The following is a 55,674-nucleotide window of genomic DNA, read 5'->3' on the forward strand; positions in this document are numbered from 1 at the left end:
ACGCGACTGGTGGTGGCGGTGGTAATGCCACGAGCAATGGCGGTGGCAATGCGACCGGTGGTGGCGGCGGCAACGCCACGAGCAACGGTGGCGGCAATGCGACCGGCGGCGCCGGTGGTGATGCCACGGCCAACTGAAGTTCCCGTCGCTGACGGCAGCGGGTGAGCCACGGGGTTCGGGTGGCGCGGTCATCGGCCGCGCCACCCGACCACCGACGGTCCCGCGTCTCCCAGCCATTCCCACCGCACGACCGCTCCGCCTCAAGCCTCAAGCCTCAAGAAACGGCACTCCTCATGACCCGCAACGTCCGCAAGAGCAGCCTGGCCGTGGCCGCCGCCTCCCTCCTGCTGCCCCTCGGCGCCGTCCTGATCCCCGCAGGCGCCGCCTTCGCCGCCCCCGCGCCGTCCGGCTTGTCGGCTTCCGTGATGCGCGACGACCACGGCGGCAAGGGCCACAGGAAGAGCGATGGGCACCACAACGGTGACCACCACAAGAAGCACGGCGATCACGGATACGGGCACGACGGCGACGACCACGGCACCTGCCGTCCCGGTGACGCCAGGGGCGGCGACGGCGGCAACGGCACCGGTGGCGACGCCCCGGTCTGCACGGCCCCGGGCGGTGTCGGCACCGGCGGCGCCGGTGGGCGTGGCCGGGGCTCGTGCGGCGGCCGGGGCACCAACGGCCGCAACGGCACCGGCACCAACGGCAGCGACGGCCCGCCGTGCCCCGACCACCCGTCCCCGGAGCCGGGCACAGGTGACAGCGGCAGCACCCCCGCCCCGGAGAATCCGGCCCCCGACCACCCGGCCCCGGCCGACCCCGGCCCCTCGCCGTCCGACCCCGGTCAGGACAGTGGCGGCTCCGCCTCTGACGCACCCGCTCCGCCCGACGTGGTCGTCAACTGAGCGGTCGCGACCGACACCGCCGGCGAAGACCCCCGTACCGCCCGGTGAACGACCGCCCCGGAACCCCTGCCCCGCCACACCCCGGCGGGGCAGAGCCGTGTCCGCGTGCGCCACTGAGGCGTCACTCGGCGTCGCTCAGGCCGGGGCCACCGTCTGCTCCGCCCACACCGTCTTGCCGACGCGGTCGTGCCGGGTGCCCCAGCTCTCGGCGAGCTGGGCGACGAGCAGCAGGCCTCGGCCGCCCTCGTCGAAGATGCGGGCGCGCCGCATGTGCGGGGTGGTGCCGCTGGAGTCGTAGACCTCGCAGATCAGCTTGTCGCCCTGGTGGATCATGCGGAGCTGGATGGGCGGGCGGCCGTAGCGGATCGCGTTGGTGACCAGCTCGCTGACCATCAGCTCGGTGGTGAAGGAGACCTCGGCCAGCCCCCACTCGGTCAGCTGGTCGTCGACGAGGTGGCGGGCGACGGCGACGACGGTCGGCTCGTTGTCCAGGTCCCATGCGGCGACCCGGTCGGCGTGCAGGCCGCGGGTGCGGGCGACGAGCAGGGCGATGTCGTCGTCGGGGCGGTGGCTGAGCAGCGCGGTGAGCACGTGGTCGCAGACGGCGTCCAGGGTCGGGGCGGGGCGGACGAGCGCGGCGAACATCTTGTCCAGCGCCTCGTCGATGTCGTGGTCGCGGGCCTCCAGCAGTCCGTCGGTGTAGAGGGCGAGCAGGCTGCCTTCGGGCAGTTCCGTCTCGACGGCCTCGAACGGCAGCCCGCCGAGCCCCAACGGCGGCCCCGCGGGCACGTCGACGAAGCGGACCGCGCCGTCCGGGGTGACCACGGCGGGCGGCGGATGACCGGCCCGGGCGAGGGTGCAGCGGCGCGAGACCGGGTCGTAGACCGCGTACAGGCAGGTGGTGCCGATGCCGCCGGCGGTCTCGGCGGCCGGGTCCGCGCTGCCCTCGTCGGCGGCCAGGCGCAGCACCAGGTCGTCGAGGTGGGTGAGGAGTTCGTCGGCCGGGAGGTCGACGTCCGCCAGGGTGCGTACGGCGGTGCGCAGCCGGCCCATGGTGGCCGAGGCGCGGATGCCGTGGCCGACGACGTCGCCGACGACGAGGGCCACGCGGGCCCCGGACAGCGGGATCACGTCGAACCAGTCGCCGCCCACGCCCGCCTTGGTGGCCGCGGGCAGATAGCGGGTGGCGATCTCCAGGGCCGCCTGCTCGGGCAGCGTGTGCGGGAGCAGGCTGCGCTGGAGGGCCATGGTGGTGGTGCGGGCCCGGGAGTAGCGGCGGGCGTTGTGGATGCCGGTGGCGGCCTTGGCCGTGTACTCCTCGGCGAGCCGCAGATCCTCGGGCCCGAAGGGCTCCCGCCCCGGGCGGCGGCCGAACAGCGCGACCCCGAGCGTGGTGCCCTGGGCGAGCAGCGGCACCAGCAGCAGCGAACGGGTCTGCGAGGCGCGCAGCCAGGCGGCGCCCGAGTCCAGCGTGGCCCACTCGGCGACGGCCGGGTCGGTCGTGTCGTACAGCATCGCGTGACGCGCGGCCAGGCACTCGGCCGCGGGGGAGCCCGCCGGGCATGCGACCGCCTCGCCCACGCCGCTCCCGGCCTCGGAAGCGGGGTCGTGCGGGGTGGCCGTACGCAGCGCGGCGCGGCGCAGGAGGACCGGGCCGGGGGTGGTCTCCTCCGCGGTCTGCGGGGAGTCGAGCAGGTCCACGGCCATGACGTCGGCGAGCCGGGGGACCGTGACCTCGGCGAGTTCCTGCGCCCCGCGGGCGAGATCCGCGGCGGAGCCGACCTGGGAGGCGGCCTCGTCGGAGGGGCGCTGCCCCGTGGCGGCATCCTCAAGGCCGCGCTGCGTGGCCAGGCAGACGGCCCGGACCCGGCCGCCGGGGTCCTTCAGCGGGGTGAGGACGGTGGGATGGCCGAGTTCCGGGCCGAGGCTGGCGTCGGCCTCCTGCGGCCGGCCGTTCTCCAGCGCCAGCCGCATCCTCCGGTCGGTCTCCTCGCTCGCCGGACCGGGCACGATGTGCGTCAGGCTCAGCCCGCGCATCGCGGCCTCGGGCAGGGCGAGCGCGCGCTCCATGCGGCGGTTGGCGCGCATCAGCCGCAGCTCGGTGTCGAAGATCGCCAGCGGAAACGGGGACTGCAGGAAGGTCCACTCCTCCAGCGGCTCTCCCCGGGGCCGCGGCCGGGCCGTTACGGCGGTCACCACGAGCCAGTCGGTGGTCCCGGTGGCGGTGGTGCGGCGGTGGGCGAGCAGCCCCAGTTCCAGGGACCGGCCGTCGCGGTGGCGCACGGGCACCGTGCCGTTCCAGCGGTCCCGTCCGGCCAGGGCCCGCCGGGCCGCGGCACCCTCGGCGGCGAGCAGCCGGCCGGCCGGCCGGCCGAGCACCGTCGCGGGTTCGTAGCCGAGCAGCCGCTGGGCGCCCTCGCTCCAGCCGGTCAGGATGCCCCGCTCATCGATGACGGCCGTGGCCGTGTACGTCGACTGTCGCTCCATCGCCGCTCATCTCGCCCTAGTCGCCCTTGCTCGGCAGGCAGCCCTTGCTTGCTCGGCAGGCCCTCCCAGACCAGCATGATCCCGGGCGGCGCGGAGCACCAACGCGGCGACGGCGACCGCCCTCGAAGGACGGCCGCCGGATGAGCCGGTGAAGCATCCGGATGAGCCGGTGAAGCAGGTGTCTGCTGGAACTAGCCGAGGGCCAGGGCCTGCACTCGGTCCAGTGCTCCGTTGAACTTGTCGTGGTCACCGACCGTCGGGCCGGAGGACGTGTACTGCCACATCGTGTAGTAGGACCAGCCGGCCGGCAGCGTCCCCGGGTCGGTGGCGTAGCGGGCGATCCACAGCGGGTTGTTCACGGCGAAACCGCCGTAGTTGCCGGTGCACTGGGTCCACCAGCTGGTGGCGGTGTAGATCACGGCCCAGCGGCCGGTGCGGGCGTGGTACTGGTTGATGAAGTCGGCGATCCAGCTGACCATCCCGCTCTGCGTCTTGCCGTAGCAGCTCGCACCGTACGGGTTCCACTCGATGTCGAGGGCGCCGGGCAGCGTCTTGCCGTCGGCGGACCAGCCGCCGCCGTGGTCCACGAAGTAGTTGGCCTGGGTGGCGCCGCTCGTGGTGTCCGGGGTCGCGAAGTGGTAGGCACCGCGGATCATGCCGACGTTGTACGAGCCGTTGTACTGCTGGGCGAAGTACGGGTTGGTGTAGTACGTGCCTTCCGTGGCCTTCGTGTACGCCCAGCGCACCCCGCTGTTCCACAGGGTCGACCAGGCGACGTTGCCCTGGAAGCTGGAGACGTCGACGCCCTCGGTCTGGGTGGCGTCACCGGTGCTGGGGGTGCCGTGCTGGCCGTCGTGGGCGAGGATGCCCATGCCCATGTGGGCGGAGCCGCGGGCGGGCGTGGTCGCGGCGTGGGCGGAGGTGAGGGGAAGGGAGAGGGCGAGCACCGCGAGCAGGGCCGTGAGCAGGACGGCGAGAGGGCGCGGGCGGAAGATGTCGGGTCTGTGCACGGGCATGACGGGCCTCCGAGGAGAGAGGTGGGGGGAGCCGTGAGGGGACCGCTGACGTACTGGCGTGGGCATGCCATGTAATTGCCCGATAAAGAAGCTACGCACGTAGATAGTGGCGTGGGAAGGGGGTCCGGACACCGCCGATGGTCTACGCCTGCGAAATACTTACGGAGCTGCGGCAATGGCGGCGTGTGACAGAAACTTTCAGACCGCGAAAACCAGTCAGGGGTGCTGACGTGCACGAGGACGGAAACGGGGATACACATCCTGCCACCACGGAGGTGACGCCCAGTGGTGCCGACCAGGAATTCCTGGCCCTGGAACGTGAGTTGACCGTATTGCTGCGGCGCGCCCGCGCCAACCAGGGCGAGATGGCCCGCGAGGTCCACCCCGACCTGGAGTCCTCCGCGTACGGTCTGCTCATCCGGCTGGGCGAGCAGGGCGGCCGGCGAGCCACGGAACTCGCCGCCTACATCGGCGTCGGCAAGGCCACCATGTCCCGCCAGCTGCGTGCCCTGGAGGAGCTGGGCCTCATCACCCGCGAGCCCGACCCGGCCGACGGCCGCGCCTGGCTCGTCACGCTCACCGACGAGGGTCGGCGTCGTGTCGGCACGGTCCGCGAGGCCCGGCGCGCCCGCTACGTCCGCCAGCTCGCCCACTGGGACCGGCGCGAGGTGGCGGAACTGGCCCGGCTGCTGCACGAGTTGAACCAAGTCATGGAGAAGTAGCCCGCGAAGGGCGGAGAGACGGCCCGCGAAGGGCAGGGGGCGCGGGCCGTCACAGCTCGACGTAGACCACCGTCGCGTCGTCGTGCGTCTTGCTCCGCCGCAGATGGACCCGTTCCTCCCGGTCCGCCGCCTCCAGCTCCCGTACCCGCTCGACCAGTGCCCCCGCGCCCTCCTTGGCGACGACGTCGAACAGGGCCGTCCAGTCGCCCTCGCCGAACTTCTCCGTCCAGCGGGTCGCGCCGTCCGTCAGTGCGGCGAGGGCACTGACCTCGCGCCGGGGCACCGAGCCGGTGACCGCGCGGGCGGCGACCGACGGATCGGCGGCGGCCGTGAAGAAACCGCCCTCCTTGTTGCGCAGGTGGGCGTCCACCAGGGTCGCGGTGGCGAGGGCCGAGACGGGCAGCCGGGCGAGGCGGTCGTCCAGGACCGGCGTGACCGTGCCCCCGGGGGATTGCAGCAGCAGCGCCGAGTCGGACAGGACCAGGTACTCCAGGGCCTCGGCGGACCAGCGGGCCAGGACAACGGTCGCCTGAGGGGTCAGCGGGTGAGAAAGGTCACAGGTGTCCGCATGTGCGTCCGCGGTGCGCCCGATGGCCCCCGAGAGAATCTCCGAGAGCGTCAGATCTCGGGCGGAAACGGTCAGTTCGACCAGTGCGCCCCCCAGTCGCGCGGTGAACCAGGGAACGGAATGCAGACAGCCGGTTCCGTCGCTGGGCGGAGTCACCCCGTCCAGGACGATCACACAACCTCCCTGTCCGGACGCGGGTAGTCCGACTCCGGCGAAGTCCTCGTTGGGGCGAGCCGGGTTGCCGGGTTCCGAGACGAGATCAGTTCGCATTCAGCCAGTCTGCACGAGGCCTTCACAGCCTCCGCCAAAGGCTGGCAAGCGACGCCGAATTGCTACGGCCTCGCAGGTCAGGCGCCTGGTTTGGGGGGGAATGGCGCACTCCGGGAAGGCGTGGTGGCGAATACTGCCAAAGCCTGCCGCGCGCGTCCAACCGGCCCGCCGTGCAAGGCGGCAGAGCGCGTCAGAGGAACTTGCCCGCCAACTCCCCTCCGATGTTCACTCCTTCGGGTGGCGGGTCGGATGATGCGCGACCAGTGTCCACCGGCGCTGGGAGGGTCGGGAACCGTACGAACCGGGTGAACACGCCCCCTGGCACCGATATGGCGGGGCGCCACCCGGGCCCCTGGGTAGACGAGTTCAGGAATGCGAGCACCGGTGCAGAAAAAGCGGCCTCGGCGCACAGGCAGGCAGACGGCCCCCGAGGGGGTCGCCGAGCAGACCCCCGTGGGCACCGGCCGCCCCACACATGTGCGCACCCGGCTCATCGTCGCCGTCGCCGCGGTGGCCGCCGCCATCGCCGGAGCCGGAGCGCCCGCGCTGCTCACCGCCTCCGGGGACGTCAGCGACTCCCAGGACCTGGTGACCCTGGCCACCCGGACCGAGGACGCGCTCTCCCTCGCCCACTCCCTGGCCGACGAACGCGACGAGGTCACCTCCTACGTCGCGGCGGGCCGCCCCAAGGTCAAGGCGCCCTCCGAGGAGCGCAGCGCCCGCGTCGACCGCCAGGTCGAGGACCTGCGCGCCGACAGCGACACCCCGGCCGCGCTGCGCACGGACCTCGACGGCATCGCCGCCGTCCGGCACGAGGCGCTCACCGGCAAGACCACCGCGCTCCAGACCCACCAGGCCTACTCGGCCGTGATCGGCGAGCTGCACCGGCTCGCCGAGGACCTCGCCGACAAGATGCCCACGCGGGCCGGCTCCGGCGCCCACGCCCTCGCCGAACTGGACGCGGCCGTCGAGCAGTCCGCCGCCGCCCGGGGGCTGCTGCTGGCCGCGCTGAACATCCCGGCCGGCACCCGGACGGTGATCGACCCGGTCACCGGTCTGGCCACCACGGTCTCCACCGGGTCCGAGGCCGACGGCAAGCAGCGCGACGCGCTCACCGCCGCCGCCCAGCTGGCCCGCCTGCGCGCCGACGCCGCCCTCGCCGACTTCCACGAGAACGCGCCCCAGGAGGCCGCCGACTCGTACGACTCCACGGTCACCGGGCCCGAGGTCAACTCCGCCGAGAAGTACCTGGCCACGCTCACCGACCAGCCCACCCTGGACGACAGCGAGCTGACCACCGACGCCAAGAAGCTGGACGCGGCGCTGTCCGCCCGCGTGGACCTGATGCGCGGCGCCGAGTCCGCGCTCTACGACCACCGCACCAAGGACCTGACGAAACTCCGGGACGACGACGTCACCGCCCTGGAGATCCGCATCGCCGTCATCGGCGCCCTGATGCTGGTCGCCGTGGGCATCGCCACGGCCATGGCCCGCACCCTCACCCGCCCCCTGTCGGTCCTGCGCCGGGGCTCCGCGCGCCTCGCCGAGTCCGAGGACCCGGCGGCCCAGGAGCCGATCGCCTTCACCGGCCGCAACGACGAGTTCGCCCAGGTCGTCCGCTCCGTCAACGCCCTGCACGCGCACGCCGTCACGCTGCGCGAGCAGGCCGGCGCCCTGCATGATCGGGTCGGCACCCTGGAGACCGACCGCAAGCACCTGGTCGCCCAGCGCCAGCGGATGGCCGACGCCCGCGAGGAGCTGCGCGCCGAACTCGCCGATTCGGCGGCCCAGATGGAGCGGCTGCGCGCCACCATCGGCAGTACGTTCGTCAACCTCGCCCTGCGCACGCTCGGCCTGGTCGAACGCCAACTGGCGGTCATCGAGGGCCTGGAGGAGCGCGAACAGGACCCCGAACGCCTCGCCACCCTCTTCAAGCTCGACCACTTCGCCACGGTCATGCGCCGGCACAGCGAGAACCTCCTGGTCCTCGCCGGCACCGAGCACGTCCAGCAGCACCACGGCCCGGTCCCGCTGGTCGACGTCGTCCGCGCGGCGGTCAGCGAGATCGAACGCTACGAACGCGTACGCATCGCCGCCCTGCCCCCGCACGCGCACGTGGCGGGCTTTGCGGCGGACGACCTCTCCCACCTCCTGGCCGAACTCATGGAGAACGCCACCTCGTTCTCCCCGCCGGACCTGCCCGTCGAGGTCTCCGGCTGGCTGCTGGAGAGCGGCGAGGTGATGCTCTCGGTCCAGGACGGCGGCATCGGCATGGCCACCGAGCGCCTGGAGCTGCTCAACGCCCGCCTGGCCGACTTCGACCCCGCCGCGTCCTACGACCAGGAGGGCGAGGCCGGCCTCGGCCTCGGCCTGTACGTCGTGGCCCGCCTCGCCCACCGGCACGGCGTCCGCGTCCAGCTGCGCGAGCAGAAGCAGGGCGGTGTCGCCGCGGTCGTCGTCCTGCCCGCCCCGCTGCTCACCGAGGCCCCGCTGGTGGCGGCCCCCACCACCGTCCCCGGTGGCACCCAGACCTTCACCCTCCCCGGCGCCGACGCCGAGGCCAACTCCAACGTCCTGTACGCCCGCACCAAGGGCACCGACCCGCTGGTGGCACTGGCGGAACGGGCTGCCCGTGAGGCGGAGCCCGCGGACACCCACACGCGCGCGGAGGCGTCGGAACAGCCGGTCGAGGAGGAAGCCCCGGTCCGCCCGAAGGAGCCGGCGGAAACCTTCGCCGAGACGACGATGGAGCTACTGCTCCCGGACCTGGAACCGGAAGCCGCCGAAGCCGAAGCGGAAACCGAAACCGAAGCCGAAGCGGAAACCGAAGCGGAAACCGAAGCCGAAGCCGAAGCCGAAGCGGAAACCGAAGCCGAAGGCGAGGCGATCACGTCCAAGGGCCTCCCCAAGCGCACCCCGAAGATCACCACACCCACCGCACCACCCCGCCAACGCAGCGCGAGCGTAGACGCCGAGGCCCTGCGCCGCAGGCTCGGCGGTTTCCGCAGCGGTGCCCAGGCCGGCTACCGCGACGTGGCGACCGAGATCGCACAGATCGCAGTACGTACCGAAGAAAACACGGGGGGCACAGCCGAGGAGGCAAGCAGTTGACCGCGCCCAGCACCTCCAGTACCTACGGACTGAGCAGTGAAGCCCGCAATCTGCACTGGCTGCTGACCAACCTGGTCGAGGAGGTACCCGGCATCCTGTCCGTAGCCGTGGTCTCCTCGGACGGCCTGATGCTGCTCTCGTCCGACCCCGGCCTCGCTGCCGGGGTCCGCGAGAGCCGCGCGGTGAGAGGGCCGCGCGGCTCCTCCGCCGACCTCGCCACCATCGTCTCCGGCATCGGCAGCCTCACCGTCGGCGCCGCCAAGCTGCTGGCGTTCGGTGGGGTCAAGCACACGATGGTCGCGATGGAGGAGGGCAGCCTGTTCGTGATGTCGATCAGCGACGGCTCGTTGCTGGGCGTGCACGGTTCCGCGGAGTGCGACATGAGCGTGGTGGCGTACCACATGGCGCTCTTCGTCGGCCGCGCCGGCCACGTGCTGACCCCCGAACTCCGCACCGAGCTACGGAGGTCCCTGGAAGCCGAGTCGACGGGGAGCACCCGATGAGCGGCACTCCGAAGAAACTCCCCGTGCGCGGCGGCGACCGCAAACCCGCTCGCGTGCGTCCCTACTCGCTCACCGGCGGCCGTACCCGCTTCGGCCACGTTCTCCTCGTGGAGACGTTCGTGGGAAGCACGGCCGGCACCGCGGCCATCGAAGCCCCGCAGGAGCGCAAGGAACTGACGAATGGTTCCCTCAACACCCGGGTCATGCCGGAGATGCGGGCCATCGTCGAACTGTGCCGCCGTATGCGCACGGTGGCCGAGATCGCCGCGCTGCTGAAGATGCCGCTCGGCGTGGTCCGCGTACTCCTGAGCGATCTCGCGGACCAGGGAAAGATCCGTGTGTACGGCACCGGAACCGGTCACGGCACCGGCCGCCCGGACCGCGCTCTGCTGGAAAGGGTGCTGAGTGGACTTCGCCGTCTCTGACGCCACCGGCGTCTCCCCGCTCCTCGGTGAAGAGGGGCCCGAACAGCCCTGGCAGACGGACCGCACACGTGCCCCGATCGCGACGAAGATCGTGGTGGCGGGCGGCTTCGGCGTCGGCAAGACGACTCTGGTCACCGCCGTCTCGGAGATCACGCCCCTGCAGACCGAGGCGCTGATGACCGAGGCGAGCGAGGAGACCGACGATCTCACCGCCACGCCCGGCAAGCTGACCACCACCGTGGCCATGGACTTCGGCCGTCTCACGCTCGACGACGACCTGGTGCTCTACGTGTTCGGCACGCCGGGCCAGCAGCGGTTCTGGTTCATGTGGGACGACCTGGTGCGCGGCGCCATCGGCGCCGTCGTCATGGCCGACACCCGCCGCCTGAAGGACTGCTTCCCGGCGCTGGACTACTTCGAGAGCTGCGGGCTGCCGTACGTCGTCGCGGTCAACCACTTCGACGGCAGTGAGCGGTTCGAGCCCGAGGACGTACGGGAGGCGCTGACGATACCCGCGCACATCCCTGTCATGATCATGGACGCCCGGCGCCGGATCTCGGTCATCGAGACCCTTCTGGCCCTGGTGGGCCACGCGCTGGACGAAACCCCCGAGTAGTCCTGAGGAGCACCACCCGCATGCGGAAGATACTCGTCGTAGGAGCCGGCCAGTCCGGACTCCAGCTCGCCCTCGGCCTGCAGTCGCACGGCTACGAGGTCACCCTCATGTCGAACCGGACCGCGGACGAGATCCGTTCCGGCCGGGTCATGTCGACGCAGTGCATGTTCGACACGGCGCTGGGTCACGAGCGCGAGCTCCAGCTGAACTTCTGGGAGTCCCAGGCCCCGAAGATCGAGGGGCTCGGCGTCTCGGTCGCCGCCCCCGGCTCGCACGACCCGGGCCCCACCCAGCGGGCGATCGACTGGGTCGGCAGGCTCGACGGGTACGCGCAGTCGGTCGACCAGCGGGTCAAGATGGCCGGCTGGATGGAGACCTTCGCCCAGCGCGGCGGCCAGCTGGTCATCCACGGCGCGGCCGTCGGCGACCTCGACTACTTCTCCCGTGCCTACGACCTCGTCCTGGTCGCGGCCGGCAAGGGTGAACTCGTCCAGATGTTCGGCCGGGACGCCTCGCGCTCCCCGTACAGCGAGCCGCAGCGCGCCCTCGCGGTGGCGTACGTGCACGGGCTCGGCCCGCGCCCGGAGCACCCGGAGTTCGACGCGGTCCGCTGCAACATCGTCCCCGGTGTCGGCGAGCTGTTCATCATGCCGACGCTCACCACCTCCGGCCGCGCCGACATCCTGTTCTGGGAGGGCATCCCCGGCGGCCCGCTCGACGTCTTCAACGGTGTCAAGGACCCGGCCGAGCACCTCTCCCTGACCCTGGAACTCATGGAGAAGTTCACGCCCTGGGAGTACGCGCGCGCCACGAAGGTCGAACTGACCGACGCCGGCGGCACATTGGCCGGCCGGTACGCGCCGACCGTCCGCAACCCCATCGGCCGGCTGCCCGGCGGCGGCCTGGTCCTCGGCGTGGCCGACGTGGTCGTCGCCAACGACCCGATCACCGGGCAGGGCTCCAACACGGCCTCCAAGTGCGCCGCCGCCTACCTCGCCTCGATCGTGGAGCGGGGGGACAAGCCGTTCGACGAGGAGTGGATGCAGGCCACGTTCGAGCGGTTCTGGGACGACACGGCCCAGCACGTCACCAAGTGGACGAACGCCATGCTGATGCCGCCGCCGGAGCACGTCCTGAACCTCATCGGCGCGGCGGGCCAGCTGCAGCCGGTGGCGGACCGTTTCGCCAATGCCTTCAACGACCCGGCGGACTTCGAGAACTTCTTCTACGAGCCGGAGAAGACCGAGGCCTACCTGGGTTCCGTGGCCGGAGCCTGACCGGCGGTGCCGTCCGGTCGTACGGCACCGAGCACCGGATACGAGGCGAGCGGTGAGACCCTCACCGTCTCGCCGGTTCTCGGTGCCTGTACGACCTTGCCGTCCCCGACGTACATCGCCACGTGCGTCGCCTCCGGGAAGTAGACGACCAGGTCACCGGGGCGGAGTTCGTTCAGGGGGATGCGCTTGAGGCGGGCCCACTGTTCCTGGCTGGTGCGCGGGATCGGGGTGCCGGCGCGGGCCCAGGCGTCGGCGGTGAGGCCCGAGCAGTCGTAGGACCGCGGGCCTTCGGCACCCCACTCGTACGGCTTGCCGAGCTGGTCCATGGCGTAGCGCACCGCGCGGCTGCCCTGGGCGGACGCGGGGCGGGCGGTGCTGCTCAGGGCGCCGGACGTGACGAGCTTCTGCTGGGCCGCGGCGACCTCCTGCTGCTCCAGCTGTCGGACGGCGCTGAGCTGGTCGGGGGTGAGGGAGGCCAGCAGGCGTTCCACGGCGGCCAGTTTGCCGTGGGCGTCGTCGTGCTGCTTCTGTTCCTTGCCGGCGAGGCTGAGCTGGGTGTCCAGCGCCTTGCGGGCCGCCCGCGCGAGCGTGTCCCGCCTCTGCTCGGTGCCGGTCAGCCGCCGCACCGTGTCGGCGCGCTCGCGGGCGATCCGGCCGATGACATGGCCCTCGTCCAGCGCGTGCTGGGGGTCGCGGGCGAGGAGCAGACGGAGGTAGGGGGAGAGGCCGGTGCTGCTCTGGTACTGCTCGCGGGCCAGCCGCCCGGCGTCGGTCCGGCTGTCCTGGAGGGCGAGGCGGGCGTGGGCCAGTTCCTCGTCGAGGCGGGCCACCTGGGCACGCTGCCGCCTGAGCTTCTCTCCGGTGGCGTTGTACTTCTCGGTGGCCGCTTCGGACTGCCGGTACCGCTGCTGAAGGTCCGTCAGCAGCTGGGCGACGGTCGGCGGCGGCTTGGGTGCGGCCACGGCCGGTACGGGCGCGAGGGCGGCCTGGGCGGCCACCGCCACCGAACAGGCCAGGCGCGGAAGCACTCCTGACACGTCATCACCTCCGGTGCGGTGCAGGCGGACCGTCCGCCTGTCTCCGCACCGCGAGCATCAGACGTGCCGCAGCGGGGCGCGCGCCGAGTGTGCGCGGTTCGGCGCAACCCTGTCACCCGTCGGCGTCGTGCGGCTTGCGCGGCGGCGTGGCGTCTGGCTTCGACCAGGGCCACTTCAACCGCTCGGTCGGCTTGCCCTCGGGGTCGTACTGGTACTTCCACCCCTGGATCAGTCCCAGCTTCTTGCTGTACCCGCGTGGCACGCGGCGGTAGACCAGCACGGTGGGCTCGCCGCCGGCCGGGTCCGGGACGGGGATGCGGTACGTCTTCGGGGGGTGGCCGGTGTGGCCGACGAGCACGGGCAGCACGCGCCCGTCCATGGGGCCGCCCTCGAAGGGGGTGTCCTGACTCTTCACGCCTTCAGTCTCGGCCATCCTCGGCGAGGGCGGCGATGACGGCGGCCGTCTGCGGGTCGCGGCCCGCGGTGACCGTGAGGACCGCCACGAACTGCTCGACCAGCCAGTCGCGCAGCTCCTCGACCGGGGGCTGCTTGTCCTCGTCCAGCCAGATCAGCGAGGCCGCCTCGACGGCCGTGATCCACGTCCGGACGGTCATGCGCAGCCGCGGCCCCGGGTCCTTGACGCCCAGGTGCGTGTAGAGGTGCTCGGCGGCGGCGCGGCGCACCTCGTCGACGGTGGCCGTCGTCCGGGAGGTCTCCACCACGCTGCCGCCCTGGAGCAGTGCGCTGAAGCCGGTGTCGTGCTCGTCCACGAACGCCAGATACCGGTCGAGGACGCGCGCCAGCCGGGGCAGCAGGGGGCCCTGGCGGGCCTCCTGGAAGCAGTGCTGGAGCTCCTCGGCGGCCGACCCGAGCGCGGCCTCGTACAGCTGCTGCTTGCCGCCGGGGAAGTACCGGTACACCAGCGGCCGGGAGACTCCGGCCGCCTCCGCGACGTCGTCCAGCGACACGTCCTCGGGGGCGCGGTGCGCGAAGAGTGACAGCGCGACGTCCAGGAGCTGACTTCGTCGCTCCTCGACGCTGAGCCGACGGTACGCGGGCGTGGCGGCGGACGGGGTCATGGCCGTCAGCCTAATCGCCCCCGCGCCCCTGGGGATGGCGCGCCTGCCCTACGCCAGAAGGCCCGACGCCCTCCACAGCCGCCGCCCGACCCCTCGCAGCACCCCGATGTCGTCCAGGAAGTCGGTGAGCCGCTTCGCTCCCGTCTGCATGACCTCCCGCCGGTGCCCGCTCGCCTTCACCTGGGCCATGGCCTCCCGCTTGTCGAGGCCGACGTTGGTGTACACCTCGGGGTTGACGAACGCGATCGAGAAGACGCGGGCGAACTCGCCGGAGGTGACCCGGGTGAACTCCTGGGACCACTTCGGCGCCGTGAGCATCTGGCGCCGCAGTTCCTCACGGGCGTACCGGACGTGCCGCGCCTCCTCCACCACGTGGATGCGCGTGACCCCGCGGATCAGGGGCTGCACCCGCTCGTCGGGGAAGGTCAGCCGCTGCATCCAGTCCAGTACCTCCTCGCCGAGCAGCGTGGCGGTGAAGGACCCCGGCGTGGTGGAGATCGTCTTGAACAGGCGGCCCAGGTTCTGGTGGACGCGGCTGACCGGGTACCACGGGGTGCCGCCGTGGGAGATGAGCCGCGCGAACATCTTGGAGTGCCGGCACTCGTCCTCGATCTCGGTGAGCGCGTAGCGCACGTGCGCGCTCGTCGCCGCCTTGTCGTAGATGTGCCGGACCAGCAGTTGCATGAGGATGAGCTCGAACCAGATGCCGAGCGAGGCGAGCGCCGCGGACTCGTGCTGGGAGAGCAGGATCCGCTGCTCCTCGCTCATCCGCTTCCACATCGGTGTGTCGTAGAGCGACACCAGCTCCGGCGGCCAGAACCACTTGCCCTCCTCGAAGGGCGCGTCCCAGTCCAGCTCCTTGTCCGGGTCGAAGGAGTGCTTGGCGGAGGAAACGAGCAGCCGTTCGGCCACCTGTTCCCGGTCTTTGAGCAGGCCGAGCGCGTCGCGCAGGCCGTCCAGCGCGTCGGCTTCCGTCAGGGTCGTCATGGCTCCCTCACCTCGTTACCCGGTGGTACGTCGTCCGCCTCTTATGAGACTGCCTGTCAGTAAGGGCGTCAATCCCTTGCGCATGACTTGTTGACTCGCGGTCTACGTGTGACCCTGCCCGGTATGCCGACCTACGACCTGTACGCCAAGGACCCCTCAGACCCGCACTGGCAGGTGCCCGCGAGTGGAGCCGCCCGGTTCAGCTGGGAGTACGACGAAGGACGTGACCGGCTGCTCGCCCTCTACCAGAAGGGCAAGGACAAGCAGTGGGACGGGCACAAGCGCATCGACTGGGACCTGGAGGTCGACCCGTTCGACCCCCTCGGCACCCCGGACGAGGCGATGAGCCTGTACGGCACCTCGTACTGGGCGAAGATGAACGACCGCGACAGGGGCGACCTGCGGCAGCACTACGCCTCCTGGCAGTTCAGCCAGTTCCTGCACGGCGAGCAGGGCGCGATGATCTGCGCCGCGCGGATCGTGGAGTCCGTCCCCGACCTGGACGCCAAGTTCTACTCGGCGACCCAGACCATGGACGAGGCCCGGCACGCCGAGATCTACGCCCGCTTCCTGCACGAGAAGATCGGGATGGTCTACCCGATCAACGACAACCTCCAGTCCCTCCTCGGCGACACGCTCCGCGACAGCCGCTGGGACATGCCCTACCTGGGCATGCAGGTCCTCATCGAGGGGCTGGCGCTGGCCGCCTTCGGCATGATCCGGGACACCACCGACAAGCCCCTGCCCAAGCAGATCCTGGCCTACGTCATGCAGGACGAGGCCCGGCACGTGGCCTTCGGGCGCATGGCGCTGCGCGACTACTACAAGCAGCTCACCGACGCCGAACTGCGCGAGCGCGAGGAGTTCGTCATCGAGGGCTGCTACCTGATGCGCGACCGGCTGCGCGGGGTCGAGGTCCTGGAGAACTTCGGCATCCCCAAGGCCGAGGCCGAGGAGCTGAGCGAACGCTCCGAGTTCCTCCAGCTCTTCCGCAAGCTGCTGTTCAGCCGGATCGTCCCCTGCGTCAAGGACATCGGCCTGTGGGGCAAGCGGCTCCAGCAGGCCTACGTCGACATGGGCGTCCTGGAGCTGGGCGACTCCAACCTGGACCTGCTGATGGCCCAGGACGAGGAGATCGCCGAGCGGCTGGACGCGGAGCGGTTCGCCGCGGAGGAGCGGGAGCGGGTGGCCGAGGTCCAGGAGGCGATCGAGGCGGGGGCGGGCGGGAGCTAGCGGGGGCGGCCGACGGCCGAGGTCTCGCTGCGAGTACCTTTTCGGCGTGTCCATGCCTCCGCAGCCCCCGTCCCAGCCGTATCCGAACGGCCCCCAGCAGCCGCCGTACGGGTACGGCCAGCCTCAGCCCCAGCCCCCGTACGGTGCCCCCGGCCCGTACGGCGCGCCCTACCCGCAGCAACAGCCCTACGGCGCCCCGCAGCCGTACCCCGGCTGGGGCATGCCGCCCATGGGCCCGCCCCCGAAGCGGCGCCGGATCGGGCTGGTGCTCGGGATCGTGGGCGGTGTCGTCGGCCTCGTCGTCGTCGGACTGGTGGCCCTCGGGCTGGCGCTGGAGTCCGGCTTCCCCGCGGCGAAGAACCAACTGACCCTGCCGAAGAAGCTGCTGGACGGGAAGTACGCGCTGGCCGAGGACCTCTCCAGCACCGAGGGGCAGAAGGTCGAGGACGAGGCCGACGGCGCCTGGGACGCCAAGGACGTCCACGCCGTGGTCGGCCAATACAGCCCGGGAGGCGACAAGACCAAGGGCGTGCTGCTGGTGTCGGGCATGTACGGGCGGTTCAAGACCCAGGACGAGGTCCGGCGCGGGCTGCTCAAGGGCGCCACCGACGCCGACGGCGTGACGGTCGACCGGCCCGCCAAGGACGTCACCCCGGCCGGCTCTGACGTCACGATCAGCTGCGAGGTGCTCACCCAGAAGGCGGACCCCGTCACCCTCGTCTACCCGGCCTGTGCCTGGTCGGACGGCAACACCGCGGCCATCGTCGGCGAGGTGGACCTCGCGCAGAAGGACCCCGCCGACGTGGACCTCGAAGCCGCCGCCCGGAACACCCTCAAGGTCCGCTCGGAGATGCTCAGGCCGATCGGCTGACCCCCACCGCATCGGCGGCCCCGGGCGGGAACGACGTCCGCAGCGTGAAGGCGTACGGCGTCGGGCCGTGCGCCCTCAGGTGCAGCAGCCGTTCCTCCGCCTCGGCGACCGTCGGGCGGTGGCCGGCCGGTACCCACCACAGCGCGGTCACCGCCTCCTCCAGGTGCTCGAAGAACTCCCGGCGCCGGGACAGCAACTCCCGGTGCAGGCCCTGGTACATGAAGGCGGTGAGCGCGTTCGCGTCCCGCCACACCGACATGTTGACGATGATCCACTCGTCGCCGAGGACCGGGATGTCGGTCGCGTTGCCGGAGTCGCTCTGCAGGCGCCACACGAACCCGTCCGAGGCGTCCGCCACCGCGTTCACCGGGTCGAGGCCGTCGACGAAGTCCTTCAACTGGGGAAAGTCCAAGGGGTACTTGAGGCGGGCGATGTTGACCTCGGCGAGTTCGTGCGCCGGTGCGTGATCCGTCATGGCCGCACGGTAGGCCGGGCCGCCCTCCCTCCGGTACCCCGTATCTCACAACCCGAGAACCACCCGGACTCACCGCCGGAGAACCGCCCGCATGACCTCCCGCGCGATCGGCGCCGCGTCCCCGCCGCCGCTGATCTCGCCGCGGTCCGCCGAGGCGTCCTCCACGACCACGGCGACCGCCACCCTCGGCTGCATGTCGTCCTCGGCCTGCGCCCAGGAGACGAACCAGGCGTACGGAATACCGGCGTTGCCGACCCCGTGCTGGGCGGTGCCGGTCTTCCCGCCGACGATGGCGCCGGGGATGGCCGCGTTGGTGCCGGTACCCTCCTGGACCACGTCGGTCATCAGCTCCTTCAGCCGCGCGGCCGTCGATGGGTGCATCACCTGCCGTACCGGATGCGCGCCGCTCCCGGCGACGGTCTCGCCGCCCCGCCGGGTGGTCAGCTCCACCAGGTACGGCGGGCGCAGCAGGCCGTCGTTGGCGACGGCCGCCGCCACCATCGCCATCTGCAACGGTGTGGCCCGCGTGTTGTACTGGCCGATCGAGGACAGCGCCAGCTGCGCCTTGTCCACCTGCGTGTCGAAGGTGCTCCGGGCGACCGAGAAGGGGATGCGCAGCTTGCTGTCGTTGAAGCCGAACGCCTGGGCCGTGGCCTTCATGCCCTCCACCCCCACGTCCACGCCCAGCTTGGCGAACACCGTGTTGCAGGACCATTCGAAGGCGTCGCGCAGAGAGGTGTCCCTGCAGCCGTCGGCCTCGTTGGTCAGCAGGGTCGTCGTGCCGGGCAGCCGGTAGGGGTCGGGGGAGTCGGTGCGGGCGTCCAGGTCCGTGACCGTGCCCGCGTCCAGCGCCGCCGCCGCGGTGACCACCTTGAAGGTCGAACCCGGCGGATAGGTCTGCCGTACCGCCCGGTTGAGCATCGGCTTCTCCGGATCGTGGTTGAGCCGCTCCCACGCCGATGCCACCGCCTCCCCGTTGCCGGACAGCAGGGCCGGGTCGTACGACGGGCTGGACACCAGCGCCAGCACCCGGCCGGTGGCCGGCTCGATCGCGGCCACCGCACCCTTGCGCCCGGCGAGTCCCCGGTACGCCGCCTGCTGCGCGGCCCGGTTCAGGGTCGTGACGACGTTCCCGCCCGCGCTCTGCCCGCGCGTCACGTCGTTCCACAGCGGGAACGCCGACAGCATCGGGTCGGTGCCGGACAGCACCCCGTCCATCGCGTGTTCCAGGAGCGCGGTGCCGTACATCTGGGAGGCGAAGCCGGTGACCGGGGCGTACAACGGGCCGTCCCGGTAGCTGCGTTCGTAGCGCAGCTGCTCGCCGGTGTCCGTGGAGCCCGTGACCGGCTTGCCCCCGACCAGGATGTCGCCGCGTGGCTGCTGGTAACGGGCGATCGTGGCCCGGCGGTTGGCCGGGCTGTCGTCGTAGAGGCCGGACATGACGACCTGCACGCGGGCGGCGTTGACCAGCAGCGCCGCCAGCAGCAGGGCGCAGAACGCCCACGCGTGCCGGATGTAGCGGGCCATGGGCCGCCCGCCGCCGTACTCGGTCACGGGGCCGCCTCTCCGTCGTACTGGCTGCGGGCCGAGTCGCTCACCCGGATCAGCAGGGCCACGATCGCCCAGTTGGTGACGACCGAGGAGCCGCCCTGGGCGAGGAACGGCATCGCCATGCCGGTCAGCGGGATCAGGCCGGTCACCCCGCCCGCGATCACGAACACCTGGAGCGCCAGGATCGAGGCGAGCCCGACCGCGAGGAGCCGGCCGAAGGGCTCGCGCAGGGCGAGGCCCGCCCGGTAGCCGCGCTCGACGAGGAGGCCGTAGAGCAGGAAGATCGCCGAGAGCCCTGCCAGACCGAGTTCCTCCCCGGCCGTGGCCAGGATGAAGTCGGACTTGGCGGCGAAGCCGATGAGGATGGAGTGGCCGAGGCCGAGACCGGTGCCGAGGATCCCGCCCGCGGCGAAGGCGAACAGCGACTGTGAGAGCTGGTTGGGGCCCTGACCGGCCTCGATGGTGGCGAAGGGGTGCAGCCAGTCCTCGATCCGGCCGTTCACATGCGGTTCGATGCGGCCGACGGCGAAGGCCCCGAGCACGGCGAGCAGCAGGCCCACCGCGATCCAGCCGGTGCGGCCGGTGGCGACGTACAACAGCACCACGAACAGTCCGAAGAAGAGCAACGAGGTGCCGAGATCCCGCTCCAGGATCAGCACGCCTACGCTCAGCAGCCAGATCGTCACGATCGGGCCGAGCACCCGCCCGGTCGGGAACTGCAGCCGCCACACCCGGCGGCCCGTGTACGCGAGCGCGTTGCGGTTGGCGGCCAGGTAGGCGGCGAAGAACACCGCGAGCAGCACCTTCGCGAACTCGCCCGGCTGGATGGAGAATCCGGCGACGCGGATCCAGATGCGGGCGCCGTTGACCGCGGGGAAGAGGATCGGCAGCAGGAGCAGCGCGAGCGCGGCCACGACGCACACGTAGGCGTAGCGCTGAAGGATCCGGTGGTCGTGCAGCAGCAGGACGACGACGATGAACAGGCCCACCCCCAGCGTGGACCACACGAGTTGGGCGGGGGCCGCCCGGTCGCCCGGTGTCTCCAGGTCGAGCCGGTAGATCAGGACCAGTCCGAGTCCGTTGAGCAGCACGCCGATCGGCAGGGGCAGCGGGTCGGCGTACGGCGCCCGCAGCCGGACCGCGAGATGCGCGAGCAGGGCGAGCACGCTGAGCCCGGCGCCGTAACCGGCGGCGCCGGGCGGGACGGTGCCGGTGCGGGCCAGACCGACGGCGCAGTAGCCGCACACGGACAGCAGCACGGCCAGCACGATCAGGGCGAGTTCGATGCCACGGCGCCGGGGGAGGCGTACGGCGGGTGCGGGAGCCTGTGCCGCCGCCACGGTGGTTCCGGCCTTCGTCATGCCCGGAACCTACCTAAATAGTGAGTGTTGTTTGCGTTGTCCGGTGTCAGCACCAGCGTGGCGCGGGGCCGTATCGATGTGCGGATCCGCCGTGGGCACGACCAGCCACAGGCGACCGGCACTGCGCAACGCACCCGCAGCCCCGAGTTCTCACCGGTCCTCAGCCGAGGCCGAGGGCAACGCAAGCGTGGCCACCGCGCCCCCGTCCACCGCGTTGGCGAACGAGAGCCGCGCCCCCAGCACCTCCGCCTGCCCCGACGCAATGGTCAGTCCGAGCCCGTGCCCCTTGGCCCCGCCCTCCGTACGGAACCGCTGCGGCCCGTGGGCGACGAGGTACCCGGGATAGCCGTCCCCGTGATCCCGTACGGTCACCACGGGTCCGTCCACCGTGAGCACGACCGGCGCCCGGCCGTGCTTGTGCGCGTTGGCCACCAGGTTGCCCAGCACCCGCTCCAGCCGCCGCCGGTCGGTCTCCACCCGGGCGTCCCGCACGATCCGCACCTCGGTCTGCGTGCCGGAGGCCCGTACCACCCGCCCGGCCAACGCCCCCAGCTCCTCGCTGCCCAGCTCCAGCCGTTCCCGGCCGGTGTCCAGCCGCGAGATCTCCAGCAGGTCCTCGGTGAGCGTGCGCAGCGCCGCCACCCGGTCCCGCACCAGCTCCGTCGGCCTGCCCGGCGGCAGCAGCTCGGCCGCCGCGTGCAGCCCGGTCAGCGGGGTGCGCAGCTCGTGCGCCACGTCCGCGGTGAACCGCTGCTCGCTCTGCAGCTTGCTCTGCAACGAGGAGGCCATGGTGTCCAGCGCCGCCGCCACCGCGGCCACCTCGTCCTGCGGGCGCGTCGGATCCTCGGTGCGCGGATCGTTCACCCGGGCGTCCAGATCGCCGGCGGTGATCCGCCGGGCCACCAGCGCGGTGCCGTGCAGCCGCCGGGTCACCCGGGTCACCGCGAACGCGCCGACCAGCACCGTCGCCCCGATCGCCAGCGCCGAAGACCACAGGATCGACCGGTCCAGGCCGACGATGGTGTGCGCCTGCTGCGAGTAGTCGACCTCCACGGCCAGCGCCCGGTGCCCGCTCACCGGGCCCGCCGCCCACATGGTGGGCCGCCCCCCATGCAGCGCGACCATCGTGCCGCGCTTCCCGGCCGTCGCCAGCGCCCGCAGCGACGCCGGCAGACCCTCGGGGTCCACCCCGGCCCCCGGCAGCAGGGCGTCCCCGGCCTCGTAGGCGTGGGCGGCGTCCGCCAGCCGGGACAGCGCCAGGTCGCGGGCCTGGCCGACGGTCTGGTCGGTCACCGACACATGCACCAGCACGCCGAGCAGCGCGGCCAGCGCACAGCACATGACCGTGATGAACACCGCCGCCTTCACGGCGAGGGCCCCGGCCCACCGGGGCAGCGCGACCCTCATCGCCCGCTCGCCGACGGGGAGGCGGACGGCGACGGCGACCGGACGGGGTGGTGGCTGGGCCGCCCCCGCCCCGTGCGCAAGAACTCGTCCCGGGAGAACACCATCGCGCGCCGCTCCGGATCCCAGACCCAGGTGGTGCGGTACTCGTAGCCGGTGATCCCGGCCGGCGAGCGCTCGATCACCGACCGCCCGGCCAGCTCCACGCCGATGATCGCGTCGTTGTCGGCGAGCACCTGCACCAGCCGGTGGTTCTCGACGGTGTACACGCGGACCGCCGTCTGGTTGGTCGGGTACAGCCGGAAGCCGAGCGTCATGTCGTCCCGGCCGTCCCCGGTCAGGTCCCGGTAGTAGGCCCTGAGCAGCGGACAGCGGGCCCGGTCCCCGCCCGGCTCGCACTCCTTCAGCCGGTCCACGGTCGCGTGGTACGCCCCCTTCGGCCCGTAGTCGTCCGGGTGCGCCTTGATCTCCGCCGCGACGACGTCCGCGGGATCGACCTTCCGGATGTCGTCACCGGGGACCGCCACCCCTTTGACGGTCTCCCGGCTCGCCTCGTTGTACTGGTAGGCCGGGCTCGACGCCGGCCTGAGGTCGGGCCAGAGCTTGGCGGGGCTGACCGCGGCCGAGGTCGGCCCGGCGCTGCGCAGACCGCCCGAGTCCCCGCAGGCCGCCGCCGTCACCGCCAGGAGGGCGACGGCGACCACGGTGCGGGCGATGCGCGCGGGACGACGGGCTGGCAAGGTGCTCCTGGTGGCGGTCGGGATCACGGTCGGGATCAGGGTCGGGATCACGGTCGGGGTCGGGGTCGGGATTCAAGGTCGGGCGGAACCCCGTACACCTTATTCACAGATTCGTAGGGAAGTCCTTTTTGCGCATATGGGACGGGCGGCCTACGCGACCACTCGGTAGCTGCCGGCCGGTTACTCGGCCAGCTCCTCCAGCAGCCGGGCAGTGGCCAGCCCGGCGCGCAGGTAGTCCACGAACAGCTCGTTGTGCAGCGCCCATGGCGAGCGCCGCCCCCGGATCAGCTCGATCGCCTCCTCGGCCGACCGCCCTCGCTGCACCAGGGCATGGGCGACGACCAGCCCGGAGCGGTTGTAACCGTGATAGCAGCGCACCAGCACCGAGCGGCCGGTGTCCAGCGCCTCGTTGGCCGCCTGCGCCAGCCGCATCACGCCCGCCAGCTGGGTGCCGTCCAGCGGCCCGTCCGGAATCGGCCACACATGGTGCTCGACCTCCGGATCGGGCCCGTACCCCGGCAGCCGCAGCAGGGACTGCACGACATCGAAGTCATTCCGTACGACGGCGAACTCCGGCCGTCCCGAACGGCCCCGGAACTCGTACCCGCCCATCCACAGGCCGGGCATGATCTCGTTCCACGGGCTGTCCGGAGCCGGTACGCCGGGCTGCTCTCCGCGCGTCTGCAACGGCGCCTCCCCAACTCCCCCTCACAGGGCCGATCTCCAAGGTAACCGTGTTCTTGCCCCGGAAGCACCCCGCCTGTTCCCATGGTCGAGGGGTGATGCCGCATGAGCGGACTGCGCGTGGTGCCGACCAACCACCACGGCCGCGAGAGGCTGTACGTCTGCCGCAGCGACGGCAGCAACGTCGCCTGGTACGACCGGGAGGCCGGCAGGGTCAACCTGCTCGGCGAGGACAGCAGGGACGCCGTACTCGAAGCCCTGAAGCCCTTCCTGACCGGCCCGGTCACCGTGGGCCCGCCACCGGTCCCGACCCCGGCGGAGCTGGCCCGGCTGACCCTCCGCCCGGACGACGACCTGGCCCCCAACCGCCCCGGCGAGGCCCTGCTCGTCGCCCTCGACCGTGACCCCGGCCCCGCGCACCGGCTCCGCCCGGACCCGCGCCGGCGCGCCCTGAGCGCCGAGCAGACCGTCGGCGAGGCCCTGGACCGGCTGGAGGGCGCCGGCTGGCACACCCTGCACTCGGTCCCGCTCCCCGGCGGCGACCGGGTCCACCACCTGCTGATCGGCCCCGGCGGCCTCTTCGCCGTCCATGCCCTGTACGCCCGCAGGAGCCGGGTCCTCGTGGCCGACCCGATGGTCACGGTGGGCCGCCACGAGGCCCAGCCGCTGCTCCGCCGGGTACGCGCCGAAGCCGACCGCGCCTCCTACGCCCTCACCGCCGAGGTCCGCCCCGTCCTGGCCCTGACGGCCCCGGCGGACATCACGATCACGGCCCCGCCGAGGGGTGTGCGGATCATGCAGGACCAGGAGTTCGAGGCGTTCGCCCGTATGGGGGGTGTCCTGAAGCCGGCGGACGCGGAGGCGCTGCATGCGATGGCACGGGACCGGAATACATGGGGGAGGGTGTAGAGGGGCGTGACGCTCAGCCCGCCTGGGGGTGCTCCCTCTGAGGCAGGGGCGGCGGGGGCGAAAGGCTCTGGGGGCACTTCAGCGGACCCTGAAGGCACTCACGGCAGCGGAGCGGCCCGCTCCGGATCCAGCAGCCCCGCCAGCAGATCCCCGTGGTCCTGAACCCGGGGCGCGATGTCCTCGGCCACGAACTCCAGCCGCCCGGCGTCCCGGCACTCCGCCACCTCCTCCCAGGTCACCGGCGCCGACACCAGCGGAAGCCGACGCGCCCGCACCGTGTAAGGCGCGGCAGTCGTCTTGCGGCCGGCATTCTGACTCCAGTCGACGAACACCTTCCCCGGCCGCAGGCTCCGCGTCATCCGATGCACCACCAGCCGCGGCAACGCCCGCTCGGCCTCCACCGCGAGCCCCTTCGCGTACTCACTGGCCCGCTCGGACGACCCCCCGCGCACCGCCGCCAGCAGATGCAGCCCCTTCGACCCGGCGGTCTTCACGTACGCCTCGATCCCGTCCGCCGCGAGCCGCTCGCGCAGCCACAGGGCGACCTCGCAGCACTGGACGATCGTCGCCGGCGCCCCCGGATCGAGGTCGAACACCAGCCGGTCGGCCTCGTCCGGCGTCTGCACCAGCCACTGGTGCGTATGGAACTCGGTGACCAGGTTCGCAGCCCAGACCAGACTCGGCAGATCCTGTACGACCACCATCCGGGCCGGCCCCTCCGAGCGCGGCACCTCGGCGGTCGTGACCCAGTCGGGCGTACCCGGCGGCACGTTCTTCGTGAAGAACACCTGTCCCTCGGGCCCGTCCGGATAGCGCAGGAAGGACACCGCCCGGTCGCGCAGATGCGGCAGCAGTACGCCGGCCGTGATCGCGTAGTAGTGCAGCAGCTCCCCCTTGGTGAAGCCGGTCTCCGGGTACAGCACCTTGTCCAGGTTGCTGAGCGCGACCCGTCGCCCCTCCACCTCAGTGATAGGCGTCATAACATGACAATCCCAGACATAAGGCACTCATACATGGACCTGGGGACCGCGTATTTCGCTTTCGCCACGGAAGGGCACGGCACGTGCGATCCATATGGAACGGCGCCATCTCCTTCGGCCTCGTCAGCATCCCGATCAAGCTGGTGAACGCCACCGAGAGCCACGCCATCGCCTTCCGACAGATCCACACCGAGGACGGCGGCCGTATCCGCTACCGCAAGGTGTGTGAACTGGAGGACCGCGAGGTCAGCCAGGCGGAGATCGGCAAGGGGTACGAGGACGCGGACGGCGCGATCATCCCGATCACCGACGAGGACCTCTCCCACCTCCCGATCCCGACCGCCCGCACGATCGAGATCGTCGCGTTCGTGCCGACCGACCGGATCGATCCGCTCCAGATGGATGCGGCGTACTACCTGGCGGCCGGCGGCGCTGCGGCGGCCAAGCCGTACGTCCTGCTCCGCGAGGCCCTGAAGCGCAGCAACAAGGTCGCCATCGCCAAGTACGCCCTGCGCGGCCGGGAACGTCTGGGCATGCTGCGCGTGGTCGACGACGCGATCGCCATGCACGGCCTGCTGTGGCCGGACGAGGTCCGCGCGCCCGAGGGCATGGCCCCCGAGGTGGAGGTCACCGTCCGCGACAAGGAACTCGACCTCGCGGACGCCCTCATGGACACCCTCGGCGAGGTCGACCTGGCGGATCTGCACGACGAGTACCGGGACGCGCTGGAGGAGGTCATCGCGGCCAAGGCGGCAGGCGAGGCCCCACCGGAGGCGCCGGCTCCGGCGGCCGGGGGCAAGGTGCTGGACCTGATGGCGGCGCTGGAGAGCAGCGTGCGCGCGGCCCGGGAGTCCCGGGGAGAGGCCGAGGTGCGACCCCTGCCGCGAAGCCGGACCACGCCGAAGGAGACGGGCGGCAAGAAGTCCACGGCGAAGAAGGCGGGGGCGGCTGCGGGGAAGAGGACGGCGGCACAGCCCACGAAGAAGGCGACGGCGAAGTCCACGTCGACGACGAAGTCCACGTCGACGGCGAAGAAGACGACGGCGTCTGTAAAGAAGACGACAGCATCCGCGAAGCAGACGACGGCGTCCGCGAAGAAGACGACAGCATCCGCGAAGCAGACGACGGCGTCCGCAAAGAAGGCGACGCCGCGCAAGAGGACGGCGTGAGGGCGTCGTGACGCGGACGCCGCAGGCGATGAGCACGGACGACGGCTCGGACGACGGCTCGCATGAACACCCTGTTTTAAATAACTAGTTGACGCCACGTCATGCACAGCCGCACCCTCGTCCCATGTCCCCGGCACCCGAGCAGCACACCGACCCCTTCACACCTCCACAGCCGGAGCAGGCGCGAGCGCACCGCGTCTACGCGTCCCTGTTCCGCATCGCCGAACGACACGCGGCAACCGACAAGCAACGCCACCGCCAGATCCACCCCTCGGTCCTGGGCCCGCACGAGGCCGTGAGGCTGGTGTCATTCCTGCTCAGCGGCGCAGCGCAGCCGGAAGACGGCGAACCGGAGGTGGACCAGGCCGACATCACCGCCGCACTGACCCTGGTCCCCCTGGTCCGCGCGGAACTGGACGAACTGGAAACCAGCCTCCTCCAGATGGCCAAGGGCCGAGGCATGACCTGGCAGCAAATAGCCTTCGGCCTGGGCCTGGGCACCCCCCAAGCCGCAAGACAGCGCTACGAACGCCTGGCGAGCCGCGCGGCAACGGACACGGAAGCCACGGAATAGGAGGCGGAGCGCAAGTGCACGAGGATCCGAAGCCCGAGCCGCAGTTCCCGCCCCAACTACCGGAAGCCCGAGCCCTGTCGAGATTCCTCACCGCGGACCCGGCCGACTGGCCCAGCCTCGCCCCGCGCGTGACGAAGGAGGTAGGCACGGAAACTCTGGAGCGGATAGTCCGAGCCACCACGGCTCGCACAGGGCAGCTGGTCACTGTGACGGACAGCCCCGACGGCCTGCTCGTGTCCGGCAGCAAGGGCCAGGTACGAGCCTGGGCCCAGGCGACCCCCGACGGCCAATTGACCGCACTCCGCATAGAAGCCGCCCCCTACAGACCGCCGAGGCGACACCGACGCCTGCCCGCTCCACTGACCTGGGCGACGTATCTGACCCTGGTCGCCCTGTGGAACGTCCTGACCGTATGGACGGCTGACAACCGCACCGCCTGGCTGGGCGACATGGCCGCCCTCGCCTTCTTCTACGTGATCGTCGAGGGGTGGGGCGCACCGGCACAACAGCCCCGCCGGCTACGCCGTACGGTGGAAGCTGGCGCCGTCGCAGCCGTAGCCTCCGCCTGCCGTCTACCTGCTCTGCCGACGGGCCGCGCCTCCCTCCGCCTCGCCGCCGGAGCCGCACTCCTGACCGGAGCCGTGTGGCTGGTCGCCGCCGCACGGCGGCACCGCTGGAAGGCACCGCTGTCCCAGCCGCTGCTGTTCCCGCTGGAGGGCACCTGGTACGTCGTACAAGGCGGTGGCCGCGTCCTCAACCACCACGCCCGGATACCGGAACAGCGCGGCGCCCTGGACCTGGTCGCGCTGGGCCCACACGGCACCCGCACCCGCCCCGGCCACGACCTGACCGCATACGCCGCCTACGGGCGCCCCGTCCGCTCTCCCTGCGACGGCAAGGTGATCTCCGCCGCCGACACCGTCCAAGACCAGAAGCCGGGCGAAATCCGCTACCAACCGCCCTACGGCAACCATGTGTTCATCGACACCGGCCGGGAGATCATCAAGCTGGCCCACCTGCGCCCCGGTTCTGTGACAGTGACCAAGGGCGACATCGTCCGCACAGGCCAGCTCCTGGGCGAGATAGGCAACACCGGCAACACGACCGAGCCCCACCTGCACATCCACGCCGAACGCGAGGGCATCGGCCTGGACCTGGCCTTCACCGGCATACGGGGCCGCCTGCACCGCGGACGAACCATCCGTGCCTGAGGCGCGGCTCCGTGGTGCGGCGGCATGGCGGGCGACGGCGACGTAGGCGGACATTCCGGACGGGCTGCTGCGGAAAACAGGGCTTCCGTTTTGGTTGGCGGAGGCGTAGGTTCCGGTTTACCCCGCGACGGCGCCCTTCGGGGCGTTGGCCCGCCAGTCCCGGGATGGCGGGCCGCGCGGGGGCCAACGGCCTGGTCGCATCAGGCGCGACGCGGCACGCTTCGGCGCCTTCACTCGGTGTGGGAGCGCATGAACGCGTCGTACGCCTCGGGTGCCGGCTCAGCGCCGACGGTGGGCACGTCTCCGAGGCCCGTGGCGGCGGCGTCCCGCTGGGTGAGCGCGGGCAGCGACCAGCGCTCTTCGAGGGTCTCGCCCGAGGTGCCGTCCCATGGGTACACCAGGATGAGCGCAGCTGCCCGCGGCATATTTCGACAGGCCGGGCTCGGCGCCGGATGATGGTGACATGGCCGGACGTCACGTGCGATCTGGCCGGCGTGGAGGCCGAGGCTGCGCATCTTGTCGTGCTGTGCTGCAGAGCGGCCGTCCCCAGGGGCCTCATAGCCGGAACTCTGTGGCCGGACGTCCTCCACGACTGTGCCGGCTTGCGGGCGGAGGACTGGCTACAGCTGCGCATGCACGCCCACGCCGCGATCCACGCCGAGCTGGGCCGGTGATGGCCTCTCTGGAAACCGGCCTCATAGAGCACGTGGAGGCGGAGGGAGCCGGGGTGCCATGTCGCAAAAAGGGAGAGTGCAAACGAGGCCGCATACGCGAATGGCCTGGTCCGCGGCGACTCGGCAAGCCTTGCAGATACAGCAGCCCCCTCCCATTGGGCACAGGTCGCTTCTGTGGCGAGACAGTAGAGAATTCAAGGACTGGATGGAGATCAAGCGAGGCTTCTCCAAGGTACTTGTCTATTCTGCGGCGCCGATGATCTGGATCGCTGTGCTGATGACTCCGTTCACGCTTCAAGTCAGGGAGGGGACTTGGCCTCGCGCGATCCTCCTGTCTATTCAAGTCGGGATATTTCTTGGGGCGCTGATCATTCTCTTGATCGGAACGTTCGGGTACATGGCGGCCAGGCGGGCGTTTGATGAGCGAGTCAGACAGGCCGGCTCTGCTGCGACGGAAGAAGCTGTAGAGCGGCTGCGGACGAGCCACAAAATAAGACTCGCCGACCTGTTTGTGATAAATAGACGCCAGTTGGACGAGTATCAGGCGGTGAGTATTGCCGAGCAGCATTCGGCTTTTCGGAACGCCCAGATCGCGTCTGCCGTCGGGTTCGGCTTCTTGGTGATCGGTGTCGGGTTGTCTTTCGGTGCACACAAAGACGCTACTGCCTATACGAGTGCCGGACTGGCGGGGCTCGGCGCCCTGCTCAGTGGGTTCGTGTCGGGAGTGTTCTTCAAACAGTATTCGGCGACAAGCAGGCAACTTCAGCGCTACTACACCGAACCTTTCAGGATGGGCCAGATCCTGACTGCCGAACGAATCGCCTGCCTGGACGATCACGAGGGCATTGAGGAAAGAGTCGCATCCCAACTCCGCCGAAGCATAGTAGAAATACTGATAGAGCAATTGCCTGCACCGTTTGCTGTATCCGGAGGCAGGAGCAGACAGATCAAGAGGCCCAGAGCCCAGAGGGGGGCGGGCAGGAGGAGCGCGCCCCAGGCTCCGCCTGCTGCAGAGGCGACAAGCCCTCCCGGCGCCTCCCAGGAGAGGTGAGAGGGCGGGAGCCAGTGAGACTGACTCCCGCCCTCTTCTGTCGGCATCCGCCCCAGCTCGAAATGGTGTGGCGCCCGGCCGGGCACGCTGTCCCCGCTGCTGAACACCCTGCAGGCCAAGCGGGTTCTGGCGGCCGACCTGCCGCTGTCCGCGAAGGCCGACACCAGGAACAAGCGCTACCGCATCGCCGATCCGTATCTCCGGTTCTGGTTGGCCTTCCTGCAGCGGGGGATCCCGCTCATCGAGCGCGCCCGGGCGATCTGGCCCTGGAGCCCATCGAGCGGTCCTGGACCGCCTGGCGGGGACGTGCGGTCGAGCCGCTCATCCGCGAGTCGCTGCTGCGGCTGCTGCCCGACGAGCGATGGCCGGAGACAGAGGCTGTCGGCGGCTGGTGGAACCGGCAGAACAACCCCGAGATCGACCTGGTCGGCACCGACCGTGAACCCGTGGCGGGCGCGTTGCACTTTGTCGGCTCCATCAAGTGGCTGGAGTCCCAGCCGTTCGGCCGGCGCGAATACGACGCCCTGGCTCGGGACGTACTCGCGGTGCCCGGTGCCGGGCGGGACACCCCGCTGGTCGCGGTGTCCTGCAGCGGTGTCGTCGGCAGTCTGCCGCTTGCGGCCCACTGGGGGCCTGAAGATCTGGTCCGCGCCTGGCAGTAGCGGAGAGACGGTGAGGCTTGGGGTACGTGGCTCAGGATGCCCAGTGCCGGTAGGCCTCCACCCAGGCCCACCCCTCAGGCGCGGGTTCGGGCAGCGGTAGGTCGAGGAGGCCGATCGCCTGACGGTGTCGACCGCGTCTGCACAGGGCGACGATGCCGCTGCCGGACCGGAGCTGGACGGCGGTGACGGTTACGGTGACGCCGAGCACGGCTGTGTCGAACGGGAGGGCGAGGCGGTCCTCGATGACTGCATGGAGAGCGGAGAGTTGTTCGTCCTCGTCGTAGGCATCGACGATCGCCTCCGCGACCATGGCGGCGAGCGCGGTGGTGGTGGGCCTCATCGTCTGTGGCGCCTTTCCGCGCGCAGGAGTTCCGCGAGGCGGGCGCCGACGGGAGTGATGCTTGGCACGGGCTCGTGTGTGTAGTGACTCTTCTTGCGCCGGCGCAGCAGTTCCTCCCCATCCCGCTCCCAGGTGAACGCGGGCTTGCGCAGGAGCGCGCGGAACACGGCGTCGGCGTTCTCGGTATGCCGCTGGACCAGACGGCGGATGACCATGGGGGAGACGGAGTCGTCGTTCAGGTACTCCCGGAGCTGCGTCAGGTAGGTGCGGTTACGGGCCAGAGCGGGATCGGCGAACAGCGCGTCGAGACGGCCGAAGTCGGCGTAGTAGCAGATGCCTTCGGTCTCGTCACAGATCACAGCGACGTCGTCCGCGTCGAGAAGCTCTTCGGGCAGGCTACTGAGTTCGTCAAGCGAGGGCCCGCTGTTCCTCGCCTGCGCGGCGGCCTCGTCGTCAAGTTCGGTGAGGGCCTTCTCCTGCCGGTGACGGTGATACTCGCGCAATCGGACTTGCGCCTCTGCCGGCTCCAGGATGAGCAGGTCGGTTCCGAACAGCTCGACGAAGTCGGCACAGGCTTCGGCCTGCATCTCCCAGGCCATGCGCAGCAACTCGGGATTGCGGCGCAGCAGCTGCGGGTTGTCAGCCAGGGTCTGGACGGCGACCTGCGCCAACTCCAAACCGTCGCCGGGCGGGTAGGTGGTGAGGTTGCCGCTGACCACCCAGGCGTCGGTGTCGGGGTGGACGGGCACGATGCGCGCGGCAACGAACATCCCCTTGCGCAGATTTCCCAGAGCACGCGGCCCCAGGTTGGAGTGGACCCGGTAGACGAGGTCGTCCAGCAGGTTGTGCAGGATGGCGGCGCCTCGATCGGGGCTCTGTACCTCGAAGAGCCCCTCGACCACGTCGCGCCAGCCGAGCAGCATCGCACGTTCGTCCTCCGACAGCGGAGGCCGCCGCTGGGCCACGAACTGCTCGACGACTGTGGAGCCGTCCGCCAGCCGGTACTGCAGCGCGAAGTGGTCGATCGTCTGGATGGCGGTTGCCTCGTCCAGGAAGCCGAGTTGGTCCTCGGCCTCGTCGAGCCGAGCATCCAGTCGCCGGGCGAAGCGCGGACCCTGCGCGAACGCCACCAGCTCGCTCTTGAGATCCGCGCTCCTTGCCAACCGCCTTCCGACTGGGGGGAGCGCCGTGGGGGAACCGTTCTGGTCCACTCTTTCCTGCCTGCTTTTCAAGTTTCTGCCGTACGACGCGAGCCGCCGCCTGCGAGCGCGGCGCGCGTCTGTCTGGGGCATGTGTCAGAAGCCGGACGGCCGGGGCCGACCGGTGAGTTGCTGGTCGAGCCGTTCGGCGTGGAGGGCGCGCACGGCTGTGTCGACGGCATCGCGGCCGGTGAGGTCGACGCCCCGCGCGGCGAGGGCGGCCGAGATCTGCTTGGCCGGACCCCACGCCTCCTCGTCGTCGAAGGCCGCGCGAAAGGCGGGCGCGTACGCATCGACTGCGGCGATGACGGGAGAAATCCATGGCTCACCGGGCGGTGCGGCGAGGCCGCGTGCCAGGCGGGCAGCGGCTGCGACCCGGCGAGGATCTCCACCGTCTCGCCGAGCAGGGAGCGGCTGTCGGGCGGGCCGACCCGCTCCAGCGCGGCCACCGCGGCAAGGCCATGTGGGGACGGTGTCGTCGAAGCCCGGCCCACCACCTCAAGACATAGCGTCTGCTCCGGCTCGCGCTCCATCATCCCGACGGCCAGCCACGCCTCGCCAAGACATCCGCTCGCCCACGCCTCCACCGCGAGGACATTCCTGTCTTCCAGACGCTGCGTTCGGGCCTCCCGCAGGACACGATCCGGCAGTCGCAGGGGATGCGGCGAACGGCGTACGGACTTCTTGCCGCCACCCGGCTTGCGGCGGCCACGGCTCTTCGCCATGCCATCGAGTCTGGCAGAGCAGGGTGGGACGCGGACCGGATGGTCGAGGACAGCCCCCGCTGGGGTGACTGCGCGGGTACGCCGACGCGGTTCCAACCGCCGCAGTGGCCTGAATGGCCCTCTTTCGTCATGAAAGCTCTCCCTGCACCCTTCGATCAGGCGCGATACGCCCATGCTGCGGGACCGACGGGGGAGCCGCGATGGTCAGAACCGTCTACGTACCGGTACTGCCGACCACCCGAGCCGCCAGGCGGGCCTACGAACACGTGGACGTGTCGGTAAGGCGCCGGATCGAGCCGTTGTGGACCGTGGTACCGCGTGTCGGGCCTGAGCGTCGTCGGGACGCACCTCCGGTGTCCGACCCGGAGACCGACGAGACCCTGCTGAGTGACTGGCTCGCCCCGCGCGTGAACGACCTCATCGAGACGATGGGCGACAATCCCGGTTGGGTCGACGCGGCCCACGTGGAGCGTTTGATCCACGGGTCCGCGGACAGCCTGTGGCACTTAGCCGTCAGAAGCCGCCTGCGCTTGGTCACCGGGCCCGAGCGCGCCCCAAGGCACCAGCGCTACGCCGCCGACCTCGCCTTCCTCAGTGGTCGCAGCCTCGGTATACGGCTCGCGCTCCACGAGCCCCTGGACCCGCACGGCAGCCTCCGCCCGCAGCTCCTCGACTTGATCGACCGCCTCTGCCTGCCACCCTCCCGCCTCGACCTCATTCTGGACCTCGGAGCGGTCACGGACGCCGGGGAAGCCGTCAAGACCGCCCTCATCGCGATCGACCTCCTCGGCGCCCTCGTCCCGTGGCGCACGCTCGTCCTCACCGCCGGCGCCTTCCCCCGGGCCATGGACGACATCGACATGCAACCCACCCGCACCGCCGTGCGCCACGACTGGCGGCTGCACCACCTGGTGGGCACCGCCCGCCCGGAGTTGGCGAGGAGGATCGTGTACGGCGGCTACTCCGTGGAGCACGCCTGCAGCGCCAACATCGCCCCCGTCCGGCAACCAGGCCCGGGCTGGAGCCTGCTGCGCTACACCACACCGGACGGCTTCCTCATCGCCCGAGCACCTACCAGGGGCCCCGACCACGTCTCCCGGGTACGCGCCCAGGCCCGCTGGATAGTCGAGCACAACGGCTTCCGCGGACTCGGCGATCCGGGCCACGCCGAAGGTGAGCGCTGGCTGCGAGCCTGCGCGTACGGTGACGGCTCGAAAGGCTCCGGCAATGCCGAGACGTGGCTCCAGGCGGGGCACACGCAGCACATGGACTTCGTCGGCCGACTGCTGACAGGCGCTTTGTGAGGCACCGAAGGCGCGAAAACGGGCCATCCACGACTATCAGGCGTTGCTTTTTGCCAGGGCCAGGGCCAGGGCCAGGGCCAGGGTCATGGGTCATGGGTCATGGGTCATGGGCATCGCGTGCACCCGGCAGAGAGGCATCGTGTTGCGCGCGCCTGGCGAGTCAGCCTGGGCAGCCTTCCCCTCCTGCGGGCTTCCGGGTGGGGATGAACCTACGTACGGTCAACAGAGGGACAACACTTTTCTGGCCTGCGGCGATGCCTGAGAGGGAGCAGGTCGTTGCATCGCGAGCCTGCAGGTGTCAAGTGGACATGTGCTGTCTGACCAGCAGCTTTGCTTGCGCAGGAGGTTCTCCTGGGCGTGGCGCGTAGCGGTTGATCACGGACCGAAAGGGCTGCTTCACTCTCGCGCCGGACCGTCTAACCTGCCGAACATGATTCGTGCTGTGGTGTTCGATGTTGGTGAGTGCCTTGTTGACGAGACTCGGGAGTACGGGACCTGGGCGGACTGGCTGGGGGTGCCACGGCACACCTTCGCGGCGATGTTCGGGGCGGTCATCGCGCAGGGGCGCGACTACCGTGAGACGTTCCAGGAGTTCCGGCCTGGGTTCGATCTGACCGAGGAGCGAGAGAAGCGCGCGGCTGCCGGGAAGCCGGAGTGGTTCGGCGAGGGTGACCTGTACCCGGATGTGCGGCCGTCGCTGGCTGCCCTGCGCGAGGCGGGGTTGTGGGTGGGGATCGCCGGGAACCAGACCGTGCGGGCCGGCGGCCTGTTGCGTGGCCTCGACCTCCCCTCCGACATGATTGCCACCAGCGACGACTGGGGTGCGTCGAAGCCGGATGTGGCCTTCTTCGAGCACGTCATCAAGGCGACGCCTGCCGAGCCGGGGGAGATTCTGTACGTCGGTGACCGGCTCGACAACGACATTCGCCCGGCCGTGCAGGCGGGACTCCTGACGGCCCTGATCCGGCGTGGGCCCTGGGGCACGATCCAGCAGCGGGATCCGGACGCGGACGCGATCACGACGATGCGGATTGACTCGCTCGCGGAGCTGCCGGAGAAGGTTGCCAAGTTCAACGCTGAAGTGCGCTGACTGTCGTGCCCCAGTCATAGAGCCGGTCGTCGAGGTCGCGGACGCACTGCTCGTTCTGCCAGGGAGCGAGTGCGCGTCGGACCTCGCGGACCCGGTCCATGCCGGTGGCGTACCAGGTGACGGAAAGCTGGTCGAGGGCCTGGGTCGCATAGCGGCACGCCTCCTCCGGCCGCCTGTCCGCCGCTTCCACTGCGGCGATGTCTCCGAGGATGACACTGCGCTGCTTGTCGGACTCCGGCGGCAGGTCGTCAAGGACCTGGAGAAGGGTCTGCCGGGCCTGGGGTAGGTGGCCAGCCTTGAGCTGGGTGTTGCCTTTGAAGGCGGATAGTCGGACGGGGCTGAACCAGTCCAGCCAGGCGGGTGCGGGGTGCTCGGATCCGGTGGCGAGGATGTCCTCGGCATGGCTGATCAGCTGCAGTGCGGTGCGAGGGTTCCCGCAGCGGGTCTCACATTCCGCTTCTACGGCATCCAACCAGGCCCAATGTTCTGCGGTGGCGTCCTCGCGGCGTGCGTAGGTGCGCGCAGCGGCCATGCGTTCGACTGCTGCCTCCCGGTCTCCTGCCCAGCCGGGTATGAAGGCCATGTGGGCGAGGATGGCCGAGCCGAGGAGAGGGTCATCTGCTTCGCCCGCGGCCTGGAGGGCGCGCAGGAGGGTTTCGGCAGCTTGGTCTGGCTGGCGTAGGTCGAAGAATTCGATGCGGCCGGCGAGGAGGTAGGACTCCGCGAGGGCAGCGGCGAGAGTTCTACGGGCTGGGTTTGCGGTCTCGGGCAGGAGGGCGACGCCGAGCCGGGCATGTTCCACGACTGCCGGGTGCAGGGTGGCTGGGGCCACAGACCAGTACAGGTGACGGTGGGAGCGGGTGACGATCTCGAAATCCATACCAACGGTGGCCGGTTGCGTCGCGACGGTGGACTGGACGGGTATTGCAGCCAGCCGCGTTCCGGTCATGGGCGTGCGAGGCGTGCTGCGGCTGACCGCCACATCACGCTGTTGCCCTTCAGTCCCCCAGGGCGGGGTGAACCCCAGGTCCTCCATGCTCTGGCCCAGCAGGTGAGTCAGGACTCGGTGGACATCGGGCTGGGGCCAGGGTGGTGTCGCGGACTCCCATCGCCGGATCTGCCGGACGCCGACAGAGAGTCCTCGGATGCCGAGCCTGGGGGCGGCCTTGGTGATGGCGTCCGCCAGCGCCTGTTGGGAGTTGTAGCCAGCAGCTACCCGGGCTGCCTTGAGTCGGGCGTTGCCTGCGGGACGAGACATGAACTGCCTCCGGGTGAGTTCTTGCCAGGGATTGCCATGATGTCCCTATCGCGGCGCGAAATCATCCATGTGTGAGCAACAAGGCCCTCTCAAAGCCCTGTTGATGACCCATCAGGGCCCTCGAATAGGGCCTCAGTGTCGGTGAAGATGGCATCTCCACGGGCCTAGCGGCACCAAGTAGCTGGAACGTGGACTAATTGACACGAGCGCGGCGTGGGACGGAGGCGACAAGGATGCGCAGCACGACAAGGAGGAAGCCGTGGACCGAGCAGGGCCTCGGTCCGTTTGGCCCGGCAGTCCTCAAGCCGTACTCCAGAACGCGGTTCGCCAGAGACGGCAGTGCCGTGCTGAAGGTCTACGTGGGCATTGAACCCGAGGGCCGGCGGCTACGTGAGGCTGCGACGGTCGAGCTTGCTGCCCTCCGGGGCATCTCGGTTCCGACCGTCCTGGCCACGGGAAACGGTGAGGCGGGGTCTTGGACGGCGTTCCGAGCCGTGGATGGTACGCCGTGTTCGATAGACACCCATGAGGCGATGGAGGAGTACATCAGCCATGTCGTGGCTGTGAGCGGCAGACTGCACCGGCCTACTGCTGGCACCACTCCCGGCGCCGGCTGGGGGGTGCGGCGAGCCGATCCGGTTTCCTCGCGGCGATTCCTGCTGGATCAGTTCTCCCCTCGCTGCCGGTGGCTGCCCTGGTGGGCGGTGCTGGATGAGGCCCTGCAGCCGATCGATTCCCATCCGGTCGTTCACCTGCACGGTGATCTCAAGCCCGAGCACCTCCTCGTCGGCGGCGAGCGTCTACACGTCGTCGACTGGGAGGCGAGCGCCTGCGGGCCGGCGGTCCTCGACTACACCGACGTGGTCTTCCACCTCCTACGCGACCTGCTGTACGCAGGTGTGCCGCCCGGACGCATCCCGGTCGATCTCGTGACCCGGCTGCCGTTCAGTGGGCCGGTTCTCGCCTGGCGCCTGCTCCTCTGGCTCGATCGCCGCCGCACCCAGGACATCGATCTCGTTACCACCCGCGACGTCTACCGGGTCGCTGCTGAAGAACAGGCCGTCTCCGCGTACAGGTGGATCGCTCAGGCCGTTTCGCTCCTCCGCGCTGCCGGTGTTCCTCGCTGATTCCTTGCTTCGCCGCTCACTCAGGCGAACTGACGCCTGCGCTCATCCCTTTCTGTCTGCCCTTGAACGGGAGCTCGTCATGCCTCGTACCAGCACGATCATCGGCAACAGCCACCTCGTCATCGACACCGCCGTGGCCAGGCCGGACGCGACGACCATCGTCGAACGGAAGGGCCTCGGCCACCCGGACACCCTGGCCGACCACCTCGCTGAGCGCCTGTCGCGTGCCTACAGCCACCACACCGTCGAGCGCTTCGGTGCCGTGCTGCACCACAACTTCGACAAGCTCGCCCTCCTCGGGGGCGCGAGCGAGGTCCGGTACGGCGCCGGCCGCATGACTGCTCCGGTCAGGGTGCTCGTCAACGGCCGTGCTGCGCCCATGTGCGGCGGGGAGCGGATTCCCGTAAAGGAGATAGTGGAGGCCGAGGTGCGGGCGTTCTTCGCCGAGCGGCTCCCCGAGGTCTCCGACCATCTCGACATCGCCTTCAACATCACCAGCAATTCGAGCCCCGGCGCTGTCCTCACGGGCGACGAGGTGCCCGACCGGACGCGCTGGTTCAACCCGCGGTCCATCGAGGACCTGCGGGAGCGGCGGGTAAGGCTGTCCAACGACACCTCGCTGGGAACCGGCTGGGCCCCGGAGAACACCTTCGAGTCGTTCGTCCGCGAGCTGGTGAACCACTTCTCCGGGGAGAGCGAGTTCACCCGCGCTCACACCTGGTGTGGGTCGGACGTCAAGCTCATGGGCTACTGGGACGGCGAGCAGGCCGACGTCGTGCTCTGTGTGCCGCAGAAGTCGCGGTTCGTCGCCAGTCGGTCCGAGTACGTGCGGAACGCGGAGAGCGTGCTCGCCGAGTGCCACAGGCTCGCCGCCCTCAAGCTCCCCGGCGCTGAGACGCGGTTCCGTCTGAACGCGCGCGACGTCCCGGGGAAGGACGAGCTGTACCTCACGTACACAGGCAGCTCGATCGAGTCCGGCGACGAAGGAGTCGTCGGCCGCGGTAACCGGGTCAACGGGCTCATCACACCGCTGCGGCCGATGAACCTGGAGGGCGCCAACGGGAAGAACCCCGTGTACCACGTGGGCAAGCTCTACAACATCGCCGCGCGACGGCTCGCCGAGCGGCTCCACGAGGCGACCGGGGAGCACGCCGAGGTCCACCTGGTGAGTGCTACCGGGCAGCGCCTCGACCAGCCGTGGCGCGTTCTCGTCCGCCTGTCGTCTCCGGACACCGAGGTGGACAAGGTCCAGGCGCTCGTAGAGGAAACGCTGGGAGAGTTTCCCGCCCTCACCGACGAGCTGGTCTCCGACGGGATTGTGCTGAGCTGATGCCGAAGCGGACGCTCGGAGAGGTCTCCATGGAGTGCCGGGAGCGCCTGATCACCCACTATGGCACCGAGGTCTCCGGGTGGCTCGACACCGTGCCCGCTCTGCTGGACCAGGCGGCGGAGCGCTGGAAGCTCGCGCTCGGCGCGTACCACAACACCGGACACGCCTCCGTGATCGCCACAGCCGGCACCCTCGACAGGCGTCCACTGCTCCTCAAGGCATGGGCCGACCCCGCCCGGTTCCGCAGCGAGGTGACCGCCCTGCGCCTCTGGGCGGGCGGTCCCACGGCGGACGTTGTCGAGGTGGCGGACGACCTCGCCGTGGCGGCCCTGGAGATGATCAGCGGCCAGCCGGGCGGCGGCGAACGGCCGCCACGAGAGCTGCAAACGGTGGCCGCCGCCCTCCAGGGCCTCCACACGTTCGGCCGCCGCCGTCGCCGACCGCGTGACCTCCCGCTTCTGGCCACATACCTGCACCAGGAAATACGCCCCCGGGTCTGGCGCAGACTGGAGTCGGTCGACCTCGGCCCGTGGCACGATTTCGCCAACGCGATCCTCCCCGAGCTCATGACCTTGGCGGAAGACGACGGCCGCGCGACGGTCCTGCACACGGACCTTTACCGCGAGAACGTGCTCTTCGACTGGCTGGGGCACCCGCGGTTCATCGATCCCCTTCCGATGGTCGGCGATGCCGCCTTCGACTGGGCCTTCTGGACTGTGTACTACGACCTCGGGCACGACACGGACGCTCGCCTGGCTACGGCCGCCCGGATCGCCGATATCCCCGTCCCCGTGCTCGCACCGTGGTGCCGAGCCCTGGCAGTGGACGGTCTCCTCTACTACCTCGAGACCGCCGATCCACGCGCACCGCGGATGGCCGACGTCCTCGCGTGGCTGTCCGCACCAAGCTTAGGGAACCGACCATGACGACTTACGTCCTCCGCCACGGGCCGACCGATTACAGCCAGCGCTACCTCGTCAACGGCGACCCGGCCAAACCCATCCATCTGAACGAGGACGGCCGACGAGCGCTGGCCAGAGGATGGAACAGCCTGCCCCTCCACAGCGTGAGAACGTGGGTGGCCAGCGAATTTCCCCGTGCCCAGCAGACCGCGAACCTGTTGATGGGCGTTCCCGGACCGGAACTGATCACCGATCCGCGGCTGAACGAACTCGACTACGGTGAATTCGAAGGAGACCCGTTCCTCGAATACGCAGCATGGCTCGACGGGCACAGCGCCGACGAGCGGCCGCCCGGCAGCACTGAGTCACAGAGCGAGGGAATCCGCAGGATGCTCACGGGGGTCTTCGCGGCTCTGGACCACCCCGGCCCGCGCGTCTTCGTAGCCCACGGCCTGCTGGTATCCGTACTCGTGTGGCACCGCGCTCGGACTCCTGGCCAGGCCATGCCCCTGTTCTTTCCCGAGGCCCCTTACGTAGAGCCCGTCGCCATCCCTGACGAGGAACTGCCTGAATTCATCGGGACACTGGTGAACGATCTCGAAGCCGGCGCTGAGCGCCGTGCCGCCGATAGCGGTGACGGGAGGATATTCCGGAACGGGAACGGCTCGGCGGTTGCTACCGTCGATTCCCCATCCCCATCCCACTCGCAGGATCAGAAGGATCTTCCTCATGCATGATGCCCGCGCCCTGATCGACATGGGTGCCGAAGCGGTTCGTCGGCTCGCTCGTCGCGGTTACACCCTGGACCTGTCCGAGCTGGAGTCCCTCCACTCTCGGCGCAACCAGAACATCCGCTCGGCCGACGAGCTGCGGGCAGAGTCCAAGCGAGTGGCGAGCGAGGTCCAGCAGACGGCCAAGCAGGGCGGCGACATTACCAAGCTCAAGGAGCGCGCTCGCGAGCTGAAGGACCAGATCCGCGAGATCGAGGCCGGCCAGGAGCAGATCGAGGCCCAGCTCCGTGACCTGCTCCTCAGCATCCCGAACCTGCCGGATGACTCGGCTCCCGATGGCGACTCCGAGGAGTTCGCCGTCGAGGTCCGTCGCATCGGCACGCCGCCCGCGTTCGCGTTCGCGCCGAAGGACCACGTCGACCTCGGCGAAGCCACGGGCATCCTCGACTTTGGCAGGGCCACGAAGCTGTCCGGCCCGCGCTTCGCGGTCTCCCGCGGTGCCGGTGCCGCCCTGGAGCGTGCCCTGTCTACGCTCTTCCTCGACCTCCACACCCGTCGGCACGGCTACGTCGAGTACGCGGTCCCCTACCTGGTCAGCCGGAAGACCATGACCGGCACCGGCCAGCTCCCGAAGTTCGAGGAAGACCTGTTCAAGACAGGCGTCGCCGACCGAGAGCTGTTCCTCATCCCGACGGCCGAGGTCCCACTCACCAACCTTTACGCCGACGAGATCATCCCCCCGGCCGAGCTGCCGCTCGCACTCACCGCGCACACCCCGTGCTTCCGGTCCGAGGCCGGCTCGTACGGCCGCGACACCCGCGGCCTGATCCGCCAGCACCAGTTCGCCAAGGTCGAGATCGTCCGCATCGTCGACCCGGCCGACGCCGACGCCGAGCTGGAGAAGATGATCGGCCACGCCGAGGCGTGCCTGAAGGAACTCGGCCTCGCCTACCGCGTCATCAAGCTTGCCGCCGGCGACACAGGCTTCTCCGCCCAGCTCACCTACGATATCGAGGTCTGGATCCCGAGCCAGAACACGTACCGCGAAATCTCCTCGGTCTCCAACTTCGGCACCTTCCAGGCACGCCGGGCAAACATCCGGACCCGCGGCGAGGACGGCAAGCCCAAGCTTGTCGCCACCCTCAACGGCTCCGGCTTGCCCGTCGGCCGCACCCTGGCCGCTCTCCTCGAACAGTGCCAGCAGCAGGACGGCTCCATCCTCCTGCCCGAATCCCTCGTCCCGTACCTCGGCTTCCGCCGGATCTCGGCGAACGGAACACCGGAGGCATAGTGCTCGTCGGCGTCTGCGACTTCCCTGGTAGCTACGCCTTTCCACCCGCCGGCTACGGCGGAATCGAACGATGGCTGTGGGCGGTCGCCACAGGCGCCCGAGCCGCAGGCGCCGACGTACACCTCCTCGGGCCGGGCTGGCTCACGGACCTGGAACACGAATGGGTCCGCAAGCCAGTCCGCTTGGAGGACATCACGCCCGGAACGCTCGCCGAGCGCGAGCTGCGCGACACCGGCTACGACCTCCTGGTCGTGGGCCATGAGTACCCGTCACTTTCCGCCTGGACCCGCACCTGGAGCGAGCTGGACTGCGACATCGCCACCTTCCAGCACTCGCCCGTCTTCCAGCACGCCTCCACCGCGTTCGACGGCCAACGGTCACGGCTCTACTGCTATTCGCCCGAGATGATGGAGCGCTACGCCGACCACCGGCCGATCCCCGAGCTTGCTGTTCACTTGGGCCTCCGTGAGGAAGAGCCTCCGGCCACAGCCGGTACTGGCCTCGTCTGGCTCGGCCGGATCGACGAGGACAAGGCTCCGCACATCGCGGTGCGGGCAGCGCAGATCCTTGGCCGCCGGATCCGAATTGTCGGTCCCGTCTTCGACGACGAGTACGTGCGACTCCACGAGCGCCTCCTCACCTCCGAACACGTGGAGTGGGTCGGGGAACTCGGCGGCACTGCCAAGACGGCAGCGATCGCCGGGGCGTCTGTCTTCGTCTATACGTACGCCCGTGCGTACGTGGAGGCCGGTGCCGCCGTCTTCGGTGAGTCCCTTCGCGCCGGCACCCCCATGGCCGCTCTGACCTGGCGGGAAGGCACATGCGCCCAGGCCGCCCTGTGCGACGAGACCGGTGCGGTCGCCGTCGTCGACCCGCACGAGGACGATGAGACGGCGGCGCGGAGGCTCGCCGACTCGATCCAGCGGGCGGAAGACCTCAACCACCGCCAGGTCCAGGCCGTCGGCATGCACCGTTTCGACTCGGCCCGTCACTTCCGGGCAATGGCGACACGGCCATGCTGACCCCTGCAAACCGCACGGTCGGGGACGGTTTTGCCCAGCAGATACCCGGTGTGATCCGTGCTGCGTTAGGCCCGCACTGGGAGTTCACGGCCGATGGCTGTCACATCGAGGTCCGCCATCCGAACCGCGGTACCGCCTACAGGCCACCGCGTCGAGCGCCTTCCTGGAGGGAACTGCTCGCCTCACTGGAGACTGGCTTCGCGCGGGAAGGAGCCCCACGCGATGCCTGCCTCCCCCTCAGCTGGGGCCGGGAGACCGAACTGACGATCTCCGCGGTCCAGGCACTCGACCCACTCCTCAAGGATGGCCAACCCCGCACACACCGAAGCGGATTCCTTCCCCAGCCAGTCGTCCGCTTCACAGGCCAGCGCGACACCACCGGCCACTTGAAAGACGGCTTCCTGACCTCCTTCGTCAACATCTCCCGAGTCCAACCAATAGGCAGCCTGGAGGAGTACGGCGCCATCCTCGACGGGTGGCTGACAGTTCTCTCCCAACTCGGCTTCCACGCACGGCACCTGAGCATCAACGGCAAACTGTCCCCGTGGCGCCGACGACAGGTCGAGGGCATCACACTGCGCTTCCACCACCTAGACCACACCCTCGGCGACATCGTCCTCCTGTGGAACACCGAATACCCAGGCCGCATGGCGGTGGACCTCGGTAGCGGGCTGGAACGCCTGGCATGGGCTCGCACCCAGGAGCGCTGGAACCAACTGATCTACGGCAGCTTCGCTGGCTCTGCGCCGCCGACCACGCTGGATGCCATCCGTACCGCCACGCTCCTACTCGGGCACGGGATCACCCCGGCTGCCCGAGGAGCGGGAGGCATCACGCGGCGGGTCATAGGCGCCATCGATCGAGATGCCACACGCCTTGGCGTCGGGGCCCTGGTCAGGGACATGTACGACTACTGGTCGCTCGTCGACGTCCTGCGCCCACCGTGGCCAGAGATCGCTCGTGCCATTGAGGAAGAGATACACCTGTAGGGCGCCCCGCATCAGTTCGCTGGGGGCAGACGGGAAAGACCCCTGAGGGACTGGTGCGCGGGGGCAAGCCATGTCGACGTACAACGCCCGGCCGCAAAACACCCCCAAGCCCTCGGAGGCGCCCCTGCACCCGCACCACCCCAGCAATGCCTCCCATCTTGACTTGCCGGACCCGGTGTACGGGGTCACCCCGCGCCACCTGGCTGGTGATGACGATGCTCTCGCCGAGCGGGTCGGCGACACACTGGCCGGCCCTAGCTGGCGCATGTGGCCCTCCGCCCGCCACACCCTGCTGTACGTGAGCCCCGACGGGCTGTGCGGCGCCGAATGGGTCCTCGCGACCTACCGGTTCGAGCTGGGCGGACTGCCGGTGGCCTGGCAGCTGAGCGCCCGCTCGCATGCCGCCTCCGTGATGGCGGAGTGGAACGCGTGCTTCACGACCGGTTTCCCGTACGAGGCCCTCGCCGACCTCCTCGTAGCGATCGACGCCAGCAACACGCCCGATGTCGGCTTCGAGGGGCCCGAGACCGTCCTCAACGCGCTCTGTGCCGGCTGGATCCGTGAAGTGGATCGGCCTCGCACCACCGTCATGGATCCCGGCTTCGCCTCCTCGGTGTCCCTGGGGATGGTGCCGCCGCTCATCGAGGACGCCGACCCTCGTCCTGACCTGGTGGGCTGGCAGGCGTGGGCGGAACCTGCCCTCGGCGCTCCGTATCTGTGGTGCGCCAGCTTCAGTGCCAGCGTCCCTCACGACCTAGTCGCCGCGTTCACCTCCTCGCTCGCCTCCCCGGTGCCGGTACCCGCCGCACCGTGCCCAAGAGCGCCGAGGGCCGGCTCACCGTCGTTGGCCGCGGCTGACGACCCTTGCCCTGATGGAGCCGCTGTTGTGCGACTCGTCGCCGATCTCGCCGGGTGGCGGGCACGTTTCCCGTGCCCGCCGGATGGCAGAGAGGAAGAAGATCTTGTTCTTTCGACGTGCGCGCGAGGACCGCGCGTTCCGTGAGGCCCAGCGTGCGGGCTACGCACTGCTACTGCAGCTACAGGCCACGCAGCCGTGGCCCGATGTCCCCGCGCAGACCGCACTGGCTGCGGCTGCGGGGGAAGCGGTGGCGTCCGACTTCCTGCCGCCGGACTTGCGGGTACCGTCCCGCAGGAGGTGGCCGGCCTGATGATGCGCTGGCAGCAGCCCCTCGTCATCGACGGCGAGGTCCGTAGGTGCCCCGAGTGCGGCGCGAACCGGGACTGGACCTTCCTCTGCCTGCGCGACGACTCGGTGTGGCTGCGCTGCCGGGCTGGCCACGAGACCAGCCCCAGCCCCAGCCTTGGCGTCGTAGGCGGCCATGAAGACCGCGCTGGTGTCATTGTGGCGGCCAAAGTCCAGACCTGGGCTGCGGAGGAAGAGTAGAGCTGGAATCCGTTGGCGGCGCCGACGGCAGGTTTCGCCCCTGCGTACACGGCTCCGGAGGGGGCTGGCGAGCGCAGTAGCTCTGCTGGTCAGAGAGGCCGCGTGCACCGCATGCCTAGGTTCCGTCCACGAATAGTCCGCAGCGACAGACGAGCTAGCTCCGGTCTGACGAGCCGGCTTCAGCCAGCCCGCCCCCGGAGATCAAAGAGCCTCAGCAAAGCCGATCGTCGGCACCGCGGTCCTCAGCCGATCGGCACCACTCTTGCAGGGGACAGCTGGCGCAATATGGTTCGTTGGGAAGGCAGTTCGTGTTCGCCAACTGCCTCAAGGCGGCCATGCGGACCGGCGCATCGACCCCACCACCAATAAGCCGGGCCAATTCAATGCGACCGTCAGTCAGTCTGTTGGTGCGGTCCGACTTGCTCGCGAACACCCTTGCAGCGACACGCAGTGGCCCCTGCTGAGGCAGCATGACATCCTCGCCCATAAGTAGCCTGAACATGGCTGTTTCTGCAGGCTTCAATTTGAGCTGGACAGCTAGCTCGTCAGTGTCTTGCCAAATGTTGCGCTTCGAAGTCAGCTCCTCAATCCGCTCCACGCGCCGAAGCATTTTGGGGTCTTCGACGGCCGCATAGAGCTGCTGAAGCTCTTTGGAAGTCAGCTTAGGGCGGTCCTTGAGACGCTGGATAGCCCACTCGAGGTTACGTGCTCCTATGCGTTCGGCGCCTAGCATAGAAACGACGAGTGCGACGGCTTGCTGGACGTGCGGCCCCGGATAGAGGAACCAAGACCTCCCCTTACGCTGCCGGCGCCCCCACGCCGCAAGTGCCTGGTGCAGCGCCAACCACTGATTCTTGCCGGGCTGCTCAGCGTCAGCTGGTTTCAAGGCAGTGGCCGCCGCCTCCCCCAAACGGGGTGGCACAGCGTTTCCAATCTGCCGGAATGCGTCGCTCCGTGTTCCCGAAAATCGAAAGTCATCTGGGAAGGTCTGAATCCGCGCGGCTTCACGTACAGTGAGAGTCCGGTGCTCTTCGGGGTGGATGTACCAGTATCCGTCTTTCGCGATATGGGCAGTGATGGAGCGACTGTAATCGTCCCAATGAAGACGCTTGTACTTATCGTCGAAAGTATCGGCCTTGTAGCGTCGAAGGTGCTCGGGAATATCCGAGTACAGCGTCTTGTGGTCCATGCGCTTGAAGACCTCTAGGTCGTCTGCGCGCACCGGCCGAGTCATGTGATCGTAAACAATGCCCGGATCGTCAACGTCCTTCCTCATGAGCGTCAGGAAGTCAGACGGATCAGACGAAACCTTATATGGCAACACGCGGTCGCCCATGGGCTTCTCTTCGTCAAGCGCGGGGAGATCACCAATGGCTTGCCTGAGATGGACCGGGTCTGTTGAAGCTGGCCAAGTGAAGTTAGCGCTGTCGTTGCGAGCCAGGACGATCAACCGCTTGCGATGCTGCGGGACCCCATACTGCCAGGCGTCGACCAAGCGGACTTCGGTGAAGTAGCCGTCTTCCTCCAAAGCCTCAACGATGGTTCGAACAACGTGGAAGTCGTCGCCGAGTGCCATGTCCGGGACGTTCTCCATGAGAACCGCGCGAGGGCCAACTTGGAGCACGACATCTAGGTAGGCGCGCCAGAGCTCCTTGCGTAGATCGTTTTCGTCACGCTTGCCAGCCTCGACCAGACTCTTGATCTTGCTCCGGCCAGCGCGACTGAACGGCTGACAAGGAGGGCCACCTGCAATCAGATCGATAGGCGCCTGTTGCAACAAGGAGATGAGCTGGCTCCGCTGTTCGGCGTCACCCAAGTCCGTTCCCAGAGCGAGCCCGGGGAAGTTCGCCCGGTGTGTCTCCCGGGCTCGCCGGTCCGAGTCGACCGAGGCAGCGACAGTCCATCCGGCATGTTCGAGACCAAGGCTCAGGCCGCCGGCTCCGGAGAAGAGGTCGACGGCCAGACGGGCTCCGGAGCTGGCCCGACCTTTGCACCAGGCGGCGAAGGTCTTCTCGGTACAAGCGTCAGGATGCTCGTCGAGCTGGAGTACGTCGCTGCGATGCAGCTTCACCCCGTAGAACGACACCCAGGCCTCCTCTTATTGCTCCAACGACGACCACCAGGACAACACAGTCGGCTGCCCCAGACAAGCCCTTCATGCAGGTGACACAGCAGAAGGATGCCGCAGCTCAACACCAAGTGCACAGCAGTTCGTTGGAGCGGGCACCTCCCAAGAGGTGCGTGCCTAGCTGGACGACGCAGCCTCTGACGTTGGGCACTGCCCCTGCCACGGGACACACGAGCCGCCAGCCTGGACATCGGCTACTTCCCAACCTGCGTGGCAACCTTGGCCAGCGGGCTGGCCCAAGAGATGTCCAGCACACTCTTCCAGCAGTCTTCCTTTTTACACCATTCGGTGACGTTCCCTGAGCCGGGGGCGGCAAGGAGGGCTTGCCGGACAGGCCGGCTCAGCTCAGTCACGGCTCGCCGGATGCTGTCTGGAAGCCCTTGCCTCCTCCACACCGTCGCTAGGACATCGTCCAAATCAACTTCCGCGGCAAGTCGAGCCAGCGCATAGGTCGTTACGTTGGCCAAATATCCGGCACCGGGGTTCAACTTCCTGATCTCTGCACGCCCGTGCTCGAACAGAATCCTCTTTGCCACGAGTGCTTGGAAGTACTTTTCATCAGGAACAGTGGTAGATTCCGCGAGTACATTCAGTGTCCACCACTGAAAACACTTCTGAGCCCCCAAACTCACGACATGAGGTAGCTGCCGAAACGTAAGGTCGTACTTGGCCGCGTCGGTCTTAGAGAATCGCTGACCGCGAGGGAACTCTTCATCGAACGACCTCTGTTTTGCAGCAGTGTGCCGTCGAGCTCTATCTACGTTGTACTGCCCTCGCACGCGCTCGTAGTACCACCGGCTTTGGCGGGTAGAGCCCACGACCGCGGGCGCCCAAACGCTTCGGGACGCGCGTTCGAGCTCGACATGGAACGGGCTATTAGCCTCAAAATCCGCTTCGTTGATCGAATTCTGAGAGTTGGCGTAGCGCGAGATGTTCGGGACCAGCTGATCTAGCAGCTCGGGCTGCACTACAGTGATTTTCGTTGGTACCTGGATTTGGCTAAGGTCGGCACCATCACGGATAGCGGCATGGTGGAGCGAGGCTGTGGTCTGCCCGCCATTGACGATCTGTAGGTCGCTGAGGTGAAGAAGGTAGGTCTCGCTCCCTCTCTGCTCAAAAGTGGCCCCTGTGGCCGTAGCCGATATGCCGTTGTTGTAGGCAAGGAATCGGTCGGGTCTTTCTCGGATGGTTTCGTTTATTCCCTTATTGACCTTGCCTCGTGCTTGCAGGAATGCCCTGACGTTTCGCTGGAGCAGCTTGGACCCATGGAGCTCGTATATGTCCGCAAGCAATTTGCCTGGCATCAAGGTGAGCACACATTGGTAGTCCCCTTCCGAGCTAGGGGCTGGCAGACATGGCAGCGGTTCGCCGAACTCTTCGAAATCAATTGAGATCGGTTCCTCTTGACGGCCCGAGCTGGCGAGCCGCCTGAGACGCTCGATGTCCCACAGGTTGTGGACTATAGGTAGGCCATTGAGTTCCTCTGCAGGCAAGTCCTGTAGGGTGCTCCGACCGTCAGTTAGAAGAAAGATTCTGATCTTGCCGAAATCTTGCCACCTAGAATGAATATCCTGCACCATGTCGAATTGAGGGCTCGACTCCTCCATCTGTAGATGGTGTCCGTCTTGGCAAGCGGTGGCAAACAACTTCGTCCAGTTAAGACGTCGCCTCACCTGGTCGCGTGAGATGGTCTGACCATGTTCCCCGTAATACACTGATACGAGGTCCAATACGCGTCCGTCATCGCTGATGGAGTAGCCAGCGACCTCCATGCGACTGCGTCCAACGGGGTGGGCGAAATAGCAGACTTCCAAGTCTTCAAGTGTTCCGTCTTCTACAAGGTAGTCGCCGGCTGCTCGAACGAAAGCGTCTCGCCTTAGCCACCCAGGTTCCCGCCCAAGATAGTCTTCAATCGTCTGTTCCAGGGCGATGGAGAATTCCTGCATTTCCTCCACCGACTACTCCTTGGTCTTTCCAGCTAGTTTGACCGAAGCTCGCACAGCACCCTCATCTACTTTGTATGCGTCGCACGCTGACAAGTCGACGTTGTACGTTACTCGGGACACTCCGGAGGGCAATGCCCGGGAAGTCAGTCGTGGGAACCCGTCCGTGACATGAAAGCATTGTCGACGAGTCAGCGCGTATCTATCGTTCCCATACTGCTGGCTGTGGGTGTCCAACCATCCCGCTTCAAGCAAGCAGTTTTCGAAGCGGGACAGTTCTGGCTGTACGAGAGGATCCATGCGAAGTTCATCGACGATGTCCATTAGCGAGACACCACTCTGTGAAACTGAGACGACTTGATGTACGAGGAAGAGATTCGTCGCCGCGTCAGTGTCCAGTTGGCCTTCACTGCTGATCTGACAATGGTTGGCACCTTTTCGACCCACAGTCTTAACCTCGATCGCTGTCGAGAAGTGGGTGAAATCCTTTGGAGCACCCGAGGGTCCTCCCCACGCAGCGATTGCCGCAGTGCCAATAGCTGGGAGCAAGATCTCCCGCAGAATGAGGAGTTCGCCGAACAGCCCCATTCGCGCTTCCGGTGTGAGACCGGTAGATAGACCTCTGTCCAGCATCTTGCGCCATGCATTCAGACGACGTACCAGAGCCAGGGTGGGATGGGTTGCATGTATCTGAAGCTGTCGGACTAGATCAGCGAGGAGTGTGCAGAACAGCAATCGGTCGGTTCCTGGGTCGGCGACAACTTCGACGGACCCACCCCTGATACGGCAAACCAGGCCAGACGCAAGCATCAAGTCTCGATCTTCGGTGTCTTCGGTACTGCGGACCAACAAGGCCCACTCGCGGCTCGGGAACCGAACTTCGGTGAAGACGTCGATCGAGGATTCCGGCATGAGACGCCGGCGGATTGCGCCCGGGAGGTTGCTGCCCTCGACCTCAATTGCCGTGAAGCTCGCTTCGAGCTGTTCCGGTGTGCTAACGGTCATCACTCGTCGCCCTCAGCATCCTCTTCGATAGCCTTCCGAAGGCCGTCAAGGAAGACCTGGTTTACGCGGTATCGAACCTTCTTCGCTTTGTCGGAATGAGGGAAGACGACCGCGTATCCTACGATAGGAACATTCGAAGCCGAGACTTCTATATCGGATGAGATGGGATCGATGGGGTAAATCAACAGTAGACCCTCGCCGGGGTCGCGAAGCTTGCGCAATGACTCCCCGCTCGCACGCTTCGGCTCTCGACCTTTGCCGCTCTCAAGGAAATCCTGGACCGTCATGTTGAAAGCCTCAGTCACTTTGTCTGAGGTAAGGCCTATCGCCTCATGCGCAGGACTAACCAGCACGCCGACCTCGCACTCACCATCGAGTACCCTGGAGTGTGTAATTGTGCGCCTCTTTACTAGCGGCACGCCGAGTTTTTTCAAGGGAATAGGGGAGGCTCCACCTGTGATTGCTACCGTCCAGCGGAGAAGCTCGCCTTTGGCCACTTGGTTCTTGATGTAGGGAACCAAATTCTCTGGATTGGCAGTGAGTACTCGAGGGGATACATGGAAACCTTCGAGAAAGTCTATGACGGCCTGCGGCGGTACGTCTTGGCGGAAGAAGCCCCGGCCAGCTCCTTCCAGCTTGTCCTGAGATACGGGATTGGCTGGCTCAATCGCCTCGACTAGCCGTTCAAGACGGCCGTAGTTCTGGGCCTGCGCGTCCTTGTCTGTTCGCATCACCAGCGTCTCAGCTCTGCTAGCGGAGAGACTGACAGTCATCACCTGCGATGAGCGCATTTTGGTAGCAGCGGTGACCTGGAGGTTTCCCTGCCCATCGAGTACACGAAGCCCTACATGCTTAGGTGTCTGGCGTGCCCGCGATACGGCTGCAGTGAGGTCCATCAGTTCACGGTTCGCCCGAGTGATGTGAACGTAGTAATTGACTAGCTCTGTTGTCGTGTACAGGCGGGTCACATCCAGATATCCGGACCTATATCCAAACCAGCGCCCCATCTGCAGGAGAGTGTCGTAGGTTTTGGAGGCCCGCAAATAGTAGGAGACCGTCAGCCCCTCCAGTGTTAGGCCGCGAGAAAGCTTGTCTCCTCCCACTGCCACTACGGTAACCGGTGTGGTCGACTGATATTCCAACACATCGGTGGCCGTGCCGTTGATCCGTTTCACATTGGCTGCCGCCTCGTCCAGGATCAGCGGGATGAAATCCTCCACGTCTTCCCATGTGGTTGGAGGTCCGGCGAGTGCGCTCACGTCATCTCGGCCGACGATCTCTTCGTGGGTGGGAGAGAAGTCATCCTCCCAGAGCTTAAATAGCCGCTCGCGTAGTTCGCGTCCTGCTTTTCCGTAGTCTCCCCAGTCAGTAGACATACCCTGCAAGTGATCTTCTATTTGACGCGCAACCTCTCCCTGTACATCTGTCCAACGAGTGACGTGGACCAGCATGGTGTTGTGTCCGCCGGCGACGTCATGGTCCCTTGCACGGACCCTTCGCACGGCAGTCCCTAGCACAAAAGCGTCGAGCGCTTGAATGAGTGACGGCGGCAGCTGCTTACCAGGGCGATAACCCTTCTTGTGGCTATCGGGTAGCCAGTATTCGTGGTCATCCACCGGGCGCGTTATCGGCAGGGGGTCGCGGATCTCGGCGGCCGATGGATCCTCAAGGCCGAATACAACTTCCGGACCGCAATAATTGGAGGGAGGTTCCAGAGCCACGAGGAAGTTCTTCGGGAAGAGGTCTTCGCCGTGAGTAGGATGATTGGTCTTGTCCGGGATGAATATATTGGCGAAGGGGGTGGCTGTGTATGCTACGTAGGCTCGCTTGTCGAACTGGTCCAGCAGTCCGCGGATTGCCTTGTTGATCGCAGTCGGGTCATGGTTGGGATCGCTTTGGCTGCTTCCCTTTTTCGGGCGCTTGGTATCGACGGAAGCATAATCGGCTTCGTCATCGATAAGCAGGAGTGGAATATTTTTGATGCTTCGAGGATCGTCGCCTTCCGTGCAGAAGTTACCGAGCCAATCCTTGAGGTTCTCAAGAATGCGGGCGTTCTTCTTGGCGACCACGAGGATGCTTACCTCGTTTATATTCACCGGCGTACCTTGGAACTGGGCCGCAGTGAAGTCGCTGACCTGAGTGGTTACAGGCTGGCAAATAGTAGGCTTCTTCATCCCCAGAGTTCCGACTCCGATGATGACAGAGCTGTCGGCGTCTGGGTTCCGGCTCAGCTTGCTGTTGAAGCCAAGGAATTCCTTGTCAAGCCGCGCCTGGGTTTGGTGGCGGAGGCTCTCATGCTGGCTTGTCAGCACGACAATGACTTGGTATCCGGCATCCGCAGCCTTGCATATCAAGCCTGTGTAACTAGCCGTTTTGCCAGATTGAACCTGCCCATATACCATTCCGTAGGTTTTCCAAACGCCGGTGCGTGCCGGGTCCTCTAGGAGTTCAAGGATCTGATCCGTTGCCTCATCAAGAGCCTCCACCGTGCTCGGCTTCCAGTCTTTCTTCAGCCATTCGGCGTAGCGATTCCAATATGCGAACTCAATGTCCTGGCGCCTATCCTTCAACCACGCTACATGACCACCGGGGTCGCTCACTACAATGGGCTGAGGGACCCAGACATCAAATTCTGCCTCCAGGCGCCGGGTAACCTCGTCTACTGACACGCTCCCTGCTGCGGAAAGCATGGTAGCCGCCCCTTGTGCGAGCTCTTTGAAACGCTCACGTGTACGTTCGTGTTTCTCAAGGCCAAAGACCTTCTGCCTTGCAAGGATCAGGGCGGATTCTGTGAGGTCCGTCATTGTTCACGCCTCCTCGGAGGGAACCTGTTCGATGATGTCTTTGACAAGGCCCGGATGCCGGCAGAATGGCTCCGCTTTCAGCAGGGCATCGGCCAGAGCGGTTCTATCGGCAGGGTCTGAGGGGAGTCCTGTCAGCAGCGACCGAAGCATGGCGAGTACTTCTTCCGTGTCAGGTTCTACCCGTTCCGGAGTACTCGGACTGACCGAGTCTGCGGACCTGATGCCATACAGGCTCGACGCGACTGCGCTTACCGTGACTACGAGCGGGAGCACCACGGTGGGTGAATACTTTTTCGGACCTGGCTCGTACATCTTCGGCAAGCTCGATCAACCTCGGTTCAAGCTGAACCGGAGGGTGCACAGTCGACTTCCTCACGTCCACTGCCCAAGTGAGGTCGACTCCTGGGGGGATTTCAAGGGCCAGCCGGGCCAGTCGAGTCGGCGCCGACTTATGCATTCCTGCAAGACCCAACCAGCTTCCAGCTACGACCAGCCGATCTCCTCTGTATACATAGAATCCTTGGCGTGCGAGCATGCCGCCGGGACCAGAAACCAGGGTTGTCTCTTTCTTCGTCAGCCTGGACGGATGAGGCAAAACCACTGGGTTAACTCGTATGGAGTGTCCGGAGGCTGCAAGCTCTTCAACCCCCCGATCCTGTGTAGCGGGGTGGCGCCTAAGGCATGGATCCAAAGGGGAGAGCACTTGGCGCCCTATTTGCAAGTTGAGGCGCCCCGATGCTAGGAAGCGGTGAAAGGTGAGGGCGAGTTCGCGTCCAGCTTCCGAGACCCTTCGGGACAGTGTCCTGCCGTCCCCGAGCTTGTCCGTCTTCCTCCAGACGATTGCCGTACCCTGCCCAGTGAATCCGACTTGATCAGCGATGCGGAGAACTTCAGGATCAGGCTGTGTGAGTACGAGCCATTCCTTGCGCTCTGCTATGTAGTCAATGTCCCAGGTTCTCGCCGCAATTGAGCCGGCAGCGTTTCGGGACAGGACCGTGAGCATTCGTGCTTGAGAGAGGGATGCTGTCTTGAGCCCCAAGCCGAACCGTCCAAGGTCCCCGTCGGCTCGTTGGTGCCTTGGGTTGCGTGCGAACCTCATGGCCGCGTGGAGCTCAGGTTCGCTCATACCGGTGCCGTCATCGACAATGGCCACCCAAGTCTGCCCAGGGTCTGAGCAGAATGAGATGTGTACGTTCTTGGCTCGTGCAGCGATGCTGTTGTCTACCAGGTCGGCCAATGCCGTCGGTAGGTCGTAGCCAAAGGCGCGCAGCGACTCGATGAGATCTGCGGCGTACGGATCGAGACGCTCTTCAGCACGTACACGTCCCTGCATGTGGTGTTCCGGTCCCCCCCCTCGGCGCGGTACTAGTCGAGAGGTTAAGGGAAGTTGACGAAGGATGGGCAGGGTTGGCGCATCCCGAGCTGTCTCAATGACCATGTCGAGTGTGAGAGCGCCGGCTGACTCGGAGGCTGGCGCCCTCAGATGGCCAAGGCCTTGAGGCCCAGCCTCATCCTCCTCAGGTCGATCACAGACCCGGTCGTCGGCGAAGACCCAGCCTCGCGATGGTGCGATGGCCACTGGGGACCGCTCCCGTCCGGCTCCGTGCGTCCCTGGTGGTGTCAGTCGTTGATGTTAGACATCAACGGACGGCTTGACAGGCCCTTGCCGCTCAGCCTGCTGAATAGTGCGGCTGGCCAGGTCCATGAAGTTCGTGACCGAGGGCGCTTCAACGATCAGCAGTCTGTCGGCTCGCTCGCTGCCGTCTGCGAAGCCGCACCCGCTCTGGCGCAGCAAGGGAGTGAGCCAATGGACGGTAGGGCGCTCGGCAGCGAAGAAGATCACTGGACGGTCTGACCATGAGCGGTCTGAGTAGTGGCTACGGCAGCTCGCTGCGGTGAAGCAGCCGACAGATGTCAGGGCGTACGACAGCCCTGCCACGCCGAGTTCGAGGGCGTCAAGGGGTGACCCGTCCTCGGCAAACTCATGCACGACTCGAACAAGCTCGCTGTCTGGGTGCTGTGCAGCGTAGCTGGCTGGCAGGTAGTCGAGTTCCCCCTCCTCCACTGCCTTACGAGTTGGTGCGTGATAGCGGGTGGGCATGCTCGTGTGGTGAGGGGCATGGTCGATCGGGCGGTGTTGGCGCATCCGTTGTTCACGGGCGTCTCGTTGGCTCATCTCGCGTCGTTGGTTGAGGAGTTGGCCCGCCCGTGGGCAGCTGCGGTGGAGGGGCGGCGTTTCCAGCAACGGGGCGGTGTGAGGAGACGTGCGCAGGGTGCCGGTGCCGGCTTTCGGCTGGTGTTTGTGGACCGGCTGGTAGTCACGCTGATTCATCTGCGACACGATCTGCCGCATGCTGTGCTGGCAGTGCTGTGCGGTGTCGATCGCTCGACCGTTACCCGGGCCGTCGGTGAGATGCGCTGGCTGCTGGCGGATCGGGGTTTTGCTGTTCCCGACAGGCCTGGCCTGCGGCTTCGAACGCTGGAGGACGTGTTCGCCTACGCCGAGGCCGAGGGTGTCGAGCTGAG

49 protein-coding genes and 2 pseudogenes are annotated in these 55,674 nt (G+C 68.1%); 27 read left to right on the plus strand and 24 right to left on the minus strand.

From position 1 onward, the window contains the following. Window positions 1-293 precede the first annotated feature (293 nt). Window positions 294-908, plus strand: coding sequence for a hypothetical protein (locus ACWD3E_RS25600; protein WP_451389887.1), 615 nt, complete (start codon window positions 294-296; stop codon window positions 906-908). A gap of 135 nt (window positions 909-1,043) precedes the next feature. Here ACWD3E_RS25600 and ACWD3E_RS25605 read toward each other — a convergent pair whose 3' ends face one another. Both ACWD3E_RS25605 and ACWD3E_RS25610 read right to left on the minus strand, forming a co-directional pair. Next, window positions 1,044-3,395, minus strand: a complete 2,352-nt coding sequence (locus ACWD3E_RS25605) for a SpoIIE family protein phosphatase (RefSeq protein ID WP_451389888.1) — start codon at window positions 3,393-3,395, stop codon at window positions 1,044-1,046. Between the two features lie 191 nt (window positions 3,396-3,586). Continuing rightward, window positions 3,587-4,411, minus strand: a complete 825-nt coding sequence (locus ACWD3E_RS25610) for a lysozyme (protein ID WP_451389889.1) — start codon at window positions 4,409-4,411, stop codon at window positions 3,587-3,589. A gap of 230 nt (window positions 4,412-4,641) precedes the next feature. Here ACWD3E_RS25610 and ACWD3E_RS25615 point away from each other — a divergent pair, with 230 nt between their 5' ends. Beyond that, window positions 4,642-5,133 carry a MarR family winged helix-turn-helix transcriptional regulator gene (locus ACWD3E_RS25615; protein WP_451351772.1) on the plus strand — a complete coding sequence of 164 codons (492 nt, stop codon included), beginning with the start codon at window positions 4,642-4,644 and terminating at the stop codon, window positions 5,131-5,133. A gap of 49 nt (window positions 5,134-5,182) precedes the next feature. On the opposite strand, the gene ACWD3E_RS25620 is transcribed toward ACWD3E_RS25615, so the two are convergent. Next, entirely contained in the window at window positions 5,183-5,971 is a 789-nt protein-coding gene (locus ACWD3E_RS25620; protein WP_451389890.1) for a hypothetical protein, read from the minus strand. A gap of 384 nt (window positions 5,972-6,355) precedes the next feature. On the opposite strand from ACWD3E_RS25620, the gene ACWD3E_RS25625 reads away from it, so the two are divergent. The 5 genes from ACWD3E_RS25625 to ACWD3E_RS25645 are packed head-to-tail and all read left to right on the plus strand — an operon-like array spanning window position 6,356 to window position 11,903. Next, window positions 6,356-9,082: a nitrate- and nitrite sensing domain-containing protein gene (locus ACWD3E_RS25625; protein ID WP_451389891.1), complete on the plus strand. Its 2,727-nt coding sequence runs from the start codon at window positions 6,356-6,358 to the stop codon at window positions 9,080-9,082. Beyond that, window positions 9,079-9,585, plus strand: a complete 507-nt coding sequence (locus tag ACWD3E_RS25630) for a roadblock/LC7 domain-containing protein (RefSeq protein ID WP_451389892.1) — start codon at window positions 9,079-9,081, stop codon at window positions 9,583-9,585. Before ACWD3E_RS25625 ends, ACWD3E_RS25630 begins: the two co-directional genes overlap by 4 nt. Beyond that, window positions 9,582-10,010 carry a DUF742 domain-containing protein gene (locus tag ACWD3E_RS25635; protein ID WP_451389893.1) on the plus strand — a complete coding sequence of 143 codons (429 nt, stop codon included), beginning with the start codon at window positions 9,582-9,584 and terminating at the stop codon, window positions 10,008-10,010. The genes ACWD3E_RS25630 and ACWD3E_RS25635 overlap by 4 nt, the downstream gene beginning before the upstream one ends. Continuing rightward, a complete protein-coding gene (locus tag ACWD3E_RS25640; protein WP_451389894.1) occupies window positions 9,991-10,626 on the plus strand; it encodes a GTP-binding protein in 636 nt (211 codons plus the stop codon). Before ACWD3E_RS25635 ends, ACWD3E_RS25640 begins: the two co-directional genes overlap by 20 nt. A 20-nt stretch (window positions 10,627-10,646) precedes the next feature. Beyond that, window positions 10,647-11,903 (plus strand): styrene monooxygenase/indole monooxygenase family protein, encoded by a 1,257-nt coding sequence (locus tag ACWD3E_RS25645; protein WP_451389895.1) that lies wholly within the window; start codon window positions 10,647-10,649, stop codon window positions 11,901-11,903. Here ACWD3E_RS25645 and ACWD3E_RS25650 read toward each other — a convergent pair. The 4 genes from ACWD3E_RS25650 to ACWD3E_RS25665 form a co-directional block, all read right to left on the minus strand. Then, the gene (locus ACWD3E_RS25650; RefSeq protein ID WP_451389896.1) at window positions 11,876-12,940 is read right to left on the minus strand and encodes an NlpC/P60 family protein; all 1,065 of its coding nucleotides are present in this window, start codon (window positions 12,938-12,940) and stop codon (window positions 11,876-11,878) included. The two genes, ACWD3E_RS25645 and ACWD3E_RS25650, sit on opposite strands and share 28 nt — an antisense overlap. Window positions 12,941-13,052: 112 nt before the next feature. After that, window positions 13,053-13,373, minus strand: a complete 321-nt coding sequence (locus tag ACWD3E_RS25655) for a hypothetical protein (protein ID WP_451389897.1) — start codon at window positions 13,371-13,373, stop codon at window positions 13,053-13,055. Beyond that, a complete protein-coding gene (locus ACWD3E_RS25660; protein WP_451389898.1) occupies window positions 13,360-14,019 on the minus strand; it encodes a TetR/AcrR family transcriptional regulator in 660 nt (219 codons plus the stop codon). Before ACWD3E_RS25660 ends, ACWD3E_RS25655 begins: the two co-directional genes overlap by 14 nt. A 48-nt stretch (window positions 14,020-14,067) precedes the next feature. Next, window positions 14,068-15,006 carry an AurF N-oxygenase family protein gene (locus ACWD3E_RS25665; protein WP_451389899.1) on the minus strand — a complete coding sequence of 313 codons (939 nt, stop codon included), beginning with the start codon at window positions 15,004-15,006 and terminating at the stop codon, window positions 14,068-14,070. A gap of 123 nt (window positions 15,007-15,129) precedes the next feature. Between ACWD3E_RS25665 and ACWD3E_RS25670 the strand changes: the two genes are divergently transcribed. Continuing rightward, window positions 15,130-16,239, plus strand: coding sequence for a ferritin-like domain-containing protein (locus ACWD3E_RS25670; RefSeq protein ID WP_451389900.1), 1,110 nt, complete (start codon window positions 15,130-15,132; stop codon window positions 16,237-16,239). 52 nt (window positions 16,240-16,291) lie between these two features. Next, window positions 16,292-17,110 (plus strand): hypothetical protein, encoded by an 819-nt coding sequence (locus ACWD3E_RS25675; protein ID WP_451389940.1) that lies wholly within the window; start codon window positions 16,292-16,294, stop codon window positions 17,108-17,110. On the opposite strand, the gene ACWD3E_RS25680 is transcribed toward ACWD3E_RS25675, so the two are convergent. The 6 genes from ACWD3E_RS25680 to ACWD3E_RS25705 form a co-directional block, all read right to left on the minus strand. Continuing rightward, window positions 17,094-17,585, minus strand: coding sequence for a DUF3291 domain-containing protein (locus ACWD3E_RS25680; RefSeq protein ID WP_451389901.1), 492 nt, complete (start codon window positions 17,583-17,585; stop codon window positions 17,094-17,096). The genes ACWD3E_RS25675 and ACWD3E_RS25680 overlap by 17 nt on opposite strands. 69 nt (window positions 17,586-17,654) lie before the next feature. Then, window positions 17,655-19,112, minus strand: a complete 1,458-nt coding sequence (locus ACWD3E_RS25685; RefSeq protein ID WP_451389941.1) for a penicillin-binding transpeptidase domain-containing protein — start codon at window positions 19,110-19,112, stop codon at window positions 17,655-17,657. 23 nt (window positions 19,113-19,135) lie between these two features. Further along, window positions 19,136-20,497 (minus strand): FtsW/RodA/SpoVE family cell cycle protein, encoded by a 1,362-nt coding sequence (locus tag ACWD3E_RS25690; RefSeq protein ID WP_451389902.1) that lies wholly within the window; start codon window positions 20,495-20,497, stop codon window positions 19,136-19,138. Window positions 20,498-20,647: 150 nt separating this feature from the next. After that, on the minus strand, window positions 20,648-21,904 hold the full coding sequence (locus ACWD3E_RS25695; RefSeq protein WP_451389903.1) for an ATP-binding protein: 1,257 nt from the start codon (window positions 21,902-21,904) through the stop codon (window positions 20,648-20,650). Then, a complete protein-coding gene (locus tag ACWD3E_RS25700; RefSeq protein ID WP_451389904.1) occupies window positions 21,901-22,641 on the minus strand; it encodes a hypothetical protein in 741 nt (246 codons plus the stop codon). The genes ACWD3E_RS25695 and ACWD3E_RS25700 overlap by 4 nt, the downstream gene beginning before the upstream one ends. A 180-nt stretch (window positions 22,642-22,821) precedes the next feature. Continuing rightward, window positions 22,822-23,328, minus strand: a complete 507-nt coding sequence (locus ACWD3E_RS25705) for a protein-tyrosine phosphatase family protein (RefSeq protein ID WP_451389905.1) — start codon at window positions 23,326-23,328, stop codon at window positions 22,822-22,824. 102 nt (window positions 23,329-23,430) lie between these two features. Between ACWD3E_RS25705 and ACWD3E_RS25710 the strand changes: the two genes are divergently transcribed. Beyond that, on the plus strand, window positions 23,431-24,234 hold the full coding sequence (locus ACWD3E_RS25710; RefSeq protein WP_451389906.1) for a nuclease-related domain-containing protein: 804 nt from the start codon (window positions 23,431-23,433) through the stop codon (window positions 24,232-24,234). A 98-nt stretch (window positions 24,235-24,332) separates the two neighbouring features. Here ACWD3E_RS25710 and ligD read toward each other — a convergent pair whose 3' ends face one another. After that, window positions 24,333-25,214, minus strand: a complete 882-nt coding sequence (ligD, locus tag ACWD3E_RS25715; RefSeq protein WP_451389907.1) for a non-homologous end-joining DNA ligase — start codon at window positions 25,212-25,214, stop codon at window positions 24,333-24,335. Window positions 25,215-25,297: 83 nt separating this feature from the next. Between ligD and ku the strand changes: the two genes are divergently transcribed. The 3 genes from ku (at window position 25,298) to ACWD3E_RS25730 (ending at window position 28,168) form a co-directional block, all read left to right on the plus strand. Further along, window positions 25,298-26,383, plus strand: a complete 1,086-nt coding sequence (gene ku / locus ACWD3E_RS25720) for a non-homologous end joining protein Ku (RefSeq protein ID WP_451389908.1) — start codon at window positions 25,298-25,300, stop codon at window positions 26,381-26,383. 124 nt (window positions 26,384-26,507) lie between these two features. Then, window positions 26,508-26,957, plus strand: coding sequence for a DNA-binding protein (locus tag ACWD3E_RS25725; protein ID WP_451389909.1), 450 nt, complete (start codon window positions 26,508-26,510; stop codon window positions 26,955-26,957). Between the two features lie 14 nt (window positions 26,958-26,971). Beyond that, a complete protein-coding gene (locus ACWD3E_RS25730; RefSeq protein WP_451389910.1) occupies window positions 26,972-28,168 on the plus strand; it encodes a M23 family metallopeptidase in 1,197 nt (398 codons plus the stop codon). Between the two features lie 230 nt (window positions 28,169-28,398). Here ACWD3E_RS25730 and ACWD3E_RS25735 read toward each other — a convergent pair whose 3' ends face one another. After that, window positions 28,399-28,593, minus strand: a complete 195-nt coding sequence (locus ACWD3E_RS25735; protein ID WP_451389911.1) for a hypothetical protein — start codon at window positions 28,591-28,593, stop codon at window positions 28,399-28,401. A 454-nt stretch (window positions 28,594-29,047) separates the two neighbouring features. Between ACWD3E_RS25735 and ACWD3E_RS25740 the strand changes: the two genes are divergently transcribed. Next, entirely contained in the window at window positions 29,048-29,893 is an 846-nt protein-coding gene (locus ACWD3E_RS25740; protein WP_451389912.1) for a TRADD-N-associated membrane domain-containing protein, read from the plus strand. 69 nt (window positions 29,894-29,962) lie between these two features. Then, window positions 29,963-30,555: pseudogene (locus tag ACWD3E_RS25745) on the plus strand (DUF234 domain-containing protein); the annotation flags it as partial. Window positions 30,556-30,586: 31 nt separating this feature from the next. On the opposite strand, the gene ACWD3E_RS25750 reads toward ACWD3E_RS25745, so the two are convergent. Both ACWD3E_RS25750 and ACWD3E_RS25755 read right to left on the minus strand, forming a co-directional pair. Continuing rightward, window positions 30,587-30,895 carry a hypothetical protein gene (locus ACWD3E_RS25750; RefSeq protein WP_451389913.1) on the minus strand — a complete coding sequence of 103 codons (309 nt, stop codon included), beginning with the start codon at window positions 30,893-30,895 and terminating at the stop codon, window positions 30,587-30,589. Beyond that, the gene (locus tag ACWD3E_RS25755; protein WP_451389914.1) at window positions 30,892-32,058 is read right to left on the minus strand and encodes a hypothetical protein; all 1,167 of its coding nucleotides are present in this window, start codon (window positions 32,056-32,058) and stop codon (window positions 30,892-30,894) included. Before ACWD3E_RS25755 ends, ACWD3E_RS25750 begins: the two co-directional genes overlap by 4 nt. A 961-nt stretch (window positions 32,059-33,019) precedes the next feature. Here ACWD3E_RS25755 and ACWD3E_RS25760 point away from each other — a divergent pair. Beyond that, window positions 33,020-34,123: a beta family protein gene (locus ACWD3E_RS25760; protein WP_451389915.1), complete on the plus strand. Its 1,104-nt coding sequence runs from the start codon at window positions 33,020-33,022 to the stop codon at window positions 34,121-34,123. Between the two features lie 430 nt (window positions 34,124-34,553). Next, window positions 34,554-35,213, plus strand: a complete 660-nt coding sequence (locus ACWD3E_RS25765; RefSeq protein WP_451389916.1) for an HAD family hydrolase — start codon at window positions 34,554-34,556, stop codon at window positions 35,211-35,213. On the opposite strand, the gene ACWD3E_RS25770 is transcribed toward ACWD3E_RS25765, so the two are convergent. Further along, window positions 35,194-36,471: a transcriptional regulator gene (locus ACWD3E_RS25770; protein WP_451389917.1), complete on the minus strand. Its 1,278-nt coding sequence runs from the start codon at window positions 36,469-36,471 to the stop codon at window positions 35,194-35,196. The two genes, ACWD3E_RS25765 and ACWD3E_RS25770, sit on opposite strands and share 20 nt — an antisense overlap. Window positions 36,472-36,704: 233 nt before the next feature. Here ACWD3E_RS25770 and ACWD3E_RS25775 point away from each other — a divergent pair, with 233 nt between their 5' ends. The 9 genes and pseudogenes from ACWD3E_RS25775 to ACWD3E_RS25815 all read left to right on the plus strand — a co-directional run bounded on the left by ACWD3E_RS25775 (window position 36,705) and on the right by ACWD3E_RS25815 (window position 45,268). After that, the gene (locus ACWD3E_RS25775) at window positions 36,705-37,598 is read left to right on the plus strand and encodes a phosphotransferase (RefSeq protein ID WP_451389918.1); all 894 of its coding nucleotides are present in this window, start codon (window positions 36,705-36,707) and stop codon (window positions 37,596-37,598) included. Between the two features lie 79 nt (window positions 37,599-37,677). Continuing rightward, window positions 37,678-38,928 carry a methionine adenosyltransferase gene (locus ACWD3E_RS25780; RefSeq protein WP_451389919.1) on the plus strand — a complete coding sequence of 417 codons (1,251 nt, stop codon included), beginning with the start codon at window positions 37,678-37,680 and terminating at the stop codon, window positions 38,926-38,928. Then, window positions 38,928-39,854, plus strand: a complete 927-nt coding sequence (locus ACWD3E_RS25785; RefSeq protein ID WP_451389920.1) for an aminoglycoside phosphotransferase family protein — start codon at window positions 38,928-38,930, stop codon at window positions 39,852-39,854. The genes ACWD3E_RS25780 and ACWD3E_RS25785 overlap by 1 nt, the downstream gene beginning before the upstream one ends. Further along, complete coding sequence (locus ACWD3E_RS25790; RefSeq protein WP_451389921.1) at window positions 39,851-40,567, plus strand: histidine phosphatase family protein; 717 nt, start codon at window positions 39,851-39,853, stop codon at window positions 40,565-40,567. The genes ACWD3E_RS25785 and ACWD3E_RS25790 overlap by 4 nt, the downstream gene beginning before the upstream one ends. After that, window positions 40,560-41,852 carry a serine--tRNA ligase gene (gene serS / locus ACWD3E_RS25795; protein ID WP_451389922.1) on the plus strand — a complete coding sequence of 431 codons (1,293 nt, stop codon included), beginning with the start codon at window positions 40,560-40,562 and terminating at the stop codon, window positions 41,850-41,852. Before ACWD3E_RS25790 ends, serS begins: the two co-directional genes overlap by 8 nt. After that, window positions 41,852-42,874 (plus strand): glycosyltransferase, encoded by a 1,023-nt coding sequence (locus tag ACWD3E_RS25800; protein WP_451389923.1) that lies wholly within the window; start codon window positions 41,852-41,854, stop codon window positions 42,872-42,874. The genes serS and ACWD3E_RS25800 overlap by 1 nt, the downstream gene beginning before the upstream one ends. Then, a complete protein-coding gene (locus ACWD3E_RS25805; protein ID WP_451389924.1) occupies window positions 42,868-43,863 on the plus strand; it encodes a hypothetical protein in 996 nt (331 codons plus the stop codon). Before ACWD3E_RS25800 ends, ACWD3E_RS25805 begins: the two co-directional genes overlap by 7 nt. Window positions 43,864-44,038: 175 nt before the next feature. After that, window positions 44,039-44,721 (plus strand): annotated as a pseudogene (locus ACWD3E_RS25810) (DUF317 domain-containing protein). A gap of 298 nt (window positions 44,722-45,019) precedes the next feature. Further along, window positions 45,020-45,268: a hypothetical protein gene (locus ACWD3E_RS25815; protein ID WP_451389925.1), complete on the plus strand. Its 249-nt coding sequence runs from the start codon at window positions 45,020-45,022 to the stop codon at window positions 45,266-45,268. Between the two features lie 211 nt (window positions 45,269-45,479). Here the strand turns inward: ACWD3E_RS25815 and ACWD3E_RS25820 are convergent, their stop codons facing one another. The 6 genes from ACWD3E_RS25820 to ACWD3E_RS25845 all read right to left on the minus strand — a co-directional run bounded on the left by ACWD3E_RS25820 (window position 45,480) and on the right by ACWD3E_RS25845 (window position 55,249). After that, complete coding sequence (locus ACWD3E_RS25820; RefSeq protein ID WP_451389926.1) at window positions 45,480-47,354, minus strand: DNA cytosine methyltransferase; 1,875 nt, start codon at window positions 47,352-47,354, stop codon at window positions 45,480-45,482. Window positions 47,355-47,590: 236 nt separating this feature from the next. Next, window positions 47,591-49,342 (minus strand): AIPR family protein, encoded by a 1,752-nt coding sequence (locus tag ACWD3E_RS25825; RefSeq protein ID WP_451389942.1) that lies wholly within the window; start codon window positions 49,340-49,342, stop codon window positions 47,591-47,593. A gap of 12 nt (window positions 49,343-49,354) precedes the next feature. Further along, complete coding sequence (locus tag ACWD3E_RS25830; protein ID WP_451389927.1) at window positions 49,355-50,344, minus strand: PD-(D/E)XK motif protein; 990 nt, start codon at window positions 50,342-50,344, stop codon at window positions 49,355-49,357. Beyond that, on the minus strand, window positions 50,344-53,148 hold the full coding sequence (locus tag ACWD3E_RS25835) for a Z1 domain-containing protein (protein ID WP_451389928.1): 2,805 nt from the start codon (window positions 53,146-53,148) through the stop codon (window positions 50,344-50,346). The genes ACWD3E_RS25830 and ACWD3E_RS25835 overlap by 1 nt, the downstream gene beginning before the upstream one ends. Before the next feature lie 169 nt (window positions 53,149-53,317). Beyond that, window positions 53,318-54,586, minus strand: coding sequence for an ATP-binding protein (locus ACWD3E_RS25840; protein WP_451389943.1), 1,269 nt, complete (start codon window positions 54,584-54,586; stop codon window positions 53,318-53,320). A gap of 195 nt (window positions 54,587-54,781) precedes the next feature. Continuing rightward, window positions 54,782-55,249 carry a hypothetical protein gene (locus tag ACWD3E_RS25845; protein ID WP_451389929.1) on the minus strand — a complete coding sequence of 156 codons (468 nt, stop codon included), beginning with the start codon at window positions 55,247-55,249 and terminating at the stop codon, window positions 54,782-54,784. A gap of 18 nt (window positions 55,250-55,267) precedes the next feature. Between ACWD3E_RS25845 and ACWD3E_RS25850 the strand changes: the two genes are divergently transcribed. Then, window positions 55,268-55,674, plus strand: a 407-nt coding sequence (locus tag ACWD3E_RS25850; protein WP_451389930.1) for a helix-turn-helix domain-containing protein, incomplete at its 3' end; no start/stop codon positions are given.

The sequence above is a fragment of the Streptomyces sp. NPDC002676 genome (assembly GCF_053592455.1).

What these genes read in the sequence shown, in the direction of transcription:
- ACWD3E_RS25675 (WP_451389940.1), top strand. Translation starts at nt 16,292, where the DNA reads ATGCCTCCGCAGCCCCCGTCCCAGCCGTATCCGAACGGCCCCCAGCAG.
- ACWD3E_RS25780 (WP_451389919.1), top strand. Translation starts at nt 37,678, where the DNA reads ATGCCTCGTACCAGCACGATCATCGGCAACAGCCACCTCGTCATCGAC.
- ACWD3E_RS25790 (WP_451389921.1), top strand. Translation starts at nt 39,851, where the DNA reads ATGACGACTTACGTCCTCCGCCACGGGCCGACCGATTACAGCCAGCGC.
- ACWD3E_RS25750 (WP_451389913.1), bottom strand. Translation starts at nt 30,895, where the DNA reads ATGAGGCCCACCACCACCGCGCTCGCCGCCATGGTCGCGGAGGCGATC.
- ACWD3E_RS25665 (WP_451389899.1), bottom strand. Translation starts at nt 15,006, where the DNA reads ATGACGACCCTGACGGAAGCCGACGCGCTGGACGGCCTGCGCGACGCG.
- ACWD3E_RS25760 (WP_451389915.1), top strand. Translation starts at nt 33,020, where the DNA reads ATGGTCAGAACCGTCTACGTACCGGTACTGCCGACCACCCGAGCCGCC.
- ACWD3E_RS25765 (WP_451389916.1), top strand. Translation starts at nt 34,554, where the DNA reads ATGATTCGTGCTGTGGTGTTCGATGTTGGTGAGTGCCTTGTTGACGAG.
- ACWD3E_RS25825 (WP_451389942.1), bottom strand. Translation starts at nt 49,342, where the DNA reads ATGCAGGAATTCTCCATCGCCCTGGAACAGACGATTGAAGACTATCTT.
- ACWD3E_RS25610 (WP_451389889.1), bottom strand. Translation starts at nt 4,411, where the DNA reads ATGCCCGTGCACAGACCCGACATCTTCCGCCCGCGCCCTCTCGCCGTC.
- ACWD3E_RS25835 (WP_451389928.1), bottom strand. Translation starts at nt 53,148, where the DNA reads ATGACGGACCTCACAGAATCCGCCCTGATCCTTGCAAGGCAGAAGGTC.
- ACWD3E_RS25655 (WP_451389897.1), bottom strand. Translation starts at nt 13,373, where the DNA reads ATGGCCGAGACTGAAGGCGTGAAGAGTCAGGACACCCCCTTCGAGGGC.
- ACWD3E_RS25830 (WP_451389927.1), bottom strand. Translation starts at nt 50,344, where the DNA reads ATGACCGTTAGCACACCGGAACAGCTCGAAGCGAGCTTCACGGCAATT.
- ACWD3E_RS25725 (WP_451389909.1), top strand. Translation starts at nt 26,508, where the DNA reads ATGTCCCCGGCACCCGAGCAGCACACCGACCCCTTCACACCTCCACAG.
- ACWD3E_RS25840 (WP_451389943.1), bottom strand. Translation starts at nt 54,586, where the DNA reads ATGGTCATTGAGACAGCTCGGGATGCGCCAACCCTGCCCATCCTTCGT.
- ACWD3E_RS25775 (WP_451389918.1), top strand. Translation starts at nt 36,705, where the DNA reads ATGCGCAGCACGACAAGGAGGAAGCCGTGGACCGAGCAGGGCCTCGGT.
- ACWD3E_RS25620 (WP_451389890.1), bottom strand. Translation starts at nt 5,971, where the DNA reads ATGCGAACTGATCTCGTCTCGGAACCCGGCAACCCGGCTCGCCCCAAC.
- ACWD3E_RS25645 (WP_451389895.1), top strand. Translation starts at nt 10,647, where the DNA reads ATGCGGAAGATACTCGTCGTAGGAGCCGGCCAGTCCGGACTCCAGCTC.
- ACWD3E_RS25690 (WP_451389902.1), bottom strand. Translation starts at nt 20,497, where the DNA reads ATGACGAAGGCCGGAACCACCGTGGCGGCGGCACAGGCTCCCGCACCC.
- serS (WP_451389922.1), top strand. Translation starts at nt 40,560, where the DNA reads ATGCATGATGCCCGCGCCCTGATCGACATGGGTGCCGAAGCGGTTCGT.
- ACWD3E_RS25740 (WP_451389912.1), top strand. Translation starts at nt 29,048, where the DNA reads ATGGAGATCAAGCGAGGCTTCTCCAAGGTACTTGTCTATTCTGCGGCG.
- ACWD3E_RS25805 (WP_451389924.1), top strand. Translation starts at nt 42,868, where the DNA reads ATGCTGACCCCTGCAAACCGCACGGTCGGGGACGGTTTTGCCCAGCAG.
- ACWD3E_RS25635 (WP_451389893.1), top strand. Translation starts at nt 9,582, where the DNA reads ATGAGCGGCACTCCGAAGAAACTCCCCGTGCGCGGCGGCGACCGCAAA.
- ligD (WP_451389907.1), bottom strand. Translation starts at nt 25,214, where the DNA reads ATGACGCCTATCACTGAGGTGGAGGGGCGACGGGTCGCGCTCAGCAAC.
- ACWD3E_RS25735 (WP_451389911.1), bottom strand. Translation starts at nt 28,593, where the DNA reads ATGCCGCGGGCAGCTGCGCTCATCCTGGTGTACCCATGGGACGGCACC.
- ACWD3E_RS25680 (WP_451389901.1), bottom strand. Translation starts at nt 17,585, where the DNA reads ATGACGGATCACGCACCGGCGCACGAACTCGCCGAGGTCAACATCGCC.
- ACWD3E_RS25695 (WP_451389903.1), bottom strand. Translation starts at nt 21,904, where the DNA reads ATGAGGGTCGCGCTGCCCCGGTGGGCCGGGGCCCTCGCCGTGAAGGCG.
- ACWD3E_RS25605 (WP_451389888.1), bottom strand. Translation starts at nt 3,395, where the DNA reads ATGGAGCGACAGTCGACGTACACGGCCACGGCCGTCATCGATGAGCGG.
- ACWD3E_RS25845 (WP_451389929.1), bottom strand. Translation starts at nt 55,249, where the DNA reads ATGCCCACCCGCTATCACGCACCAACTCGTAAGGCAGTGGAGGAGGGG.
- ACWD3E_RS25600 (WP_451389887.1), top strand. Translation starts at nt 294, where the DNA reads ATGACCCGCAACGTCCGCAAGAGCAGCCTGGCCGTGGCCGCCGCCTCC.
- ACWD3E_RS25770 (WP_451389917.1), bottom strand. Translation starts at nt 36,471, where the DNA reads ATGTCTCGTCCCGCAGGCAACGCCCGACTCAAGGCAGCCCGGGTAGCT.
- ACWD3E_RS25670 (WP_451389900.1), top strand. Translation starts at nt 15,130, where the DNA reads ATGCCGACCTACGACCTGTACGCCAAGGACCCCTCAGACCCGCACTGG.
- ACWD3E_RS25685 (WP_451389941.1), bottom strand. Translation starts at nt 19,112, where the DNA reads ATGGCCCGCTACATCCGGCACGCGTGGGCGTTCTGCGCCCTGCTGCTG.
- ACWD3E_RS25660 (WP_451389898.1), bottom strand. Translation starts at nt 14,019, where the DNA reads ATGACCCCGTCCGCCGCCACGCCCGCGTACCGTCGGCTCAGCGTCGAG.
- ACWD3E_RS25785 (WP_451389920.1), top strand. Translation starts at nt 38,928, where the DNA reads ATGCCGAAGCGGACGCTCGGAGAGGTCTCCATGGAGTGCCGGGAGCGC.
- ACWD3E_RS25710 (WP_451389906.1), top strand. Translation starts at nt 23,431, where the DNA reads ATGAGCGGACTGCGCGTGGTGCCGACCAACCACCACGGCCGCGAGAGG.